General features: G+C 38.5%; 45 protein-coding genes and 2 tRNA genes (2 of these 47 cut by a window edge). 29 read left to right on the forward strand and 18 right to left on the reverse strand.

The window, feature by feature from the left end; all coding sequences use genetic code 11:
- A protein-coding gene (gene metK, locus E6C50_RS12845) for a methionine adenosyltransferase (protein ID WP_136403634.1) crosses the window boundary here: on the forward strand, positions 1 to 490 show its final stretch. The gene continues 761 nt to the left of window position 1, outside the view; only the last 490 of its 1,251 coding nucleotides appear in the window; the start codon falls outside the window, past its left edge; its stop codon occupies positions 488 to 490.
- An 86-nt stretch (positions 491 to 576) separates the two neighbouring features.
- On the opposite strand, the gene E6C50_RS12850 is transcribed toward metK, so the two are convergent.
- Positions 577 to 3,288 carry a TonB-dependent receptor gene (locus E6C50_RS12850; protein WP_136403635.1) on the reverse strand — a complete coding sequence of 904 codons (2,712 nt, stop codon included), beginning with the start codon at positions 3,286 to 3,288 and terminating at the stop codon, positions 577 to 579.
- A gap of 129 nt (positions 3,289 to 3,417) precedes the next feature.
- Complete coding sequence (locus E6C50_RS12855) at positions 3,418 to 4,251, reverse strand: GLPGLI family protein (RefSeq protein WP_136403636.1); 834 nt, start codon at positions 4,249 to 4,251, stop codon at positions 3,418 to 3,420.
- 121 nt (positions 4,252 to 4,372) lie between these two features.
- On the opposite strand from E6C50_RS12855, the gene E6C50_RS12860 reads away from it, so the two are divergent.
- Positions 4,373 to 5,785, forward strand: a complete 1,413-nt coding sequence (locus E6C50_RS12860) for a sensor histidine kinase (protein ID WP_136403637.1) — start codon at positions 4,373 to 4,375, stop codon at positions 5,783 to 5,785.
- The gene (locus E6C50_RS12865; RefSeq protein ID WP_136403638.1) at positions 5,775 to 6,455 is read left to right on the forward strand and encodes a response regulator transcription factor; all 681 of its coding nucleotides are present in this window, start codon (positions 5,775 to 5,777) and stop codon (positions 6,453 to 6,455) included. Before E6C50_RS12860 ends, E6C50_RS12865 begins: the two co-directional genes overlap by 11 nt.
- A gap of 6 nt (positions 6,456 to 6,461) precedes the next feature.
- On the opposite strand, the gene E6C50_RS12870 is transcribed toward E6C50_RS12865, so the two are convergent.
- Positions 6,462 to 7,340 carry a GLPGLI family protein gene (locus tag E6C50_RS12870; RefSeq protein ID WP_136403639.1) on the reverse strand — a complete coding sequence of 293 codons (879 nt, stop codon included), beginning with the start codon at positions 7,338 to 7,340 and terminating at the stop codon, positions 6,462 to 6,464.
- Between the two features lie 117 nt (positions 7,341 to 7,457).
- Between E6C50_RS12870 and E6C50_RS12875 the strand changes: the two genes are divergently transcribed.
- Both E6C50_RS12875 and E6C50_RS12880 read left to right on the forward strand, forming a co-directional pair.
- Positions 7,458 to 8,252, forward strand: a complete 795-nt coding sequence (locus tag E6C50_RS12875; protein WP_136403640.1) for a hypothetical protein — start codon at positions 7,458 to 7,460, stop codon at positions 8,250 to 8,252.
- Complete coding sequence (locus tag E6C50_RS12880) at positions 8,252 to 8,866, forward strand: deoxynucleoside kinase (protein ID WP_136403641.1); 615 nt, start codon at positions 8,252 to 8,254, stop codon at positions 8,864 to 8,866. Before E6C50_RS12875 ends, E6C50_RS12880 begins: the two co-directional genes overlap by 1 nt.
- Before the next feature lie 78 nt (positions 8,867 to 8,944).
- Here the strand turns inward: E6C50_RS12880 and E6C50_RS12885 are convergent, their stop codons facing one another.
- The 5 genes from E6C50_RS12885 to E6C50_RS12905 all read right to left on the reverse strand — a co-directional run bounded on the left by E6C50_RS12885 (position 8,945) and on the right by E6C50_RS12905 (position 14,950).
- Positions 8,945 to 9,619 (reverse strand): copper homeostasis protein CutC, encoded by a 675-nt coding sequence (locus E6C50_RS12885; protein WP_136403642.1) that lies wholly within the window; start codon positions 9,617 to 9,619, stop codon positions 8,945 to 8,947.
- Between the two features lies 1 nt (position 9,620).
- On the reverse strand, positions 9,621 to 10,619 hold the full coding sequence (locus E6C50_RS12890; protein WP_136403643.1) for an isoaspartyl peptidase/L-asparaginase family protein: 999 nt from the start codon (positions 10,617 to 10,619) through the stop codon (positions 9,621 to 9,623).
- A gap of 122 nt (positions 10,620 to 10,741) precedes the next feature.
- Positions 10,742 to 11,275: an inorganic diphosphatase gene (locus E6C50_RS12895; RefSeq protein WP_136403644.1), complete on the reverse strand. Its 534-nt coding sequence runs from the start codon at positions 11,273 to 11,275 to the stop codon at positions 10,742 to 10,744.
- A 122-nt stretch (positions 11,276 to 11,397) separates the two neighbouring features.
- Positions 11,398 to 13,911 (reverse strand): DUF5686 and carboxypeptidase-like regulatory domain-containing protein, encoded by a 2,514-nt coding sequence (locus E6C50_RS12900; RefSeq protein WP_136403645.1) that lies wholly within the window; start codon positions 13,909 to 13,911, stop codon positions 11,398 to 11,400.
- A 61-nt stretch (positions 13,912 to 13,972) separates the two neighbouring features.
- Complete coding sequence (locus E6C50_RS12905; protein ID WP_136403646.1) at positions 13,973 to 14,950, reverse strand: pyruvate dehydrogenase complex E1 component subunit beta; 978 nt, start codon at positions 14,948 to 14,950, stop codon at positions 13,973 to 13,975.
- Between the two features lie 276 nt (positions 14,951 to 15,226).
- On the opposite strand from E6C50_RS12905, the gene E6C50_RS12910 reads away from it, so the two are divergent.
- The 7 genes from E6C50_RS12910 to E6C50_RS12940 all read left to right on the forward strand — a co-directional run bounded on the left by E6C50_RS12910 (position 15,227) and on the right by E6C50_RS12940 (position 20,462).
- On the forward strand, positions 15,227 to 15,973 hold the full coding sequence (locus E6C50_RS12910) for an electron transfer flavoprotein subunit beta/FixA family protein (protein ID WP_136403647.1): 747 nt from the start codon (positions 15,227 to 15,229) through the stop codon (positions 15,971 to 15,973).
- 33 nt (positions 15,974 to 16,006) lie between these two features.
- The gene (locus E6C50_RS12915; protein WP_136403648.1) at positions 16,007 to 16,975 is read left to right on the forward strand and encodes an electron transfer flavoprotein subunit alpha/FixB family protein; all 969 of its coding nucleotides are present in this window, start codon (positions 16,007 to 16,009) and stop codon (positions 16,973 to 16,975) included.
- A gap of 213 nt (positions 16,976 to 17,188) precedes the next feature.
- The gene (locus E6C50_RS12920; RefSeq protein ID WP_136403649.1) at positions 17,189 to 17,818 is read left to right on the forward strand and encodes a bifunctional nuclease family protein; all 630 of its coding nucleotides are present in this window, start codon (positions 17,189 to 17,191) and stop codon (positions 17,816 to 17,818) included.
- A 24-nt stretch (positions 17,819 to 17,842) separates the two neighbouring features.
- Positions 17,843 to 18,667 (forward strand): thymidylate synthase, encoded by an 825-nt coding sequence (locus E6C50_RS12925; protein ID WP_136403650.1) that lies wholly within the window; start codon positions 17,843 to 17,845, stop codon positions 18,665 to 18,667.
- Between the two features lie 46 nt (positions 18,668 to 18,713).
- Complete coding sequence (locus E6C50_RS12930; protein ID WP_136403651.1) at positions 18,714 to 19,052, forward strand: 2TM domain-containing protein; 339 nt, start codon at positions 18,714 to 18,716, stop codon at positions 19,050 to 19,052.
- A gap of 4 nt (positions 19,053 to 19,056) precedes the next feature.
- A complete protein-coding gene (locus E6C50_RS12935; protein WP_136403652.1) occupies positions 19,057 to 19,545 on the forward strand; it encodes a dihydrofolate reductase in 489 nt (162 codons plus the stop codon).
- A 284-nt stretch (positions 19,546 to 19,829) separates the two neighbouring features.
- On the forward strand, positions 19,830 to 20,462 hold the full coding sequence (locus E6C50_RS12940) for a hypothetical protein (protein WP_136403653.1): 633 nt from the start codon (positions 19,830 to 19,832) through the stop codon (positions 20,460 to 20,462).
- Between the two features lie 220 nt (positions 20,463 to 20,682).
- On the opposite strand, the gene E6C50_RS12945 is transcribed toward E6C50_RS12940, so the two are convergent.
- Complete coding sequence (locus E6C50_RS12945) at positions 20,683 to 21,000, reverse strand: hypothetical protein (protein ID WP_136403654.1); 318 nt, start codon at positions 20,998 to 21,000, stop codon at positions 20,683 to 20,685.
- A 183-nt stretch (positions 21,001 to 21,183) separates the two neighbouring features.
- Between E6C50_RS12945 and ubiE the strand changes: the two genes are divergently transcribed.
- Positions 21,184 to 21,915 (forward strand): bifunctional demethylmenaquinone methyltransferase/2-methoxy-6-polyprenyl-1,4-benzoquinol methylase UbiE, encoded by a 732-nt coding sequence (ubiE, locus tag E6C50_RS12950; protein WP_136403655.1) that lies wholly within the window; start codon positions 21,184 to 21,186, stop codon positions 21,913 to 21,915.
- Position 21,916: 1 nt separating this feature from the next.
- Positions 21,917 to 22,618, forward strand: coding sequence for a type IX secretion/gliding motility protein PorT/SprT (porT, locus tag E6C50_RS12955; RefSeq protein WP_136403656.1), 702 nt, complete (start codon positions 21,917 to 21,919; stop codon positions 22,616 to 22,618).
- Here the strand turns inward: porT and E6C50_RS12960 are convergent.
- Complete coding sequence (locus E6C50_RS12960; protein ID WP_136403657.1) at positions 22,605 to 23,345, reverse strand: TrmH family RNA methyltransferase; 741 nt, start codon at positions 23,343 to 23,345, stop codon at positions 22,605 to 22,607. The genes porT and E6C50_RS12960 overlap by 14 nt on opposite strands.
- Positions 23,346 to 23,381: 36 nt before the next feature.
- Here E6C50_RS12960 and tamL point away from each other — a divergent pair, with 36 nt between their 5' ends.
- The 3 genes from tamL to accD are packed head-to-tail and all read left to right on the forward strand — an operon-like array spanning position 23,382 to position 27,943.
- The gene (tamL, locus tag E6C50_RS12965) at positions 23,382 to 25,937 is read left to right on the forward strand and encodes a translocation and assembly module lipoprotein TamL (RefSeq protein WP_211089544.1); all 2,556 of its coding nucleotides are present in this window, start codon (positions 23,382 to 23,384) and stop codon (positions 25,935 to 25,937) included.
- Positions 25,938 to 25,985: 48 nt separating this feature from the next.
- The gene (fbaA, locus tag E6C50_RS12970; RefSeq protein WP_136403658.1) at positions 25,986 to 27,053 is read left to right on the forward strand and encodes a class II fructose-bisphosphate aldolase; all 1,068 of its coding nucleotides are present in this window, start codon (positions 25,986 to 25,988) and stop codon (positions 27,051 to 27,053) included.
- A gap of 35 nt (positions 27,054 to 27,088) precedes the next feature.
- Positions 27,089 to 27,943: an acetyl-CoA carboxylase, carboxyltransferase subunit beta gene (accD, locus tag E6C50_RS12975; RefSeq protein WP_136403659.1), complete on the forward strand. Its 855-nt coding sequence runs from the start codon at positions 27,089 to 27,091 to the stop codon at positions 27,941 to 27,943.
- Positions 27,944 to 27,976: 33 nt separating this feature from the next.
- Here accD and galE read toward each other — a convergent pair whose 3' ends face one another.
- Entirely contained in the window at positions 27,977 to 28,993 is a 1,017-nt protein-coding gene (gene galE / locus E6C50_RS12980) for a UDP-glucose 4-epimerase GalE (RefSeq protein ID WP_136403660.1), read from the reverse strand.
- 38 nt (positions 28,994 to 29,031) lie between these two features.
- Positions 29,032 to 30,162, reverse strand: a complete 1,131-nt coding sequence (locus tag E6C50_RS12985) for a DegT/DnrJ/EryC1/StrS family aminotransferase (RefSeq protein ID WP_136403661.1) — start codon at positions 30,160 to 30,162, stop codon at positions 29,032 to 29,034.
- A 139-nt stretch (positions 30,163 to 30,301) separates the two neighbouring features.
- Here E6C50_RS12985 and E6C50_RS12990 point away from each other — a divergent pair, with 139 nt between their 5' ends.
- The 4 genes from E6C50_RS12990 to E6C50_RS13005 all read left to right on the forward strand — a co-directional run bounded on the left by E6C50_RS12990 (position 30,302) and on the right by E6C50_RS13005 (position 34,611).
- Positions 30,302 to 31,549: a 3-deoxy-D-manno-octulosonic acid transferase gene (locus E6C50_RS12990; RefSeq protein WP_136403662.1), complete on the forward strand. Its 1,248-nt coding sequence runs from the start codon at positions 30,302 to 30,304 to the stop codon at positions 31,547 to 31,549.
- Positions 31,533 to 31,982 carry a GNAT family N-acetyltransferase gene (locus tag E6C50_RS12995; protein WP_230979009.1) on the forward strand — a complete coding sequence of 150 codons (450 nt, stop codon included), beginning with the start codon at positions 31,533 to 31,535 and terminating at the stop codon, positions 31,980 to 31,982. Before E6C50_RS12990 ends, E6C50_RS12995 begins: the two co-directional genes overlap by 17 nt.
- Before the next feature lie 27 nt (positions 31,983 to 32,009).
- A complete protein-coding gene (locus E6C50_RS13000; RefSeq protein WP_136403663.1) occupies positions 32,010 to 34,151 on the forward strand; it encodes a S46 family peptidase in 2,142 nt (713 codons plus the stop codon).
- A 208-nt stretch (positions 34,152 to 34,359) separates the two neighbouring features.
- Positions 34,360 to 34,611, forward strand: coding sequence for a hypothetical protein (locus E6C50_RS13005; RefSeq protein WP_136403664.1), 252 nt, complete (start codon positions 34,360 to 34,362; stop codon positions 34,609 to 34,611).
- 46 nt (positions 34,612 to 34,657) lie between these two features.
- On the opposite strand, the gene E6C50_RS17745 is transcribed toward E6C50_RS13005, so the two are convergent.
- Positions 34,658 to 34,813, reverse strand: a complete 156-nt coding sequence (locus E6C50_RS17745) for a hypothetical protein (protein WP_168732818.1) — start codon at positions 34,811 to 34,813, stop codon at positions 34,658 to 34,660.
- Positions 34,814 to 34,815: 2 nt separating this feature from the next.
- Positions 34,816 to 36,342: a GH3 auxin-responsive promoter family protein gene (locus E6C50_RS13010; RefSeq protein ID WP_136403665.1), complete on the reverse strand. Its 1,527-nt coding sequence runs from the start codon at positions 36,340 to 36,342 to the stop codon at positions 34,816 to 34,818.
- 149 nt (positions 36,343 to 36,491) lie between these two features.
- Between E6C50_RS13010 and E6C50_RS13015 the strand changes: the two genes are divergently transcribed.
- Complete coding sequence (locus E6C50_RS13015) at positions 36,492 to 37,286, forward strand: DUF2797 domain-containing protein (protein WP_136403666.1); 795 nt, start codon at positions 36,492 to 36,494, stop codon at positions 37,284 to 37,286.
- A 105-nt stretch (positions 37,287 to 37,391) separates the two neighbouring features.
- Here the strand turns inward: E6C50_RS13015 and E6C50_RS13020 are convergent, their stop codons facing one another.
- On the reverse strand, positions 37,392 to 39,998 hold the full coding sequence (locus E6C50_RS13020; RefSeq protein ID WP_136403667.1) for an AsmA-like C-terminal region-containing protein: 2,607 nt from the start codon (positions 39,996 to 39,998) through the stop codon (positions 37,392 to 37,394).
- Between the two features lie 168 nt (positions 39,999 to 40,166).
- Positions 40,167 to 41,936 (reverse strand): signal peptide peptidase SppA, encoded by a 1,770-nt coding sequence (gene sppA, locus E6C50_RS13025; RefSeq protein ID WP_136403668.1) that lies wholly within the window; start codon positions 41,934 to 41,936, stop codon positions 40,167 to 40,169.
- Positions 41,937 to 42,051: 115 nt separating this feature from the next.
- On the opposite strand from sppA, the gene folK reads away from it, so the two are divergent.
- On the forward strand, positions 42,052 to 43,188 hold the full coding sequence (gene folK, locus E6C50_RS13030) for a 2-amino-4-hydroxy-6-hydroxymethyldihydropteridine diphosphokinase (RefSeq protein ID WP_136403669.1): 1,137 nt from the start codon (positions 42,052 to 42,054) through the stop codon (positions 43,186 to 43,188).
- Here the strand turns inward: folK and E6C50_RS13035 are convergent.
- Positions 43,185 to 43,721 (reverse strand): RNA methyltransferase, encoded by a 537-nt coding sequence (locus tag E6C50_RS13035; RefSeq protein ID WP_136403670.1) that lies wholly within the window; start codon positions 43,719 to 43,721, stop codon positions 43,185 to 43,187. The genes folK and E6C50_RS13035 overlap by 4 nt on opposite strands.
- Positions 43,722 to 43,867: 146 nt before the next feature.
- On the opposite strand from E6C50_RS13035, the gene mutS reads away from it, so the two are divergent.
- The 3 genes from mutS (at position 43,868) to E6C50_RS13050 (ending at position 46,794) form a co-directional block, all read left to right on the forward strand.
- On the forward strand, positions 43,868 to 46,474 hold the full coding sequence (mutS, locus tag E6C50_RS13040; protein ID WP_136403671.1) for a DNA mismatch repair protein MutS: 2,607 nt from the start codon (positions 43,868 to 43,870) through the stop codon (positions 46,472 to 46,474).
- Between the two features lie 145 nt (positions 46,475 to 46,619).
- Positions 46,620 to 46,692, forward strand: a tRNA-Gly gene (locus tag E6C50_RS13045).
- Positions 46,693 to 46,708: 16 nt separating this feature from the next.
- A tRNA-Leu gene (locus tag E6C50_RS13050) sits at positions 46,709 to 46,794 on the forward strand.
- Between the two features lie 317 nt (positions 46,795 to 47,111).
- Here E6C50_RS13050 and E6C50_RS13055 read toward each other — a convergent pair.
- Positions 47,112 to 48,671 (reverse strand): recombinase family protein, encoded by a 1,560-nt coding sequence (locus E6C50_RS13055; RefSeq protein WP_136403672.1) that lies wholly within the window; start codon positions 48,669 to 48,671, stop codon positions 47,112 to 47,114.
- Between the two features lie 474 nt (positions 48,672 to 49,145).
- Here E6C50_RS13055 and E6C50_RS13060 point away from each other — a divergent pair, with 474 nt between their 5' ends.
- From E6C50_RS13060 to E6C50_RS13070, 3 genes are all read left to right on the forward strand, one after another.
- Entirely contained in the window at positions 49,146 to 52,403 is a 3,258-nt protein-coding gene (locus E6C50_RS13060; RefSeq protein WP_136403673.1) for a DEAD/DEAH box helicase, read from the forward strand.
- 104 nt (positions 52,404 to 52,507) lie between these two features.
- Positions 52,508 to 57,535, forward strand: coding sequence for a sacsin N-terminal ATP-binding-like domain-containing protein (locus E6C50_RS13065; RefSeq protein WP_136403674.1), 5,028 nt, complete (start codon positions 52,508 to 52,510; stop codon positions 57,533 to 57,535).
- Between the two features lie 46 nt (positions 57,536 to 57,581).
- Positions 57,582 to 57,671 carry the beginning of a hypothetical protein gene (locus tag E6C50_RS13070; RefSeq protein WP_136403675.1) on the forward strand. Its footprint extends 1,269 nt past the window's final position, so the window shows 90 of its 1,359 coding nt (coding positions 1-90); its start codon is at positions 57,582 to 57,584; the stop codon falls past the right edge of the window.

The following is a 57,671-nucleotide window of genomic DNA, read 5'->3' on the forward strand; positions in this document are numbered from 1 at the left end:
ACGAAAAATTATTGTCGATACCTATGGTGGTAAAGGCGCACACGGTGGTGGTGCTTTCTCCGGAAAAGATCCGAGTAAAGTAGACCGAAGTGCGGCTTATGCTACCCGTCATATCGCTAAAAACCTTGTTGCTGCCGGTATTGCCGATGAGATTTTGGTTCAGGTATCGTATGCTATCGGTGTCGCAAAACCAATGGGTATTTATATCAATACCTACGGAACCTCGAAAGTAAATCTTACCGATGGTGAAATCGCAAAAAAAGTAGAAAGCATTTTTGATATGCGTCCGTATTTTATCGAACAACGTTTAAAACTAAGAAATCCGATTTATAGCGAAACGGCTGCATACGGTCATATGGGAAGAACTCCGGAAACCGTAACCAAAACGTTTATTGCACCAGGTGGAAAAGAAAAAACCGTTACCGTAGAATTGTTCACATGGGAAAAATTAGACTATGTAGACGCGGTTAAAGAAGCGTTTGGTCTATAGTTGAAACATATACAAAAAAGGGCTGTCTAAAAATTAGACAGCCTTTTTTTATTGCTTACAACCGGTTTTTACCGGAATCAAAAGTCTTATAAATTGTATTTTAAACTAAAGATAATATAACGCGGCTGTACCAGATATTGCGAAAAACTACTCGATCCACCCAACTGATTAAAACTACTATCGTTTAGTGAGGTCGTATTTAATAAATTCGTTGCCGCCAGTTTGTATTCCCACTTACTATCTTTTTTCTGATACGACAAACTCGCATTCAGGAAATCGTATTCGTTATCGATTGTATTCGCTTTATTTCGGTTATGATAAAAGGTATAATCAGACGTAAACGAAAAAGCATCCAGGAAGAAATACTCCAACGTTACAGAAGGACTATCCACAAAAAACGTATCGCTATAGAAATCATTTTTCGTAAATCCGTAGCCCAATTCCAGATTCGGAAGCTTTTTAAAATTCGTAGCAAACTTCACATTGTAATTCTGAGTGTACGAATCGGTTGTTTGGATTTCCTCTACGCCATTCTGGAACACCCGGATATTGTTATTTTTGCTCCAGCTAAAATTCCCACCGATCGATGCTTTGTAATAACGTAGGAACGACCGACCGTAATTCGCATTTGCCGTAAAACTTTCGTCTGCAAAAGCCGATTGCATATTCACCGAAGACGATACCTGGTTTACACCGTCGAAAAGGGCTTTCGATTTTACAGCATCCGTTTGTTTGGTATAGGTAATGTTCGCAAAAATATTTTCGAAATTAAACATATTGTATTTAAAATAACGAAGACTGTGTACCTGAGACAACGAATTTTCCAGAGTTCTGTTTCCGCTAAACAAACTGTTATAGTTTGAAAACACATACCCTTCTGCCAGTTTATTGATATCAGTAAAATTATTTGTCAGGGAAAAATTATATGTCAGCGTTTCCGATTTTTTGATCTGGTATAAAGCGTAAAAATCCGGCAGTACACGAACAAAATTGTTTTTAAATTCCGATTGCAACTGTTCGTTATTCATCGTATAGCTATGCAAACTAAAACCCGGATTAAACGTAAACTTCCCGGTAATGAATTTGTAATGTAAGCCCAGGAATACATCGTTAAACGTATAATCCACATCGTTGTTGTTCTGCGGATCGTTTAGATCGTTGGTATTTCCATTGTCCAGAATCTGAAAAATATGCGAGTTAAAATGCTGGTTTGAAAAGGTATTTCCAACGGTCACATTGATATTGCTTTTCGGCGTCAGCATATAGTAATAATCGAACTTCGCATCCAGCTTATTGGTTTTTACCAAACGATTTTGTGTCAGATCATTTCGGTTTTGTCCGACCACATAACCCGGTAACTGAAACGGTTGCAATTGCAGATTGGCATTATAAAACGGATCTTCTTCCTGATACAAATGTTGCATTTCAAACGCAAAAACGTTTTTCGCGTTTAGCGTATAATAGTAATTCAGATTCTGACTAATTGAAAATGGTTTTTGTTTTTTATTGGTATAGATATCATCCAGCAAACTAGAATAAACACTATTCGCTTCTTTTTGATCCGATACTTTGATAAACGCGTCATAATCAAAATGCACTTTATCTGATGGCACATAACTGGAACTCAATTTAAACAGGCCCAGGTTTGTTTTTTGACGGGTAAGATCCTGACGTTCCTCCGTAACCGTAGCGGTAGTTCCATCCGGCAGATTATCGGTTCGCACCGTTCTCGAGTTGGTTTCAAGGTCGGTTTTACTGGCTGAAAAAATACCAAATCCGCTTAATGTCCAGGCTTTCGACGGATTATAGCTAAAATTGGCTGCGCCGAATTGCGTATCGATTTCCTTTGCCCGATTATTACGAAGTCCTAAGATCGCTAAATCGTTTGACGTCACGTTAAATGAGGTTCCACCTTTTCGCATCATGTTTTTAAAACCACCCGAAAATTTAAAATAATCCTGCATTGTTAGTGGCAATTCCCCGATATTATTCAGGTTCCCGATCACATTGACACTGTATTTCGGATTGTAATAAAACAATTTCGGATTTACAATATGGCGGTCTTCTTTATGTCCTACACCAATTCCGGCCAACATTTCCCCAAACCAGAAATTTTTCTTTCCTTCTTTCAGTTTGATATTCAGCGCTACGTTTTCTTCATTATTTTCCAGCCCTTTCAGATTGGACACTTCGTTATAATTCCGCAATACCTGAATTTTATCCAAAGCATCGGCCGGGATATTTTTGGTCGCGATTTTCGTATCGCCGTCAAAAAAATCTTTCCCTTCCACCATTACCTTTTGCACTTTTTTTCCTTCCACCTCGATCTCACCATCGGCATTCACCTCAACACCCGGAAGTTTTTTCAGGACATCGCCCAGCTTTTTTTCGGTACCGTTTTTAAACGAATCGGCATTATATACAATCGTATCGCCTTTTATCGTCACCGGCATTTCCTTAACAATCTGAACGCCCTGCAAATCGATTCCTTCGTGAAGATGTATCGTTTTACTGATATTGCCCGTTCCGGTTTTCAGATCGGCTTCATAGGCCGAATAACCTACATAACTGGCTTTAATGGTATAGTTGGCATTTGCTTTAAGCGACATTTGAAACTTTCCTGCATCGTTAGTGATCGCATAGGCATCCATCGCTTTGGTGTCTTTGTTGATCGCCATAATGTTTGCCATTTCCAACGGTGCGCCCAAGGTATCTTTGATCACGCCTTCGTAACGGATATTCTGGGAAAAAGCGGATAGCGACAATAGACAAAATAATAGGTGTAGATAGTTCTTCATTACAAGGGTTTTATTTTCTTTTGGAACATTACATCCCAATAAGACTCTGAAAATTGAATTTGGTTCAATCTTTATAGACGTTTTTTTTTATTTTTTGTTACGAAAATGACATACTATTTCATTTTCCGGTTAACCACCAATACGAATCACGGTTCGGCCTTTTTGATTTGTATTCATTTCCATATTCTCTTCCGATTTTTTCCGAAGGGTTTCGTCGTACTCTTTTTGTGTCACCTCTTTTCCTTTGGATGGTTCTTTGATCACCGCTTTCTCTTTCGGGTTTAAAACCATTTTAGAACACAATATTGTGGTATCGCCATCGTTCACTTCCAGAATCAATCCCGGCAATCCCCAATACTTATCCGGCCCCTGACTTACCGGGATATCCGGCGTATACCAGGCCGTAATACGGATTTCTTTTGGTGCGCCTTCGTCGATATTCAACACTGATTTTTTATCTTTTGGAGTAGGATCCAATGTTCTTTTCCGAATGGCTGTTGCTTTATAACAGGTATAATCGCCAATCATTTTCGTTTCCGATCCCATTTCCCATTTCCAATCTGGCAACGTATCTTTAATCAGGAATTCTTTTCCGAAGATATCATTTTCTTCCATATAGCGTTTCTCTTTTACGTTCTTATATAAAAGTCCGCCGCTACTCGAAATTCGCACCCGAACACCCGGACCGGATGCTGTCAGTGGATTATCCAGCTTTTGTTCTTCTTTATACAGTGATGTCGTTTTATCGAAATCCAGCACAAAGGTTTTCTCCATACTTTTTTTGAATTGCGCCATCAGATTTTGCTGCATTTCGGGCGTCATGCCATTCCCTTCCACTTTGATTTTCGACATATCCCGTTTCGATTCATAAGTCGCTTTCCCGCTAAAGCTTTGTTGGGCGATACTCTCTCCTTTACAAAACAAAAGGAAGAATACCATTACGGCGGTAATACTGTTTTTCATACTGTTATTTTTAGTAATTTCCTGTTACAAATGTATTTTGACGAATCTTAATCGGATTGTAATGAGTGTTAACGAGTGTTAACGCTAAAAAAGCAAACCGAACAGTTACTACTTTTGACAGATGAAATCATTTTTCCGGAACCATATTATCTATTGGATCACCTTTACGGTACTGATTACTGTTGGGATACAGATCTATTGGAATATCACGAACTACCGGACCAACAAACAGCGTTTGATCAACACGATTCAAATCGCCTTCGACAGTGGAATTGACAGCTATTACAGCGACAAAGCCAAATCGAACATCACCTCTCGTGATACGATAAACTTTGCTCCTCCTGCTGATATGCCTGCTTCTGATCCTAAAAAAGAGGTACAGGTATACCGGACCGAAATCAAACGCTATACGTCCAAAGACAAAAAAAACCGGCGGTTTATGTTTAAATACACCTCCGACGAAAACAATCCTTCCGTTTCCGAGATTAAAAACATACAGGTACTGGCTCAGAAAATCATCATTGCTGTACGTCAGGACAGTATCGATCTTCCCAAAATGGCGACGTATATCGATCGGGAATTTGTTCGCAAACAACTCGACTTTACATACGGTCTTTTATACACGCGGAACCATCGCACGGTATCCGAATACCAAAACCCTGGCGACAAAAAGTATGCTTTTACCACAACCTCCAAATCGTCATACCTGCCACAAGACAGTAAGCTGGAATTATTTTTTCCGGATATCTTTTTTAAAACCTTAAAAGAAGGTCTTGCCGGTATTCTATTGTCACTGATTTTATCGTTGTGCATTATCTTTTCTCTTTTTTACCTGTTGTATATCATCCGAAAACAAAAACAACTGGCTGTCATTAAAAACGATTTTATCAGCAATGTTTCCCACGAACTCAAAACACCAATTGCCGTCGTTACCAGTGCGCTGGAAGGGATTGAGAAATTCAATACCGACAACGAACCGGAAAAGACCAAAAAATACCTGGCCATTTCCAACCAGCATTTGACCAAGCTACATCAGATTGTAGAAAAAATACTGGAGACTTCCGTATTGGAAAGTGATCAGTTACAACTGCAAAAAGAAGTCACCGATCTTACGGAACTGATACGCCATAGTATCGAAAAAATACAAATTAACACCGAAAAAACGATACTGTTCAACCAGCCACAGCTGACGATCTTGGCTGCTGTTGACGTATTTCATTTTGAAAATGTGATCAACAATCTGATTGACAACGCGATTAAATATGGCGGCGATCGGATTACAATCGACCTGAATACAACCGACGGAAAAATAATCCTTACTGTTTGTGATACGGGTTCCGGAATTGAAAAATCGCAGCGTCAGAAGATTTTCGACAAATTTTACCGCGTTCCGAATCATAACCGCCATGACGAAAAAGGCTTTGGAATCGGTTTGTATTACGCCCGGACTATTATTGTAAAACACGGTGGTACACTGGAACTGACACCCGATATACAAACCACTTTTAAAATCACTTTGCCCTATGAATCCTAAGATCACCATATTATTAGCGGAAGACGAAGCCACACTTGGTTTGATCATCAAAGAGAGTCTGGAAACCCGTGATTTTATTGTCACCCATTGTTTAAACGGCGAAGACGCGTATCAGGCTTTTATAACCGAAAAACCGGATGCCGTGGTATTGGATATTATGATGCCGAAAAAAGATGGTTTTACATTGGCACAGGAAATTCGGAAGACCGATACAACCACGCCTCTATTGTTTTTAAGCGCTAAATCGCAGGTACAGGATGTGGTCGACGGGTTTTATTATGGCGGAAACGATTATATCAAAAAACCGTTTAGTATGGAAGAACTTATTGTTCGCATCCATGCGTTACTGGGACGGATTTCCCGTCAGAACGCCGACGACGCGAACCGTATTGGCGCCTACGATTTTAATTACAACAAGCAAACGTTATCCTACAAAGAGCAGGCCTATTTCCTTACCCATCGGGAAGCGCTGGTTTTAAAACTGCTATTGGAAAACAAAAATGAAATCCTCGACAAATCGGCTGCTTTACTACGAATCTGGGGAAAAGACGACTTTTTTAACGGTCGGAGTATGGATGTATTTATTTCAAAACTGCGCAAAAAATTAGCCTCCGACCCTTCCATTCAAATCATCAATGTAAGAGGCAGAGGCTATAAACTTATTTGCTAGCAGAAATTAACGGCCAAATCGCATTTGCTGTCCACGACCAGGACCTTGACCGCCATTCATTTCGCGCATTTCTTCCATTTTTTTCACCACGATATCGTCGTATTCTTTTTGTTTTACAACTTTCCCGTTTTTAGGTGCTTTGATTTCCACTTTCTCTTTGGCATTCATCACCACTTTTGAACAGACAATCACCGTACGACCATCGTTTACTTCCAGAATCAATCCGGGTAAACCCCAATAACTTTCCGGTCCCTGACTTACCGGGATATCCGGCGTATACCAGGCGGTTATCGTGATCTCTTTCGGCATTTCGAAATCATCCATAAAGTTGGTCGTTTTCTCTTTTTTAGGCTCTTCTTTTTTATCACCGTCTTTTTTTCGTCTGAAATTACGGAAATCCGACTGGCTCACCGGTTTTACGGCCGTGGCTTTAAAACAGTTGTAATCGCCTATTTTTCGGGTTTCTCCCTCCAGCTTCCAGTTTAATTTTGGTAACGAGTCATTGATCAAAAACTCTTTCCCCATAAACTCTTTGTCTACGGCATAGGTTTTGTCTTTAATATTTTTATAGTACGTTCCACCAGCGCCCATCATCGAGCTCATCATTCGTCCGCCAGGTCCCTGTTGTCCCGGAGCATCCAATTTTTCTTCTTCTTTATAAATTGAAGCCGATTTATCGAAATTCATCACAAAGGTTTTTTCCAGCATTTTTTTCATACGCTCCTGAATCATTTTCTGCATCTCCGGCGTAATACCATTTCCCTCCATTTTAAATTCCGGAGCCGTTGTTTTTGACTCATAAACGGCCATTCCCTGAAAATTTTGGGCCATAGCCGAGACAGCAAAACCTAAAAATGCTATCCCTGTCAGTATTGTTTTTTTCATCTTGTTGTTTTTGTTTGGCTTTTGAATAAGACTTTTAAAATCCCGTTTTGTTACACGTTATACTTAATTTTATATAAGACACTTTATATTATAAAAGGTTTATTTGTAATTTGCGGCATGATGCAGAAAATTGTCTTTTTCCTGATGCTTATCACCGGTCTTCAGCCCTATGCGCAAACAAAGGACATCCGTCCGGTATTACTTTCGTCAGCACCAACAGAAAATGTTATTTTTATTGGTAACGATCCGTTTGGCAACACTTATACGATCAAAGACAATGAATTCCGAAAAACCAACCGAAACCAACAATTTCAGTACCGAAACCTTTCGTTTGGCACCATCAAGCAAGTCGACCTTCAAAACCCATTGCAACTGGTTTTGTATTACAAGACTTTTAATGCGGTGGTTTTACTCGACAACCAGTTAAACGAAATTCAAAAAATCAATTTTTCCGAAACCAATCCGGAACTGTTTCCGCAGGCCGTGAGTCTGGCTTCGCAAAATCGTTTGTGGTTATTCGATCTGAATTCGCAAAAACTGGGATTATACGATATTTTTAAAAACACTTTCACTGCGATTTCAACGCCAATTAAAGATGCGATACAACAATACCAGTCGGATTACAACTATTTTTACTGGGTCGATGTCCGGAATAATTGCTATGCATCGACCATTTTCGGAAAAATTAGTTTCCTCGGATCCGTTCCGGCATTTGATCAACTGCAATTTATTTCACCAAAGCAGATTCTCTTTCAAAAAGACAATCGCTTGTTTCTTTATGACTTAGAAAATGCGGCTACTATAAATATAGTAGTACCCGAAAAAAGCCTTGAAAGTTTTTATTATAAAGAGCAAATTTTAGCTACTTTTACCAATAACGAAATCAGAAATTATAAAATTACTTTACCATAATGCATATAGCTGTAGCAGGAAACATTGGTGCTGGAAAAACGACATTAACCCGACTTTTGGCCAAACATTTCAAATGGGAACCGCATTTTGAAGATGTGGTTGACAATCCCTATCTGGACGATTTTTACCATCAGATGGACCGTTGGTCTTTTAATCTTCAGATTTACTTCCTGAATAGCCGTTTCCGACAAATATTACAGATTCGCGAAAGCGGAAAAAAGATTATCCAGGACAGAACGATTTATGAGGATGCCCATATTTTTGCACCCAATTTGCATGCGATGGGATTGATGACCAACCGTGACTTTAGTAACTATACGTCGCTTTTTGAGTTGATGGAAGGTTTGGTCGCGCCACCGGATTTATTAATCTATCTGCGTAGTTCGATCCCTAATCTGGTTTCTCAAATTCACAAAAGAGGTCGGGAATATGAAAACACGATTTCCATCGATTACCTGAGCCGACTTAACGAGCGTTATGAAGCCTGGATTCAGACGTATACCAAAGGAAAATTACTGATCATCGATGTAGACAATATCAACTTTGTAGACAACCCGGAAGATTTAGGAAATATCATTAACCGTATTGATGCTGAGATCAACGGATTATTTTAAAACAGATAAGGCTACCAAATGGTAGCCTTTTTATTTACTGGTCGCTTAGACCTGACAGGTTTTGGAAACCTGTCAGGTCTAAACTTCAGCCAGATTCTTTTTTAACGCTTTTACCTCATCGATAGCGGCGATTCCACTGGCATCGGTTATCGCTGAAGAATGATAAAATTTTGCATTCGTTCGCGTCGCAATTCTGAAAATATTCGTCGAGCGCAATCCGCCTCCGGGCATAATGGCAATGCGTTTTCCGGCATAGGCAACCAATTCCATCAAGGTTCGTTCGCCCTCATCCACATTAGGCTGTCCACCGGACGTAAGGATAGTCGAAAAACCACAACGCACCAAATCGTCTATAGCCTGTTCCAAATCCGGAATTTCGTCAAACGCACGGTGAAACGTACATGGCAGCGGACTTGCAAGTTGCACCAGTTCGGTATTTTCTTTAATCGCAACAGCATTCTCCTGATCCAATACACCAAAAACAAACCCTTTTACCGGAAGTGTTTTTATCCGTACAATATCGGCTTTCATCTGTTCCAATTCCTCAGGAGTATACTGAAAATCACCTCCTCTTGGACGAATCATCACATACACATCAATCTTTATCCGATTACAGGCTTCGCGAAGCATTTCAAAACCGGGTGTTGTTCCACCCAAAAGTTGGTTTTCGCACAATTCGATACGATCGGCTCCACCCTGCTCGGCAATTACTGCCGATTCCAGGTTAAAGCAAGCTATTTCCAGTTGTTTCATCCTATTTTAAAAAGTAATTGGCATCGAGTAAGTTGTTTCCGGTTTCATCGTATTTCGCATAATTAAATCCCTTTTGAATACAATAGGCACCGTGTTCGCCTTTTTTATTGAGAGCGATAAATCCGACCTGAATATCGTTTAGATTTTTATTTCTGTATTTGGTGAGTTTGATGATCCGATTTACGGCTTCTTCACAGGCTTTTTGTGGTGATTTCCCCTGTCGCATTAACTCCACCACCAAATGACAGCCCGCAATACGGATTACTTCCTCTCCGTGACCGGTGGCCGTTGCCGCGCCGATTTCATTATCGACATACAAACCCGCGCCAATAATAGGTGAATCACCTACTCTGCCGTGCATTTTATAAGCCATCCCACTGGTTGTACAGGCACCGGAAAGATTGCCGTTGCTATCCAGCGCGATCATTCCGATCGTATCATGATTTTCGATATTCACAAGTGGTTTATAGTTACTGTTTTGCAACCATTCCCGCCATTCTTTTTCGGACGTTTCCGTGAGCAGGTTTTCTTTTTTATATCCTTGTAACAATGCAAACTGAAGCGCTCCTTCGCCCACCAACATCACATGCGGTGTTTTTTCCATTACCGCCCTCGCCACCGAAATCGGATGTTTGATATGTTCCAGACAGGCAACAGATCCGATATTGGAATATTCATCCATAATACAGGCATCTAGTGTTACCCGTCCATCGCGATCCGGTCGACCGCCATAACCGACACTTCTTTCGTTAGGATCGCCTTCGGGAACGCGAACACCGGCTTCGACAGCATCGAGTGCGCGGCCTTTATTTTTTAGGACTTCCCAGGCGGCTTCATTCGCCGGAATTCCAAAACGCCAGGTCGAAAGTACGATTGGTTTGCGAATCGTACCTTTGGGAACCAAGGCCGTTTCCGAATCCTCTTTTTTTCCGAATGCATTTAACGCCACAGCCACCGAAGCAATCGCTGTTGTTTTGATAAAGTTTCTTCTGTTTGCCATATTTACGATACCGGTTATCTTTAAACAACAAAACACAAACCCGTTTCCGTTTGTGCTTATGATGCTGTTAAAGTTACAGAAAATCCATAAAAAAAACCTCATGATACATGAGGCTTTTGATTTTATAATTTAATCGAATAGCTGTCTTTTTTAGCCTGATCCAATTCCTGGAAACGTTTTGCACATTCTTCGATCATGGCTTGTGCTTCTTTCACATCGCCCCATCCCTGTACATCAACCTGTTTGTTTTCAAGATCTTTGTATACCTGGAAGAAATGCTCGATTTCTTTGATTGTATGAATATTGATATCGGAGATATCGTTTAATTTATTCATAATCGGATCGGATACCGGTACACAAACGATTTTCTCATCCGGCCCTTTATCATCTGCCATTTTAAAAACAGCGATTGGTTTTACCTCAACCAAACATCCCGGAACGGAAGGCTCCGTAAACAATACCAAAACATCAAGCGGATCACCGTCCAACGCTAACGTTTCAGGAATAAATCCGTAATCTGCCGGGTAAAACATAGCCGAATATAACATTCTGTCAAAACGGATTCTCTTTTGTTCAAAGTCGTATTCGTATTTATTTCTGCTTCCTCTTGGGATTTCGATAAATGCATCGAATGATTCAATAGTAAGTGTACTCATTTTTATACTTTTTGTTCTAAATTAAGCGACTGCAAAGGTATAATAAAATTGATTTTTCACAAGTTTAATTCCATTTAATGCATTGCTTTTGATATGCTTTAGCTTAAATTCTTACAATACGGTTAGAATTCCGGGATAAAGCCGAAACGTACACCAAAGCCCGGTGATTGTTTTCCATTAACAGCGGTAAAATCGTTTCTCCAGATAAAGTCCACCCGGAATGGCCGGAAGTTTCCGTAACCGATATTTTCAAATCCGAATCCATATTCGCTATACACTTTATCCGAAGGTGCCTGATAAGCAATAAACGAACGGTTCATATCGATATTTTTCTGAGAGATGCTACCGTAGGCAAATCGGTAAAAAATCAAACTTCTCCATTTTAGTTTTTTGAGCAACGGAATACGGTTCATGATAAGCCCGTTAAAATGATGTTCAAAATGAGCGGTCAGATAGGTATCGGTCACAAAATCGTAATAGTTTAATAAGGAGAACGAATTCGGCACTACGGAAAACGTCTGATCAGCAGTAACCGGGTTTAGCAAAGGTAACGGAACCGCATCAAATACTTTTCCGAACTCCACATTGGTTTTTAAGGTTCCGAAATTACTCAGGAAGATCGGTTTGTTAACCGAGACCTGAATTTTGTTATAATCAAAATCACCACCGAAAACGCCTTTATTTCCGCGGATGTATTTTAAGATGATCGTAGGATATAAGGTCGTTCCCAATTTCTGATCGACTCCAAAACCATAGACATAACGTCCCGGTGTAAAGATTAACGAAATATTACTGGTATAATCGGTTAGCGCACTTAAGGTCTGTCCGGTTAGCGGATCGGCATAATCGATGGAAAAATGTGTCGGATCGGCCGCTTTGATCTGTTGATGAACAGAAGAAACATTCAGATGCAGATTATTACTAAATGCGAAATCAAAATTAACCGAAGTTCGTTTTACGCGTGACAGGAAGTAATTCTCTCCACGTCCGATGATGACATTTGTATTCAGGTTTTTCGGCAATAATTCGTCGGTTTCAATTAGTTTACCGCCCAATTGCAGGTTATCGTCGAGATGGGAAGCACCCACTACGATACGCGGTTTAAAACTCAACAGATATTTGGCTTCTGCTCCGTATTTAAACTTTTTATCTTTGGTTCCATAGGCGCCATATACCATCGCACGGAAGCGATCATTATCGGATTTATAGGTTCGTAAACCGGCTCTTATTCGCAATCCTTCCACATTATTATTGGAAAGCAACTGCCATAAAAACCCAACCTGAACACCATCGAACAAGCCCATATAGCCCGACGACAATACCGTGATAATATCGGTAACACTTCGCACTTTTCTATTCGATTTTAAATCCTGGATTACCTTACGTGTTTCTTCAGTTTTGAGCTCGGAAGCCCGTAGCGATTTCCAGTATTGATCTTCTTTATCAAACTGATCACCCCGGGTCTGAACAATCTTACCGTCGTAGAACGCATCCTCTTTTGGTTGATCGAGGACATAATCGCTATAAACGAGATTCTTTTTCACATAGAATCCTTTTTCATCGTCGTTTTTTGTAAACAACGTAAAATCGCCTTCATAATAATCCCGGGTTGGCAAATACATCGTATCGTTAACCGTTTCGAAATACTTTTCGAAATACAGATTTCGCACCAGACTCAGGTTGATATTTTTATTGGTACGCATTGAAATTTCGGTCAATGCAAAGTTTTTATCGGTTACTTTAAAACTTCCTTCAAAAACCAGGTCGGCCGATTCTCTTGGAAAGAAATAAATATGGTATGTTTTTTTTCCGCCTTCAACGATACTATCTTTTAACAGGTATTCGTAAACACCATAACCACGGGTAGAAATCGGACTCACAAACGCTTTGTTCAGAATCACAATATCGTCTTCATATACATCAATCGTTGTAAAAGTATTACTGATCCGGTCGAAGATAAAGCCGCGCTGATTCAGCCCGGTATTTCGTTCGGCTTCCATATCGATTCGCTCCTTATTGAGTAGGTTATTCCCGTATACATGTTCGTTGGTTTCTTTCATGTATACCGGTACGATAAATTTATTCTGCCGGCGTTCTTCTTTTACGATTTCCGCCACGGAATCATAGCCGCTTCCTACAATTTTTCGCAGGAAAACACTGTCAAGATTACTCAATCCAAGGCTTACCGAAGAATAACGTTCGTAATCATAGGCTTTCGCCAGTTTTACACCATTTTTCTTTTTATTCGCCCAAATCCCTTGTAAGATACGATAGGCTGGATTTTCTTTTTTGGACAAGTGTTTTTTAGGTTTGTTCACAATGACTACTTCCTGTAACTCCTGTCCTATCGTCAGTTTGACTTTTAAATTTTCGGTTACTTCGTTTTTCAGGACAACCTCCTGATTAGTATACCCTACAAAAGAGGCCACCAACACTTTTTGGGTGGTATCCGAGGATAAAGTAAACTTTCCATTTTCGTTGGTTGTAACACCAATTGTAGTTCCTTTAAAATAGACACTTGCAAACGGCATTGGTTCGTTCATTTCGTCGTATACCGTACCGGTCACCTTGGTCTGTGCCTGTAGTCCAATGGAAAAGATAAAAATTAAATATAGTGCGTAAGATAATTTCCTCATAAGCAAAAAAAAAGCTTCATCTGTTTTTACAGATGAAGCTTCAAATATAAATTATATTTTCTTATTTATAGGTAACTTTCTTCACTGCTTTTACAACATCAGCAGCATTAGGCAACCATTCTTTTAAAAGCACAGGAGAATACGGTGCCGGTGTATCGGCTGTAGTAATTCTCTGAATAGGAGCATCCAAATAATCGAATGCTTTTTCCTGAACCATATAGGTAATTTCCGAAGCCACACTACCAAACGGCCATGCTTCTTCCAACACTACCAAACGATTGGTTTTTTTAACCGATTTCAGGATCGATTCGTAATCCATCGGACGAACGGTTCTTAAATCGATAATCTCACAAGAGATGCCTTCTTTAGCCAATTCATCAGCAGCGATATACGCTTCTTTGATAATTTTACCAAATGAAACAATTGTTACATCAGTTCCTTCGCGCTTAATTTCAGCTACTCCCAATGGAATAGTATATTCTCCTTCCGGCACCTCACCTTTATCTCCGTACATTTGTTCGGATTCCATAAAGATTACCGGATCGTTATCGCGGATTGCCGATTTTAATAATCCTTTAGCATCGTATGGATTGGAAGGTACTACTACTTTTAATCCCGGCGTATTGGCAAACCAGTTTTCGAAAGCCTGCGAGTGCGTTGCTGCCAATTGACCGGCAGAAGCTGTAGGACCACGGAATACGATAGGCATTGAGAATTGTCCGGCAGACATCTGGCGCATTTTTGCCGCGTTGTTGATGATTTGATCAATTCCCACCAATGAAAAGTTAAACGTCATGAATTCCACAATCGGGCGGTTACCATTCATGGCAGAACCTACCGCGATTCCGGCAAAACCTAGTTCGGCGATAGGCGTATCGATAACTCGTTTCGGACCAAATTCATCCAGCATTCCTTTGGAAGCTTTATAGGCTCCGTTATATTCGGCTACCTCTTCACCCATTAAATATATCGATTCGTCGCGACGCATTTCTTCGCTCATCGCTTCACAAATCGCTTCTCTAAACTGTATCGTTCTCATTTATTTTGTTTTTCCTTGTTATTCAATTGGCAAAAGTAAAAATTTTAAATCACTTAGCCGCGTTTCACCGACAATTATAACATTCTCTTGTTATAAAGACAAAAAAGTTTTGATTTCGCAAAAAAGCTTTTCTTTTCAGAACCTTTTTAAAATTATTAAGAATTTATCCTTTAGTTCGTTGAAAAAAAGGTATTTATTATGCATGCATAGCATTTTATTGAAATAAAATCACTACTTTCGTTGCTCAAAAATTAATCAACTTTAACTTTAATTAAAATGAAAATATTAGTTTGCATCAGTCATGTGCCTGATACTACTTCAAAAATTAACTTTGTTAATGGCGATTCAGAATTTGACACAAACGGTGTACAATTCGTAATTAACCCGAATGATGAATTTGGTTTAACCAGAGCCATTTGGTTTAAAGAGCAACAAGGAGCAAATGTAACGGTGGTGAATGTTGGCGGACCTGATGCAGAAGCGACCTTACGCAAAGCATTGGCAATTGGTGCCGATGAAGCTATTCGTGTGAACGCTGTTCCTACCGATGGTTTCTTCGTAGCAAAACAATTGGCAGAAGTGGTTAAAAACGGAAACTACGACTTGGTAATTGCCGGAAAAGAATCATTAGACTACAATGGTGGAATGGTACCTGGAATGTTGGCTGCCTTAACCGGATCGGATTTTATCAACTCTTGCATCGGCATTGAAGTAAACGGAACCAGCGTAAAAGCGGTACGTGAAATCGACGGAGGAAAAGAAACCCTTAGCGCCAACCTACCTTTAGTAGTAGGAGGACAAAAAGGTATCGTTGAAGAGAAAGACCTACGTATTCCAAACATGAGAGGAATTATGACGGCTCGTACAAAAGCGTTGACAATTTTAGAGCCAGTTGCAGCAGAGAATAACACAAAAGCTGTAAAATTCGAAAAACCAGCTCCAAAAACAGCTGTAAAATTAGTAAGCCCGGATAATCTGGACGAACTGATCAATCTTTTACATAACGAAGCAAAAGTTATCTAATTTTTCATCTTTTAATTTTAAACAACGAAAATCATGTCAATTTTAATATATGCTGAATCAGCAGAAGGAAAATTTAAAAAAGTAGCTTTCGAGTTGGCTTCTTATGCTAAGAAAGTTGCCGAGAAAATGGGAACAACGGTTACCGCTGTAACGGTAAACGCAAGCGATGTTAGCGCCCTTTCCAAATACGGAGTAGACAAAGTATTAAAAGTAAACAACGATAAACTGGCTGCGTTTAACGCAAAGGCTTATGCTGATGTGATCAAACAGGCTGCACAAAAAGAAGGAACGAAAGTAGTGGTTTTATCATCGACTACCGACAGTTTGTATTTAGCGCCATTGGTAGCGGTAGGTTTAAACGCCGGATACGCTTCCAACGTAGTAGCATTACCGGAAAGCACTTCGCCTTTCACTGTAAAAAGAAATGCCTTTTCAAACAAAGCCTTCAACATTACTGAAGTTACTACCGACGTAAAAGTAATCGGATTAGCGAAAAACTCATACGGATTGGTAGAATCGGCTTCATCAGCGACAGAAGAAGACTTCGCGCCATCATTAAACGATGCGGATTTCTCGATCAAAGTTGAAAACGTAGAAAAAGTAACTGGAAAAGTAACCATTGCCGATGCTGAGATTGTAGTTTCTGCAGGACGTGGATTAAAAGGACCTGAAAACTGGGGAATGATCGAAGATCTTGCTACAGTTTTAGGAGCAGCAACTGCTTGTTCGAAACCGGTATCCGATTTAGGATGGAGACCTCATAGCGAGCACGTAGGACAAACCGGAAAACCGGTAGCGGCCAACCTATATATCGCAATTGGTATTTCGGGAGCGATCCAGCACATTGCCGGAATCAACTCTTCAAAAGTAAAAGTAGTAATCAACCCGGATGCAGATGCACCCTTCTTTAAAGTTGCCGATTACGGAGTAGTAGGTGACGCATTCGATGTTGTACCAAAATTAGTGGAGAAATTAAAAGAATTTAAAGCACACAATTCTTAATTCCCAAACAACAGTACCAAACGGGCTTTCTAATCTAAAGATTTAGTATCTTTGTTAGTAAGCCCGTTTTTTTTTATTTTTAAAAGCGGAAATTTTAGGTTTACTTTGCAAACCTTTTACGACACCCGGAGACCTTTTAAAATCCGTAGCCTCGTAAAAAGACGGCAAAGCCAAAATACTGCCGTTCAAAAAGAATAATGTAGCAACCTCCAGATGAGCTTAGTAAAATTAACGATAAAAGGAATTTCATACAGTCAGACGCAAAACGGTGCGTACGCTTTAATTTTGAACGAGGTAGACGGTGAGCGAAAATTACCCATCGTAATTGGTGCTTTTGAAGCCCAGTCGATCGCAATCGCTTTAGAAAAAGAGATCAAACCCCCTCGTCCGTTAACCCATGATTTGTTTAAAAATTTTGCCGACCGTTTTGACATAGTTGTAAAACAGGTGATCATCCACAAACTGGTAGATGGCGTATTCTTTTCGAGCATTATTTGCGAGAGAGATCGTATTGAAGAAATTATCGATGCCCGTACTTCTGATGCCATCGCTTTGGCACTTCGTTTTAACGCTCCTATTTTTACCTATAAAAACATCCTCGACAAGGCAGGCATTTATTTAAAAGTCAGCCCGATCGATGAAAACAGTAAAAAAGAAGAAGGCGACGATCCGTTGAGCAGTCCGGAAACATTCGGATTAACCGACGACGAAACCGTTACCGGAGAAACCTACTCCCAATACAGCCTTGCCGAATTATACGATTTACTGGAAAGTGCCGTTCAGAATGAAGATTATGAAAAGGCCGCCAAAATACGCGACGAAATTTCCAAAAAAGAATCCTAATCCCAAGCACCAGCCTACCCCATCATGAGACAATATTTAGATTTAGTACAGCATGTTTTAGACAACGGAAGTCAGAAAGGCGACCGAACCGGAACCGGAACCAAAAGTATTTTCGGTTATCAGATGCGTTTTGACCTAAGCGAAGGTTTCCCATTGGTAACCACAAAAAAAGTACATCTAAAATCTATTGTTCACGAATTGCTTTGGTTTTTAAAAGGCGACACCAACATTGCTTATTTAAAAGAAAACGGCGTAAAAATCTGGGACGAATGGGCCGATGAAAATGGCGATTTAGGTCCAATTTATGGTCATCAGTGGCGTAACTGGAATGACGAAGAAATTGATCAAATAACCGAACTAATTGATACCCTGAAAAACAATCCGAACAGCCGACGTATGTTGGTTTCGGCGTGGAATCCAAGTGTATTACCAGACACCTCCAAATCGTTTGCCGAAAATGTAGCCAACCATAAAGCAGCTTTACCGCCATGTCATGCTTTTTTCCAGTTTTACGTATCCGATGGAAAATTATCCTGTCAGCTATATCAACGTAGTGCCGACGTATTCTTAGGCGTACCGTTTAACATCGCTTCTTATGCCCTATTCACCATGATGATTGCACAGGTATGTGATTTAGCACCGGGTGACTTTATTCACACGTTCGGAGACGTACACATTTACAACAACCATATCGAACAAGTTCAATTACAATTGACGCGCGAACCACATTCGTTACCAAAAATGATCCTGAATCCGGAAGTCAAAAATATTTTCGATTTTAAATTCGAGGACTTTACTCTGACCGATTACGATCCACATCCGGCCATTAAAGGAGCCGTTTCTATTTAATTTTTAAAAGAAATTACTTATCTTTATTTCCATAAAACAATTCTATATGGAAATAAACCAACACGAGCTGTATGAATATGCCAGACAACGCTTAAAACAAAAAAAGCGCCTCTACTTTCATTTCATCCTGTTTTTCCTGGGAAGCATATTCTGTATTATAGCCAATAAGCTATTGAATGTTAAACCGGAAATGGACTGGTACTTATGGGTAATCACCATATGGTTTTTTATTTTTGTACTACATTTTATCCGTGTGTTTATTACCGATAGTTTTATGAATAAAAAATGGGAACGGGCTCAGATTGACAAACTCATGTTACAACAGGAGCGCAAAATAGAGCAACTTCAAAAAGACATCGACAAAAAGAACAATACTGCACAATAACAACATGATTACGATTATCGCTGCTGCGGCAGAAAACAATGCATTGGGTAAAGACAACCAGATGATCTGGCATTTACCGGATGATTTCAAACGTTTCCGTCAATTAACAACCGGACATTATATCATTATGGGACGCAAGACCTTCGAAAGTCTGCCAAAACTACTCCCCAACCGTACCCATGTGATCATTACCCGCCAACAGGATTATCCGGTTCCCGAAGATTGTATCCGCGTTAATTCCCTGGAAGACGCGATCAAAGCCTGTCCACAAAATGAAACTATTTTTATTATCGGCGGTGGCGAAATTTACAGACAATCATTACCCCTTTCCGACACTATCGAACTAACCCGTGTTTTCACCAATCCGGAAGCCGATGCTTATTTCCCGGAAATCCATCCAAACGAATGGCAACTGGTTTCGGAAGAATTCCATCCAAAAGACGAAAAACACGCTTTTGATTTTAGTTTTCAGACTTTTACAAAAATAAAATAGCACCGTTGCTATAAGCATAAAGACACTCATTGACTTTTCAAGAGTCATTACAAAATGTGTGAAATTGCGAGATCATTCGAGAATATCGCAATTTTTATTTTCACAGACAAACCACAAAAAAAACATCCCAATGTTACCATCGGGATGTTTTATAAATAAACGATGCTATATCAAAAGTTATTCGGTTTTATTCGAGTGAAAGTTCCTGATAAAAATAAAGATTGCCACCAGTGAATATCGAAAACAGATAGAAAAAACTGCCAGAATATGTCAAACCAGATAATATGAAAATTTTATATTTATCCATTATACTATGTATCTTTTTTTCGTGTACACAACAGAAAAAAGAAAACGATGTAACTATAGAATTAAAAGAAGTATCTCTTTTTTTAACTGACTACACAGGTGAAGGTGATCTTCCACCAATACTATATTTAACTTTTAATTTTGAAAACAATTCGGATAGTTTAAGATTTTTCTCATCTAAACCCGATAAACTCACAAAAAGCAGCAAATCAACTTTACTGTTATTGGACACAATCCAAAATAAAATAACACCAGTTTATGTCGGAGATTTACCTATAATACATCCACATCAAACGACAAAACTCACCGGAGAAATAAAACTAAGAGATAACAAAGATTTTTTTCATTTGTCCGATACTTTTTTTTCTAAAAAAGACTTTGACAATGATTACACATTTCTTTCGGAGGTAGTTGAAAAGACAATAAAAAACTCCATTATCATCTACAACCAAGATGATGCGGATAGTAGTCTTTTCAAATTTTTCAACCATGAAGTTACTCCCATAGGGAATGATAAAATTTTAAAGGTTCGGATTCCGTCAACTTTAAAAATCACCAAATATGATCAACTAAAAAACAGAGGTAAATTAGAAAATATAGACATAAAATAAAAACCATTATACCGCGAATTTAAAATCCATACCAATAACAAAGAAGCAGACTACAACCCTAAAAGTTGTAGTTTTGTTTTTATAGCGAATCCGCGACAGAAAACACCCGACAGGTCTTGAAGACCAGTCGGGTGATTCAGTAAGATACAAAAAAACATCCCGATGTAACCATCAGGATGTTTTATAAATAAACGATGCTATATCAAAAAGTTATTCGGTTTTATTCGAGTGAAAGTACCTGATAACATAAAATAAAGATTGCCACCGTTAGTAATAATCCGGAGATAAAAATAATAACATTGGCAAACCGTTGAGAATACATCTCAAAAAAGCCTTTAATACCAAATACCACAAAAGTACTAAAGACAAAAAAAACTAAAATTTCCAAAAACAAATTTAACCCAAAGAACGTTTGCGGTACCCCATATTCAGCGGGATTAAAGCTAAACCCACTGTTGATACTCTCTACTAGAATCAATGTGACGACCAGTACCAATAGCATCCATTTCAGTTCCGAAAAAAATAATTTTGACAGCATAGCTCATTCCTTTTATATACAGTAAATTTCCCAATAATAACAACACCAGACAATCGCCAAATCTTTGTATTTTTCGGCTCACTAAATTTAGTGAGCCCCGTCTCACCAAATATTGCCAATAACAAAGTGATTCTTTTCAAATACGGCACTTTTCTATTATCTTTGCTCCAAATTTCTTATAGAATGTCAAAAAATATCACGCCTTATAAAGATTCCGAACTCGGAAAAAAAGAACAAGTAACCCAAATGTTTGATACGATTTCCGGGAAGTACGACAATTTAAATCGTGTTATTTCTTTTGGTATCGATATTAAATGGCGCAATAAGGTTTTAAAAATTGTTTCCGACAAAAAGCCGCAAACCGTTTTGGATATTGCCACCGGAACCGGTGATTTAGCCATTTTGATGACTAAAACCAGTGCGACCAAGATTATTGGATTGGACATTTCGGTCGGAATGCTTGACGTTGGAAAACAAAAAATTCAACACCTCAACCTTACCGATAAGATCGAAATGGTTTTAGGCGATTCTGAAAACATTCCCTATTCCGATAATTATTTTGATGCGATCACCGTTGCCTTTGGCGTACGAAATTTTGAAACCCTGGAAAAAGGATTATCCGAAATTCTACGGGTATTAAAACCAGGTGGTGTTTTTGTGATTCTGGAAACTTCGGTGCCCACCCGCTTCCCTTTTAAACAGGGCTATCACTTTTACACAAAAAACATTTTACCGTTAATCGGAAAGCTGTTTTCGAAAGACAAAGTAGCCTATTCCTACCTATCCGAATCGGCTTCCGTTTTCCCACATGGCGAAGCGTTAAACAATATTTTGCGAAAAGTTGGGTTTATAGATGTGAAACATGCTCCACAAACATTCGGAGCGGCAACGATATATTCAGCGTCAAAAAACTAATATGAGAAAATTCATCCTTATTTCCTTATTACTTCTGTCACTAAACAGCTTTTCACAGTCGATGTTTAGTAAAAATCCGGTTATCAACCTGGAAAACTTTGACAAGCAACGCGTACACTGGGGCTATTTTTTAGGATTCAGCAGCTACGATTTTAAGTTTGATTATATCAAACCCGGCGTTGACATTGAAGTAAAAGGAACCACCGGATTTAACGTAGGTTTGGTTGGAAACTTAAGGATCATGGAACATCTGGATCTTCGTTTCGAACCCGGATTGTATTATACCCAACGGGATTTGACCTTCCACGATCCGAGTCTAACCCGACCGGTGGATCAATTACGAGAAGTAAAATCGACCTATATTCATTTCCCATTATTATTAAAATTTTCATCTCAGCGCTTTGGGAACGTACGACCATATGTAGTTGGCGGATTCTCCAAATCTTTAAACCTGGGTAGTAACCATGACGCTACAGACGATAACTACGCCTACCGTTTTCGTATGACGCGCTGGTCGACCAATTATGAATTGGGATTGGGTGTTGATTTCTATCTGGAATACTTTAAATTTTCACCATCCATCCGTGGTGTATTCGGCATTAACGACGAATTAATTCGCGACAACAACCCGAACAGTCCGTGGACTGGAAATGTGGAATCGATGAAAACCCGTGGGATTTTTATCAACTTTACCTTCCACTAAAAAGCCCTCTTTTAAATTCACTCAGGATAATAGCCGTAGCCGTGGCCACATTTAGACTTTCGGTACGTTGTAAATCCCCAAAACGCGGAATTGAAATCCGTTCTGTAGTGTGCTTTTCAATAGCTACCGAAATACCGTTGGCTTCATTACCCATAACAATAATTCCGTTTTCCGGAAGTTTTTGTTCATAAATATTAGCCCCATCCATAAACGTTCCGAAAACCGGTAATTCCGTTTGATCCAGAAATGCTTCCAGATCGGTATAGATTACATTCACCCGCGTGATCGACCCCATGGTCGCCTGAACCACCTTTGGATTATAGATATCGACCGTTTCATTCGAACATACGACATGCGAAATTCCAAACCAGTCACTCAAACGCAAAATCGTTCCGAGATTCCCCGGATCGCGGATATCGTCTAAGGCCAGAATCAATCCGGATTCGACAACCGGTTTTTCCTCCGGAATGCGAAATAACGCCAGACAGGTATTAGGCGTCGTTAACGCACTGATTTTTTTCAGCTCCGCTTCAGAAATAAGCGTTACTTTATTTTGCGGAAGCGTATCAAAAATAGCCTCAACCGAAAACAAATGGTACAGTTCAAAATTGGAATTCAGCAATTCTTGGATTACCTTTATACCTTCAGCAAAAAATAATTCATGCTGTTTTCTATATTTTTTTTGCTGTAAACTCGTTATTAGTTTGATTTGGTTTTTACTAACCATAAAAAAATGTATTTTTGACTTACTATTGTAATCGATTTGAAAAATAATTTATCAAAAATAGCACTATTTCTCTTATTAGGTGCAATTTTATATTCTTGTTCTCTTGTTAAAAGAGTACCCGAAGGACAGCATCTTTTAATCGAGAACACGGTAATGGTGGACGGTAAGAAAGAAAAAAGCGAGACGATTTTAAATCAGCTTTATCAAAAACCGAACAGTTCCATTCTGGGTTACCGCCTGCGATTACAGATGTATAACCTGGCACGAAAAAGTCCGGAAGCCGATTATCAGTTATGGCTGGAAAAGAAACCCAAACGTCATAAATTCCTAACCGACCTGTTATCCGAAAAACAAGTACAGCGATTAGGGCAATCCTTTTTTGTATCGGGAGCCAGTACGTTTCTAAAAAAAACGGGAGAAGCTCCGGTAATTATCGATTCTACGAAAGTACAGAAATCCAGAAACCGTATGTTGTCCTACTATTTCAACGCCGGTTATTTCAACAATAAAATCACGTATAAAATTGACACCTTACCCGACAAACGCGGTAAAGTGAACTACGAGGTTAAACTGGGTGCGCCTTATGTAGTCGACAGTATTACCACTTCGATTAAAACAGCCGCTTTGGATTCGTTATTTGAACGTACCAAAAACCAATCGCTGATTGTAAAAGGCAAACAATACAATTCGCAGTATTTTAGTGATGAAAGAAAACGAATTGCCACACATTTCCGCAATAACGGAGCGTATTATTTCCAGGAAACCAATATCGAATATGATGTTGATACGGTAGCAACCAACCACAAAGCCCATGTCGACATCCTGATTGACGACCGAACCGTTAAAAAAGGAGATTCCCTGATAAAGGTTCCATTTAAACTGTATACCATTAGTGAGGTTAATATTTTCACCGGAAATACCAACAACAAAAACAAACAAAAAGTAGCCGACAGTACCAGCTATAACAACTTTAACATTTACAGTTCCGACAAACTGAAGTACCGTCCGAAAGCAATAACCGACGCGATATTTATCACCAAAGGCAGTAAATTCAGCGATTTCAGAAGACAGTTAACCTCGCGTTCTTTAAGTAACCTACGCGTATTTAACTATCCGAATATCGAATATGAAGAAGACAAAAACGACACTACCGGAACCTCACTGATTGCCAACATTATCTTATCGCCACGTAAAAAATTCAACTTTAATGCTACGGCCGATTTTATGCATTCCAACATTCAGGATTTTGGTATTCTGGGAAGTGCAGCACTTTCGATTCGTAACATTTTCAGAGGCGCCGAGATTCTCGAGATTGCCTTACGCGGCAATATCGGTTCGTCTCAGGATCTTGCCAATCCGAATAATGTATTTTTTAATATTTCGGAATATGGAGCCGATGTCAAACTTTCGTTCCCACGAATCTTTTTCCCGCTAAATACCGATAAGATCATTCCGAAAAACACCCTTCCAACCACGCAGATGAGTATTGGTCTTTCGCGTCAGCAAAACATCGGTTTGGACAAAGAAAGTTTTACGGGTATTCTCAACTACAACTGGAATCCGAAACGAAACACGAATATCCGTTTCGACTTGGTCAACTTACAATACGTTCGTAACGTAAACCCGGGCAATTATTTTAGCGTATACCACTCGTCATATGACCGTTTGAATGGTTTGGCACAGGTTTACAATACCGATCCAACCAATCTGGACGAAGAAGGTAATCTTTCCATTCCTCAGGGAACCACCGGTTTTATCAACGAAGTATTAGGCGGACAAACGAGTCTTACGCCAAATGATAACGATTATTTCGCCATTCGGAGTATTGAGGAAAGAAGGTTACGTCTAACCGAGAACAACCTTATCCTTGCGACCAACGTCACGTATACCAAATCCAGTCGTACCAACATTAACGACAACGATTTTTACACCTTTAAAACCAAACTGGAATCGGCCGGGAACATCCTGAGCCTGATTTCGAAAATCGAAAACCAAGAAGCGGATATTTACGGTCGTAAAAAGTTTTTTAACGTCGAATATTCTCAATATATCAAAGGCGAAATTGACTTTATTAAAAACTGGGATTTAGGTGGCAAACAGGTTATTGCAGCACGTGCTTTTACCGGACTGGCGATTCCGTATGGAAACTCCAATTCGATTCCGTTTTCGCGAAGTTACTTTGGCGGAGGATCTAACGACAACCGGGCATGGCAGTCCTATAGTTTAGGTCCGGGGCGAAGTGGCGGTTTGAACGACTTTAACGAGGCTAACTTTAAAATTGCACTGAGTGCCGAATACCGTTTTAATATTTTTAACAAACTAAACGGTGCCTTTTTTGCCGATGCCGGAAACATCTGGAACGTTTTTGATAACGTAACCGATGAAGAAAGTGTTTTCGAAGGCTTCAAATCGTTACAGGATATTGCATTAGGTACCGGAATTGGTTTCCGCTATGATTTAAACTTCTTTGTAATCCGTTTGGATGTTGGTTTTAAGACCTACAACCCGGCCAAAGAAATGAAGGAAAGGTGGTTCCGCGATATCGTACCGAATCGTGCGGTCTTAAATATTGGAATTAATTATCCTTTCTAATTTTAGAAATTATTATTTTTGTCAAAATAAATTAAAAACAACAACACAATGGCTCATACAATAAAACCAGGTGTAGCAACCGGCGATCAAGTACAGGAAATCTTTCGATATGCAAAAGAAAAAGGCTTTGCCTTACCCGCAGTAAACGTTACGGGATCAAGCACTATCAACGGTGTTCTGGAAACTGCTGCCAAATTAAATGCCCCTGTTATTATCCAGTTTTCTAACGGAGGTGCTTCGTTTAATGCTGGAAAAGGACTTTCCAACGACGGTCAGAAATCAGCTATTTTGGGTGCTATTGCCGGAGCAAAACACATCCATACGCTGGCAGAAGCCTATGGTGCTACCGTGATTTTACACACCGACCATTGTGCTAAAAATTTATTACCGTGGATTGACGGTTTACTGGATGCCAGTGAAGAACACTTTAAGCAAACCGGAAAACCATTATTCAGTTCACATATGATCGATCTTTCCGAAGAGCCGATTGAAGAGAATCTGGAGATTTCCAAAAAATACCTGGAGCGTATGAGCAAAATGGGAATGACACTGGAAATCGAATTGGGAATCACAGGCGGTGAAGAAGATGGTGTAGACAATTCGGATGTAGACAGTTCTAAATTATATACACAACCGGAAGAAGTAGCGTATGCTTATGAGGAATTGATAAAAATCAGTCCGCGTTTTACAGTTGCCGCAGCTTTCGGAAACGTTCACGGTGTTTACAAACCGGGTAACGTAAAACTAACACCAAAAATCCTTAGAAACTCTCAGGAATACGTTCAGAATAAATTCAGCACCGGACACAACCCGGTTGATTTTGTATTCCACGGCGGATCCGGTTCGACATTAGAAGAGATCCGGGAAGCGATTTCATATGGCGTTATCAAAATGAACATTGACACCGACCTTCAGTTTGCTTTTACCGAAGGGGTTCGTGACTATATGGTATCAAAAATTGACTATTTAAGAACACAGATCGGAAATCCGGAAGGAGCCGATGTTCCGAATAAAAAACACTACGACCCAAGAAAATGGGTTCGCGAAGGAGAAATTACGTTTAACACACGTCTGGAACAGGCGTTTAAAGACCTGAATAACGTTAATACATTATAATGTAGTAACATTCAGATTAATTCAAATTTAAAACTATGGCTTGGTTTAAAAGAACAGCAAAAGGGATTCAAACCGCAACTGAAGATAAAAAAGACGTACCGAAAGGACTTTGGTACAAATCACCGACAGGAAAAATCATTGATGCTGAAGAATTAGCAAAAAATCTTTGGGTAAGTCCGGAAGACGGCTACCACGTTCGTATTGGCAGTAAAGAATATTTTGAAATTTTATTTGACAACAACGAATTTAAAGAACTGGATGCCAACATGACGTCCAAGGATCCGCTTAAATTTGTGGATACTAAAAAGTACAGCGATCGTTTAAAAGACGCTATCGACAAAACCAAATTAAAAGATGCGGTTCGTACAGCAGTAGGAAAATCCAAAGGGAAAGACCTGGTTGTTGCTTCAATGGATTTTGCGTTTATCGGAGGATCAATGGGAGCTGTTGTAGGTGAAAAAATTGCCCGTGCGATCGATTATTCCATCAAGCATAAAGTACCATTTGTAATGATTTCCAAATCGGGTGGAGCGCGTATGATGGAAGCAGCATACTCATTAATGCAGTTAGCCAAAACGTCTGCAAAACTGGCGCAATTGGCCGATGCAAAAATCCCGTATATTTCCTTGTGTACCGATCCGACAACCGGAGGAACTACAGCATCCTATGCGATGTTAGGTGATATTAACATTGCCGAGCCCGGAGCTTTGATTGGTTTTGCCGGACCACGTGTCGTAAAAGACACCACCGGAAAAGACCTTCCGGAAGGATTCCAAACATCGGAATTCGTTTTAGAACATGGTTTCCTTGACTTTATCACGCCTCGTAAAGAGTTAAAAGACAAAATCAACTTATACCTGGACTTGATTTTAAATCAACCGGTACGCTAATAAAAATCCCGACTATAAGTCGGGATTTTTATTTTATATATTTCGAACTTTCTGTTCCCATTTCCAGGCAGCGTCCAACGCTTCTTCCAGCGTTAATTGCGCTTTCCAGCCCAATATCTGGTTTGCTCTGTCGGTATTTGCATAGGCTTCGATAATATCGCCTTCGCGTCGGCCTACAATTTTATATGGTAAAGGCTTTCCACTTACCTTTTCGAACGTACGGATCACTTCCAATACCGAACTCCCTTTTCCGGTTCCAATATTAAACACCTCCACCTTACTTTCGTTTTTATGATCAATTAGTCGTTGTAGCGCCACCACATGTGCTTTAGCCAGATCAACTACATGAATATAATCGCGGATACAGGTTCCGTCAGCTGTTGGATAATCATCGCCATATACCGATAATTCCTTACGGATACCAATAGCGGTTTGCGTAATAAACGGCACCAGATTTTGCGGTACACCAACGGGGAGTTCCCCTATTTCGGCAGTTTCATGGGCTCCAATCGGATTAAAATAACGCAACAAAATCGCATTGATTCCGGAAACTTTAGCTACATCATTAATAATTTCTTCTCCAATCCTTTTTGTATTCCCATACGGAGACATTGCCGGTTGTACCGAAGCACACTCCGTGATCGGCATATTTTCGGCCTGACCGTATACGGTACACGAAGAACTGAAAATAAAATACGCTTCTTTTTTCTTTTGTAATTCCTGTAACAGGTAAACTAAAGACGCAATATTATTTTCATAATACAGCAATGGATTTTCCACACTTTCGCCCACTGCTTTTGAAGCAGCAAAATGAATAACACCAATACTATCGTTGTGTTTTTCAAAAAAAGCGGTTACAACAGCTTTATCGCGCAGATCAATCTGCTCAAATACTGGTTTCACCCCGATTATTTTTTCAATACCTGTTAAAACATCGATAGATGAATTCGACAGATTATCGACAATAACCACTTCAAACCCCTGACGGTATAATTCCACTACAGTATGGGATCCGATAAAACCTAAACCTCCGGTAACAACTACTTTCATTTATTTTTGAATATGAACACGAATATACGTGAAAAGGTTTATTTTAAAAATTCCAGAATACTATCGGTAATAAATTTAATCTGTTCGTCTTCCAATTCGGTATGCATTGGTAATGAAATCACTTCATTCACCAATTGATTCGTCACCGGGAAATCGGCTTCATTATAACGACTATCAGCATACGCTTTCTGACTGTGTAACGGAATCGGATAATAAATTGCACACGGAATACCTTTATCGATCAGGTGTTGCATTAACGCATTGCGATCAGCATTTAGAATTCGTAAGGTATACTGATGAAACACATGGCTTCCTGTATCGCCTTTTACAACCGGAGTGACAATATTGGCGTGTCCAGCAAAAGCCGCATCATATTTTTGAGCTGCCAACTGACGTGCATCGTTATACGTATCCAACCTGGGCAACTTCGCATTCAAAACCGCAGCCTGCATACTGTCTAAACGGGAATTAACCCCTACTACATCGTGATGGTAACGCACGTACATTCCGTGGTTTACGATTCCGCGTAATTTATAAGCCAGTTCGTCATCGTTGGTAAAAATGGCACCGCCATCACCATAACATCCTAAGTTTTTAGACGGGAAAAATGAGGTCGACGCCACATGTCCAATCGTCCCCACTTTCTTTTTACTACCATCAGCATATTCATAATCGGCTCCGATTGCCTGCGCATTATCTTCGATCACAAACAGATTGTGTTCCTTTGCAACCGCCATGATGGCTTCCATATTCGCCGCCTGTCCGAACATATGTACCGGAACAATCGCTTTCGTTTTTGGCGTGATCGCTTTTTTAATGGCGTCCACTGAAATATTAAACGTATCCGGATCCACATCAACCAAAACCGGAGTCAGTTGCAACAAGGCAATTACCTCAACGGTAGCGGCAAACGTAAAATCGGCTGTAATCACCTCATCACCGGGTTGCAATCCCAATCCCATCATTGCGATCTGAAGTGCATCGGTACCATTCGCACACGGAATAACGTGTTTCACGTCCAGATATTCCTCCAATGCTTTTTGGAATTGGTGTACTTGTGGCCCGTTGATAAATGTTGTTGTATCCAGTACTTCCTGGATTGACTGGTTAACCTGCTCTTTTATTTGTTCGTATTGACCCTTAAGATCAACCATTTGTATTTTTCTCATGTGCTTTCTAAATTGCTTTATAACGATTTGAAATTCCTTTTGGAAAAGGAATTAAAACAAGCAAAAATACTCATTTAATGACGTTACACCAATCAAATTAACGTAAAGAACCGTAATTTAGCGACACAAATTTTCGCCTATGTTTTTTTTATACGATTTACTGGTTCGGATAGCTGGTTTTCTGATCCGTTTTATTGCTATGGTAAGCCCTAAAATCAAGCTGTTTACTGAAGGACGGAAAAATGTTTTTACCACATTGGAATCCGCCATACATCCTACCGATAAAACCATCTGGTTCCATGCCGCGTCACTGGGCGAATACGAACAAGGACTTCCGGTAATAGAACAAATCAAAGCCAATTATCCGTCGCATAAAATTGTACTGACCTTTTTTTCTCCATCGGGTTATGAAATCCGCAAAAACAATACCGTAACCGATGTCACCGTATATTTACCGTTGGACACCCGATCGAATGCTATCCGTTTTATCAAAGCCATTCATCCCGACCTTGTATTTTTTATCAAATACGAATACTGGCCGAATTATCTGGACGTTTTAAAACAACAGCAAATCCCGACCTATCTGGTTTCCGGTATTTTCCGCGAAAAACAATCGTTTTTTAAATGGTATGGTTCGTTTTACCGAAATGCACTAAAAAGTTTCCGTTACTTTTTTGTTCAGAATGAAAAATCGAAACAGCTTTTACAAAGCATCGGATTTCACAATGTAAAAGTGAGCGGTGACACCCGATTTGACCGGGTATCGGCTATTTTGGAACGCGACAACACCCTTGATTTTATCGAAAATTTTAAAGCCGACACGACTACTATCGTAATTGGCAGTTCATGGCCAAAAGACGAAACCCTGCTTGTGGACTATATCAACCGCTGCACCGATCCGGTGAAATTTATTATTGCACCGCATAACATCAAACCTGAACAAATTCAGGAACTCCAAAAAAGCATTTCCCGGAAAACGGTTTTATTTTCCGAAAAAGATGCGATTACCAATTTAAGTGATTACGATGTTTTTATCATCAACACCATTGGTATCCTGACCAAGATCTACAGTTATGCCGACATTGCGTATGTAGGCGGTGGTTTTGGCAAACCGGGCGTTCACAATATACTGGAACCGGCCACCTTTGGCGTACCGATTGTTATTGGCCCTAATTTTTCCCATTTTGCCGAAGCCATAGCGCTGGTTAACATGGAAGGCTGTATTTCCATTTCAAACCAAAAAGAACTTGACGAAGCCTTTTCCAATCTGATTCAAAACGAAGACATCCGTTTCGAAAAAGGTCATATTTGCAGCACTTTTGTACAAATGAATCAAAATGCCACCAAGAGCATTGTAAACCATATTAAAAATGAATACACAGTTTAAATCTTTGGACCATCAGCATATTCCCGATATCATTGCGATGATGGAGGATTTCTATGCGATCGACAACTACCCTATCGATATCCCGACTACCGAATCGCTTTTTGAAACCTTTATAAACGATGAAAATCTGGGAAAAGCCTGGCTGATTTATTCAGACGATATTCTGGTAGGCTATGTGATTCTTACTTTTATTTTTAGTTTTGAATACAAAGGTCGTTATGCTTTTTTAGACGAATTGTACCTTTCTGAAAAAGCCCGCGGTAAAGGAATTGGCAAGCAAGCCATCCATTTTATCCAATCGGAAGCTCTTAAATTAAAGTTAAAAGTTCTCTACCTGGAAGTTGAAAACCATAACGAAAAGGCTCAAAAATTGTATCTTGCCCAGAATTTTACCGATCACAACCGTAAAATCATGAAATACAAAGTCGTATAACCAAAATAATCAAATAAAAACAATCCAATGAAACTTTTAAGACTACTTGTCCTATTGTTCGTTTTACCGGTTTCCGCACAACAGGGCGGAATGTGGATTCCTTCGCTTTTAAAAGGAATGAACGAAAAAGAGATGAAAACCTTAGGAATGAAAATATCGGCTGCCGATATTTATGATGTCAATAAATCCAGTTTAAAAGATGCTGTACCGCATTTTAACGGTGGTTGTACCTCAGAAGTCATTTCCTCCAAAGGTTTATTATTAACCAACCATCACTGTGGATATGGCGAAATCCAATCCCATTCAACTGTTGATCATGACTATTTGACCAACGGATTCTGGGCGATGAAACAGGAAGACGAACTACCGAACAAAGATCTGGAAGTAACTTTTATTGTAAAAATTGAAGATGTAACCAATAAAGTACTGGAAGGTGTTGCCGCACTGACAAGTGAAGCTGACAAACAAAAGAAAATTCAGGAAAACATCAACATGTTAAGCCGTACGTTACCAAAGGAATCCTGGCAGGAAAACAAAATCCGTACTTTTTATGACGGAAACCAGTATATCCTATTCCTAACGGAAACCTATACCGATGTTCGTTTGGTTGGTGCTCCGCCATCATCAATCGGGAAATTCGGATCGGATACCGACAACTGGGTTTGGCCACGCCATACCGGAGATTTTTCTTTATTCCGAATCTACGCTGATAAAAACAACCGTCCGGCTGCTTATTCTAAAGATAACGTACCCTACAAACCGAAACATTTCTTCCCGGTTTCTATAAAAGGAGTGAAAGAAAACGATTTCACCATGGTAATGGGTTACCCGGGTCGTACTCAAGAATACCTTCCGTCGTATGCCGTAGCACAAATCATCAACGATCTGAATCCTGCAAAAATCGAAGTGCGTGATGCGGCTTTAAAAGTTCAGGACGGATTTATGCGTAAAGACAACGCGATCAAAATTCAATATGCTTCCAAATATGCCAGCATTGCGAACTACTGGAAAAAATGGATCGGCGAAACCAAAGGTTTAAAAAAATCAAACGCTTTAGCGATCAAACAAAAATTTGAACAGGAATTTCAGGACAAAGTGGCGAAATCCGGAAAACAAGCCGAATATGGTAATTTGTTAGCCGACTTTAAAAAGAACTACACTGAAATCGCTCCGTATGCCTTGAGCCGTGATTATTATACGGAAGTGGTTTTACGAAATACCGAATTATTGAGCTTCGGATACCGTTTATTCCAATTGGAACAGGTTTACAATGCTAAAGGTGAACAAGCTTTTAACGATCGTAAAAACAACCTGATTGCCGGTTTTGAAGATTTATACAAAGATTTTAATGCGAATGTAGACGAAAAAGTTTTCGAACAGTTAATCGCCTTATATGCTACCAAATCGCCAAAACAGTTTTTACCCGCGAGTTTGGTAAATGCCGATACTAAAAAACTAACCGAAGAAGTATACAGCCAGTCAAAACTAACCAGCTATAACGGTTTAAAAGAATTATTGAATGGCGATGCCAAAACAGTAATCGAGCGCATCAACAAAGACAAAGGTTTCCAATTGGTAAAAACCATGGCTGATAGTTACCTGAAAAACGTAGCACCAAAGTATGACGAATTGAACCTTAAAAACATCGCGTTACAACGTACCTATATGAAAGCTATTCTGGAATTATTCCCGAATAACCGTATTTTCCCGGATGCGAACAGTACGCTACGCGTTACCTACGGAAAAGTAAAAGGCTACAGTCCGAGTGATGCGGTAATCTACGAACCGATGACCTATTTGGACGGTGTGATCGAAAAATACGTACCGGGTGATTATGAATTTGACGTACCTGCCAAATTAATCTCCTTATATAACAATAAAGATTACGGACAATATGCCGATAAAGGACGTATGCCGGTATGTTTTATCGGAACAAATCACACAACCGGTGGTAACTCCGGAAGCCCTGCATTGGATGCAGAAGGGAACCTAATCGGGTTAAATTTCGACCGTGTTTGGGAAGGAACGATGAGCGATATTCACTACGATCCAGCGATTTGCCGCAACATTATGGTCGATATTCGCTATGTTTTGTTTATAATTGACAAATATGCGGGTGCAAAACACCTTGTTGACGAGATGAAAATCGTTCAAAATAAGAAAAAATAACACATTTTTAACCCTGACGCAAAATATTAAAAAACAGTTAGTTACACCAAAAAAAACCAACAAAATAGGGCGTTTTATAAGTGAGCTGACTGTTTTTTCAAAAAAAAACATAATCCGGGAGCAAAAAATATTTTAGTAAATATTATTACGTATCAAAAATTTTATATCTTTGCTCCGAATTAATAATTAACCTTTATAATTTAGTAAGATGAAAAAAGTTGTTTTAAGCTTAGCATTAGTAGCTATGATGAGTGTTTCTTTCGTTTCTTGTAAAGAAACTAAAACTGAAGAGCCTGTAACTGAAGAAGTTGCTGCTCCTGCTGAAGAGGCTGTAGAAGCTGCTGCTACTACTGTTGATTCTGCTGCTGCTACTACTGAGGCTGCTGCTGCTCCAGCTACTGAAGCTGCTGCTCCAGCTGCTGACGCTGCTGCTCCAGCTGCTGACGCTGCAAAAAAATAATTAGAACCTTCTAAGAATTTTAAAACCTCGCAATTGCGAGGTTTTTTTATGCCGTTTTGGTAGCTTTTTGAATTTGTATATCCGGCTTATATTCTATCTTTTTACTATCGACATCACATCGTCGTGGACCACACCCTAATCGTTTGGGTCCGCAGGAAACCAAAAGGATTCCTGCTACTATAAAAACAATCCGTTTTTTCATAATCAGTCTATTTGAATATATTGTAAAGCCTTAAGTCGGTCCAGATACTCCCGACTATTGGATAGTCGTGGAATTTTGTGTTGCCCGCCCAGTTTATCCTGTTCTTTTAGCCAGTCGTAAAACAGATTGGTTCGCGCAACATTTAACACTAACGGATTCAAAGTCATATTATTATATCGTTTTGCTTCATAATCAGAGTTTACCGATTGCAGCGCTTCGTCCAGTTTTTTACGAAAAAGCTCGATATTCTCCGGCTTTCTACGGAATTCGATCATCCATTCGTGGGCTCCTTTTTCGCGACCTTTCATAAAGATTGGTGCCACGGTATAATCAATTACTTCGGAATTGGTTTCCTGACAGGCTTTAGAAATGGCTTTATCGGTATTTTCAACCATCAACTCTTCACCAAATACATTGATATGGTGTTTTGTTCTTCCCGTCACTTTAATACGATACGGGTTTAATGAGGTAAACCGCACCGTATCTCCTATCAGATAACGCCACAGTCCGGAATTGGTTGTAATCACGACCGCATAGTTTTTATTCAACTCCACTTCCGACAAGCGGATTACTTTCTGTTCCGGCGTGCCAAAAGCATCCATCGGAATAAATTCGTAGAAAATTCCGTAATCCAGCATCAACAACAGATCATTGGAATTATTCAGATCCTGAATCGCAAAAAAACCTTCAGAGGCATTATAAATTTCGTAATAGCGGAAATCCTCTTTTGGCAATAATCGTTTATACTGCTCGCGATACGGTTCAAAACTTACTCCTCCATGGAAATATACCTCAACATTAGGCCATAATTCCACCAGATTGTTTTTTCCGGTTTCTTCCAAAACCCGGTTTAGCAATACCAACATCCAGGAAGGCACTCCGGCAAAACTGGTTACATTTTCCATAACCGTCTCCTGTATGATCGCCTGAATTTTAGATTCCCATTCACTCATTAACGACACCTTATTACTCGGAGTACTACTAAATTCCGCCCAGAAAGGCATATTATCGATCAAAATTGCCGACAAATCGCCAAAAAAGGTATTATTATCTTCATACAATTGCTTACTTCCTCCCAAGCGAAGACTCTTACCTGTAAACAACTGTGAATTTTCATTATTATTCAGATACAAACACAGTAAATCTTTACTGGCTTTATAATGACAATCCTCCAAAGCTTCACTACTCACCGGGATAAACTTACTTTTGGCATTGGTTGTTCCGCTGGATTTTGCAAACCATTTGATTGGTGTATTCCAAAACACATTTTGCTCCCCTTTTCGGGTTCTTTCGATCAATGGTTCGAGTTCTTCATAGGTCGACACCGGAACGCGCTCTGTAAACGTCTTATAACTTCTGATGGACGAAAATTCATATTTCTGACCAATAATAGTAGGTTCTGCCGTACGCAACAAGCTAAACAGCAGTTCTTCCTGTACTTCATTGGGGTATTTCAGAAACAATTCCATTTGATGAATTCGTTTTTTCAGTATCCAGGAAGCAATCGAGTTAATTATTGTCAGGGCCATATTTTAGTATATTCCGGTTAAAAAGATTTGTTTTGGCATTATTCAAACCAAAGTTTGTACTTTTACATCATTACCAAAAATAAGAAAAAAACAGCAGGAAACACTCGGCTTCACTGCAAATCCTAATACTTAAACCTGAAATTTACAAAATGCAATACGACGGCGTACTGACTAAGATGCAAACGGAAATCGGGAATCCGATACAATATTACCTAGTTTTTGAAAACAGCTTTTTGAATGTCAACCAATTACTGAACAAAGAGTTGGAGATTGCTTTTCAGGGCTATCAATGTCTGAACTGCGGCAAGAAAAAAAAGATTTTCAGACAGGGATTTTGTTATGACTGCTTTATGTCGAGCGCTTCGGCCGGTGACTGGATTATGAAACCGGAACTCAGCACGGCACATCTCGACATTGAAGACCGTGATCTGGAATATGAAAAAAGAGTCCAGTTACAGCCCCATATTGTATACCTGGCCTTATCCAGCGAAGTCAAAGTAGGCGTTACCCGTAAAACCCAGGTTCCGACGCGTTGGATTGATCAGGGTGCTATAGAAGCCGTTCCGATCGTAGAAGTTCCGAATCGTTATCTGGCCGGAATCGCCGAGGTCGCACTAAAAGATCATTTTTCAGACAAAACCAACTGGCGAAAAATGTTGCAAAATGAAGTTCCTGCGGTGGATATTGTATCCGAACGTAATAAACTGGAATCGTTATTACCGGACGAAGTAAAACCGTATTTCGCACCAACACCCGAAAAGCTATACCATCTGGACTATCCGGTTCTTCAATACCCGAAGAAAGTCAACAGTCTGAGTCTGGATAAAACACCGGTTTTTAACGGACGACTAACCGGAATTAAAGGACAATACCTGATTTTCGAAGACGGTACCGTTTTTAATATCCGAACCTTCGAAGGCTACGTGGTAAAAATCACGCTGTAAAAACGATTACACACTTTCGTTATAACACCTGACAGGTTTTAAAAACCTGTCAGGTGTAAAATAAAAAGATATAAAAAAGGCTACCCAAATGGATAGCCTTCTCTTTTATTCTTCTTTTTTCTTTTTCCCAAAGAGCCCCTTTATAGCATTAGCAGCTGTATTTTTAATATCGTCTTTCGGTTTGGTTTTGGTCGTATCGGCCGTAGTTCCGGTTCCGGTATTCTTTTTGCCACCACCTAAAAGATTCTCCAATGCTCCGGTTCCCTGATTGATCAGTTTATCTTTTTGTTGTTGAATCAACTGATTCGAGATATTGGTTACCGCCTGATTTAAATCGGTAGAAACCTTAGGATTTTTAAAGCTTCCGGTTAAAACTGCATTGACCGGTATATCCTGTAATTTATTCACATCGGATGGCGACAACTTCGCTAACAACTTATTCACATCCGATCCCAGATATTTCGCCGGCACATCAAACTTCAGATTGTAATTCATCGATTGATCAAACCCGTGTTGCCCACCAACCGTCACTTTGATATCCTGATATTTGATATCAAATGGCTTTACATTTACCTTTCCATTATCGAACGACAAATGTGCTTTCAGATTATTCAGATTTAACTTATCCAAATCGATAAACTTCAGGTTTCCATCCAAAGCATTCAATAAATTCGAATTCTTTGCATTGATTGATGTCGACAATAACTGCCCTAATAAATCTCCGGAAATCGTTTTCAGAACCGGTGTCATTTCTTTGGCATCCAGATTTCCGGACAACTTGATTGTCGAATTTAGTTTTCCGTTAATCACACCAGCAATTGGCGCAATCGATTTCAACATATCCAATTGTGTAAACGATTTGGCAATATCCACCGCATTTAAGCCCAGATTCATATCAAACTTCGGCACCGCTCCTTTGGTCGACACCATACCATCTACCCCAATCTGACCGTCGAACATTGATGTTTTTACATTTTCCAGTTTTACCGCCTCATCTTTAATACTCATTTTACCAGAAACCGCTTTTAACGTCAGATTATCATACACTACCGTATTGGCTTTGGCCGTAATCGTACAATCCAAAAATGCTGGAATTTTAACCGCTTCCTTAGGTGCGGCTGTTTTCGTTTGCGTAGCTTCCGGTGCCGATGGCGTCATAAAATCCGACACCAACAACTGATTCGAACTCATATCGAAATTTCCTTTTAAGACCTGTTTTTTAAAGACAAATCCGTAGAAATTATCCAGCGTTCCGGTTACCTTAATATCCGATTTACCGGTTACCGCATCCAATTGATTCAATCGGATCTGATTTGGATTAAAGGCTACAGTAGCCTGTTTGATCTGGATCGGCTTCGCTAATTCCGGACCAGCATAATTAAACCCGGTCAGGCTGATATTTCCAGAATTTTGTATATTCTGATACTGACTTGTTTCCACCGATTTCATATCAAACTTCGTGACCACATTGGCTTTTAAGATACCCGATAGCGGTTTTTCCAGTTTTACCGGATAGGCTTTGGTCACATTTGCCAGATTGATCACTCCTTTTAATTCAGCAGCAACCAACGCATTTTGTGTAATATTTTTGATATTGGCTTTTGCATTAAACACATCCTGATCAATACGGAACGACAATTTATCCAGATTCACATAGGTATCATTCATCAATCCTGTTTCGTTTACAATATAGGTATCGATCACAATATTCTGCACCGATTTCGGTAGATCCGGATATTGGAACGATGCATTATCGGATGCAATTTCAATTTTAAATTTCGGAATCGTCGTATCCGTAAGCGCACCTTTAACCGTACCATCCACCTTAAAATCACCGGTTGTTTTTACCGTGTTCAAATTTCCGGCATAGGCTTCCGGCACCAATCCCAGGAAGTTTTTAAACGACGACGTTGGCGTTTTAAATTTCAGATCATACTCCTGACCTTTTTCCACCATTTGAATAAAACCGTCAAATTCCAGCGGCAACTGGTTGATCAGTGCTTTATTTTCCTTAAATGTATATTTTTGTTTTTCGAGATCAATTCCTAAAATCGCATCCAGGTTAAGCGATACGTTTTTCATGTACTTCACCTTGTCCATATCCAACGACAATTTAGCCGATGATTTGGTTACCAAATCCAATTTCTGAGCGGCAAAATTCCCCGTTCCTTCGTGATTCAGGCTGTCCACCACCATTTTGATTTTGGACTTCTCGTCGCTATACGTAAAACGCAGGTTTTCGATCTCGTATTTTTTCAGATTCAACGCAAACGGCTTACTGTCGGATGGCTTGTCTTCTTTCTGATCTTTTAACGCAATGTCAAAATTCCCAAGACCGTCTTTATTAAAGATGATATTCACTACACCATCTTTCGAGTAAAAACCGTCGATTTTCATCGCTTCGCCGTCTTTTTTAAACAACTCCTTGATCGACATTTTCAGGTTTACCTCGCCGGAATAGAAAAGTGTATCCCCTTCGAACGGTGCTTTATTGATCACACTGATCTTATCGATCGTAATGTTCGCATTCGGAAAGCTCTTAAATAAACTGAGATCCACATCTTCAAAAGCGACTTTGGCATCTACATTTTCATTAATGGCTTTGGCAACCAATTCCTTTATTTTGTCTTTAAACATAAACGGAACCGCCGCCAACGTGATTATCGATAACAGTAAAAAGATACCGAAACCTTTTAGGATTTTCTTTAACATAACTCGAAATATTTATCTTACGAATTTACCACAAAAATTAAACCAACTTATTTACTGATAACAGAAAATAAGTTGGTTTGTTGTAAAAAGCCTTTAAATGGCTGTATTTATTTTGTGTTCCAGGAACTATTTAACCGGATTTGTAGCATTTCTCTACAATACGGGATCTTATTGAATTACCAATTCGAATGGCATCAAGGCCTGAACACCTCGTTGCTGTTTCGCTCTTCGGATTTGTTCAATTACCTGATAACCTTCTTCTCCGATTTGTTCTTTAATCAAGGCTTCACGGCTTTGGAACATCGACACACCTCCGGTTAAACCGCGAAACATATCCTCAATTGTTTTGTTGTATTCCGGATAATCTTCCGTTTTGTATTCTGTTATCTTAGCCAATGAAGCCGCATGTTTAATAGCCTGATCCAATCCGCCCATTTTATCGACCAATCCGATTTTAACAGCGTCTCTTCCAGCCCAAACACGTCCCTGGGCGATACTATCCACCTGAGCAAATGTCATTTTTCTTCCGGCAGCCACACGACTTACAAAGGTGTTGTAGATATGTTCCACACCTTCCAACACTACATTTTTATAATTTTCATCCAACGGTTCGAAAACACTGTAACCAGATGCATTTTGGTGTGTTTTTACCTGCTCGGCATTGATTCCTATTTTTTTAGCCAATGGACTAAAGTTTGGTAAAGTTCCAAAAACTCCGATGGATCCGGTGATGGTATTCGGTTCGGCAAAAATGGTATTGGCATTACACGCGATATAATAACCACCCGAAGCGGCCAGATTCCCCATAGAAACCACTACCGGTTTTTTCTTTTTCGTCAGTTCGATTTCTCTCCAGATTAACTCCGAAGTCAGCGCGCTACCACCCGGACTGTCGATTCGTAAAACAACCGCTTTTACATTATCGTCGTTACGCGCATCCTCTAACGAACGACGCATAGAACCTTCGCCAATATAGCTTACATCCCCTTCGCCCGAAAGAATCTCACCCTGCGCATAGATAATAGCGATACGATCTTTTGTCTCATAGTCAGCATTTGTATTGGCTACGTTACGGGCATAATCCAGAATATTCACTTTATTATATTCTTCTTCTTTTTCCACTTTTAAAGCGCGACGGATACCATTATGATATTCGTCTTCATAACCGATTTTATCGATTAATTTTTTAGCTTTTGCCAATTCCGGCGTTCTGGCACCCAAATTATCGGCAATCGCATTTAGGCTATCAACCGGAATTTTACGGCTTTTGGAAATATCATCCACAACGGTAGACCAGATCGAATTCAGTAAAACGGTCATCTGTTCCCGATTCGCCGGACTCATTTCGTTTTCTAAAAACGGCTCCACAGCACTTTTATATTTCCCGTGACGGATTACTTCCATTTTCACACCGGTTTTATCCTGGAAATCTTTAAAGAATAAAATTTCTGTAGAAAGTCCTTTAAAGTCCAGTTCTCCTACCGGATTAACATATAAGGTATCGGCAACGGAATCCAGGTAATATTCCCCTTGTGAATAGGCATTCGCGTAGGCTACCACAAACTTTCCTGATTTTTTAAAATCTTCCAGTTTATCACGAACCGCTTTACGCTGTGCAATACCAATCATCGCCGTATTGTTTACGATCGAAATCCCTTTGATTTTATCATCACTCTTAGCCGCCTCAATCGCATTTAACACATCCACAACACCATTGTGTTGGGCTCTAAAATAATTAAATTCGGCAAAATTGAATTTCCCGCCGTAATCCTGTTTTACTTCCGACAAATCGAGTTCGATAACTGAATTGTCTTTTATTTTTACTTTGTTGCCATCGCCTCCAAAAAGTGCTCTGATCAGCGCAATTCCGAAAAACAACACCATAAAAAACACAAATATCCCCACTATAGTGGCCAGTACGTTTCCTATAAATTTCATTTCTTTTTCTTTTTATACAATAAGTAGGTGTTTTTCCATAATTGTTACAAAACAATTTATCAACACTTCCAACAAATATACTTTAATTCTAAAATTCTTTTAGTTATTTTGCCGTATGCGCAGTCAGAATCAAGTAGTAATATCATTAGGAAGCAACCAGGGAAACCGTATTGAAAACATTCAAAACGCCATTAACCTGATTCATAAAAACATAGGCACCGTTATTCGTATATCACGACTTTACGAAACGCCTTCGTGGGGATTTGAAAGCGATGCCTTTTATAACTGCGCACTGGTACTTCACACGCATCGTTCGGTTGAAACCGTATTGGAAAAGATTCTGGCTATCGAAAAAACACTGGGTCGTATCCGCAGCACACAGGACGGCTATCAGGCGCGTACCATTGATCTGGACATCATCAGTTGTGACGAAAGGATCATTGACAGTCCGGATTTACAGGTTCCGCATCCGCAAATGCAACACCGTTTGTTTGTACTACAACCGCTAAACGACCTGCTACTGGACTGGATTCATCCGGTTTTAAAGAAAAGCATTCCCGAACTAATCGCCATTACTTCCGACAACAGTACGTGTACCGTAGTGGGCAACCTTGCTTCGCCTATTGAAAAATTCGAACTGCAACATTTTAACTATATCGCGATAGAAGGCAACATTGGCGCCGGAAAAACAACCCTTGCCACCAAGATTTCGGAGGATTTTAATGCCAAATTAATTTTGGAAGGTTTTGCCGACAATCCGTTTCTTCCTAAATTTTATAAAGATCAGGCGCGCTATGCATTTCCATTGGAAATGTCGTTTTTGGCCGATCGTTATTTACAATTGTCCGATGACCTGGCGCAATTCGACTTATTTAAAGACTTTATTGTCGCCGACTACCATATTTTTAAATCGTTGATTTTTGCCAAAGTAACCTTAGGCGAAGATGAATTCCGGTTGTACAAAACGATGTTTGACATCATTTATAAAGAAATGCCCAAACCCGGATTATATGTGTACCTGTATCAGAACACCCCGCGCCTGTTGGAAAACATCCGCAAAAGAGGTCGTTCGTACGAACAGGAAATCCCGGCCGAATATCTGGACAAAATAAACAGAGGTTACCTGGATTATATCAAATCGCAAAGTAACCTCAACGTATTAATTATCGATGTGTCCGATTATGACTTTGTGGAAAATCAGGAAGACTACCTTCAGATTCTGGACCTAATTTCCGCGAAAATAAAAGTCTAACCTTCGAACTGCATTTTTCGGAACAGATCCCAAACCACAATTCCGGCGCTAACCGAAATATTCAATGAATGTTTGGTTCCCAATTGCGGAATTTCGATTGTTCCATCGGCAGCATCGATCGCCTGTTGCGCGACACCTTTTACTTCATTTCCAAAAACCAGGGCATATTTGGTATCTGCTTCCGGAATAAAATCCTGTAAGAATACCGAATGCTCCACCTGTTCGATTGCAAAAACCGACACCTTTTCCTTTTTCAGATTTTCGATCACTTCCACTACATCTTTTGCATATTCCCAGGCTACCGTATCGGTTGCACCTAGAGCCGTCTTATGAATTTCCTTATTCGGAGGCGTCGCCGTAATCCCGCACAGATAAATCTTTTCAATCAGGAAGGCATCCGCCGTTCTAAAAACCGATCCGATATTGTGTAAACTCCGGATATCATCCAATACAATAATAATCGGTGTTTTTTCGGCTTCCTTGAATTCGGATATATTTTTTCGTTCTAATTCGCTATTCGCTAGTTTTCTCATCTTTTTTCCAATACTAAACGGCAAAATTAATGATAAAATCCGATAGTAAACCGGCTTTATGACAAACATTAAGTTCCGATTGTCCCCTTTACTTTTTCTAAAAAATCCTTACTTTCGCTTTTTACAAAACATAAAATCGAAACGCCTTGTCAACAAAAGAAAAAACACCGAAGGAAACCCCTTTAATGAAGCAATACAATGAGATCAAGCGAAAATATCCCGATGCCTGTTTGTTGTTCCGCGTGGGCGATTTTTACGAAACTTTTGGTGATGATGCCGTTCGTGCCTCTCAAATTTTAGGTATTACCTTAACCAAACGCGGCGCCGGATCGGATTCGGAAACCGCCTTGGCCGGATTCCCGCATCACTCGTTAAACACCTATCTACCGAAACTGGTAAAAGCCGGACTACGCGTAGCCATTTGCGACCAGCTGGAAGATCCAAAAATGACGAAAACGATCGTAAAACGCGGTGTTACCGAACTGGTTACACCCGGAGTTGCTTTAAACGATGAAGTACTGCATTCCAAATCGAACAACTTTTTGGCTTCGGTTCACTTTGGCAAAAAAACATTAGGTATTTCCTTTCTGGATGTATCGACCGGGGAATTTCTGACCTCGCAGGGAAATGCCGAGTATATTGACAAGTTGCTTCAAAATTTTAGTCCGAGTGAAATTCTGGCACCCAAAAATCATAAAAATCAGTTTAAAGAAACTTTTGGCGAGCATTTTCATGCTTTCTTTCTGGAAGACTGGATTTACAAGGAAGATTATGCCTTTGAAACGCTAACCAATCATTTTCAGTCCAACTCCCTGAAAGGATTTGGCGTAGACGAACTTCCCGAAGGTTTGATTGCCTCGGGTGCGATTTTATATTACCTGTCCGAAACACAACATAACAAAATACAACATATTACTTCCATTCATCGTATAGCCGAAGACGCCTATGTTTGGATGGACCGTTTTACGATTCGCAATCTGGAATTGTACCATAGTACGAATCCAAATGCCGTGACCTTATTAGACGTCATCGACCGAACGCTATCGCCTATGGGAAGTCGTTTGCTAAAACGCTGGCTGGCACTTCCGTTAAAGGATGCCGATCGGGTAAAAGAACGGCATAATGTAGTAGCCTATTTTAAAGAAAATCAGGAGGAATTACAAAAAGTACAATACCAGATCAAACAAATCTCCGATCTGGAACGTCTGATTTCAAAAGTCGCCACCGGAAAAGTAAGTCCGCGTGAGTTGATTTACCTGTGTAATTCTCTGGATGCGATTATTCCGATTAAGACCATCGCCCAGGAAAGCAGCAACCCATCGGTCAAAAACATTGGCGAAAAACTACATTCCTGTGATGTATTACGCGAGAAAATCAAAGCCAACCTAAATCCCGATGCTCCGGTAGCGATCAACAAAGGCAACGCTATTGCAACCGGAATCCACGACGAACTGGACGAACTGCGTCGTATTGCTTTTTCCGGAAAAGAATATCTGGAAGCTTTGGAAACCCGCGAAAGCGAAAAAACCGGTATTCCGTCGTTAAAAGTATCCTTTAACAATGTATTCGGGTATTACATTGAAGTCCGAAACACCCATAAAGACAAAGTTCCGACCGAATGGATCCGTAAGCAAACCCTGGTCAATGCCGAGCGTTATATCACCGAAGAGCTAAAAGAATACGAAAGTAAGATTTTGGGCGCCGAGGAAAAGATTTACAAACTGGAACTGGAATTGTTCGAGCAACTGGTATTATGGGTATCGACCTATATCAAAGCGGTACAGGTAAACGCCAATCTGGTCGCACAACTGGACTGTTTGACTTCTTTTTCGCAATTGGCGATCGAGAATCATTATATTCAACCGACAATTGACGAAAGTTTTGAGTTGGAAATTACAAACGGTCGTCACCCGGTTATTGAAAAGCAACTTCCGATTGGTGTTCCGTATATTGCCAACGATGTTTTTCTGGACAACAAAGCCCAACAGATTATTATGATCACCGGTCCGAATATGTCCGGTAAGTCGGCTATTTTACGTCAGACAGCCTTGATTGTATTGTTAGCACAAATGGGAAGTTTTGTTCCGGCCGAAAGTGTCCGAATGGGAATTGTTGATAAGATCTTTACCCGTGTTGGCGCGTCGGATAACATTTCGATGGGCGAATCGACTTTTATGGTCGAAATGAACGAAACGGCCTCCATTCTGAACAATATTTCCGATCGAAGTCTGGTATTACTGGACGAAATTGGCCGTGGAACGAGTACGTACGACGGTATTTCGATTGCGTGGGCAATTGCGGAGTATCTTCACGAACATCCGGCAAAGCCAAAAACGCTGTTTGCCACCCATTACCACGAGTTAAACGAAATGGAAGTGATCTTTGACGGTATTCAGAATTTCAACGTTTCGGTAAAGGAATTAAAAGACAATGTCCTTTTTATTCGTAAGCTTGTAAAAGGCGGCAGTGCGCACAGTTTTGGTATCCATGTGGCCAAGATGGCCGGAATGCCACAAACGGTGATCCAGAAGGCTCAGAAATTGCTTAAAAAGCTAGAGAAGGATCATTCGAGCGAAGCCTTAGCCGGTGTGAAGTCGGATAAAGACGAAATGCAGTTGAGTATTTTTAGTCTGGACGATCCGTTATTGGAAGAAATCAAGGACGAAATTCTCAATACGGATATCAACACCTTAACCCCGGTGGAAGCGTTGATGAAGCTTAATGAGATCAAACGTATGCTGACCAAAAAATAATTCCATAATTAACCTAAAGGTTATCAATACATTAAAAAAAGATTTTATTTTTTTTCAGGAAAAGACTTGTATAATTAGATTTATGTACTAAATTTGCATCCGCAATACAGAACAAGTATAGCGACGTTCTAAGAAAAAATAAAATGCGAAAATAGCTCAGTTGGTAGAGCGCAACCTTGCCAAGGTTGAGGTCGCGGGTTCGAACCCCGTTTTTCGCTCAACTACCTTATTAATGCTCGAGTGGTGGAATTGGTAGACACGCTGGACTTAAAATCCAGTGAACAGTAATGTTCGTGCGGGTTCAAGTCCCGCCTTGAGTACGAAATGAAAATGCTTCACAAAAAAGCATTGAACGGAATGTTCAAACCCGCCCAAAAGGCGGGTTTTTTATTTGACAATCAACCAGTTACAGAGTTCAAAAATTAAAGAACTAAAAAACACTCCAAAAATCATCATTTTTATTCGAAAAACATAAATCATTGATTTACTGCATTTTACAGTGTTCAAAACTCATTCAGGTATCAAAAACACAAAATACTGAATATCAAATAGTTAATAATATTCAGCTTTCTATTTCTGTATTCGAATATTTCTGTTGTGATGGGAATTGAACTCCCCTAAAGACTCAGAATTTACACTAATAATCTGAAGACAAATGGACTAACTGCTCCGTTATAAAATTTAAGAAGTGCTCATGGTCCGCTTTCGTTGCGGTTTCTACCTCATCAACTCTTAACAATCCCCTATTCGTCAATTCGATACAATTATGAGAAAGTGCCGGACAGATTTTATAAGTTCTTAGTCGGTCGTCTTCATATTGCAAGCCATATCTAAAAACAAACTTCAAAATCATTTGCCTCGCTAGTGGCTCATCGTTTTGACACGCTATTATATCCTGAACGGTATGTATACCACTCATGTATTTTTTCATAAGCTGTAGCTGATTGGCAATATATTCCTCAGTAGCTTTAATAATATCTCTTACCCGGCTATGTTCGGCATTATATTGTTCAGACCATTTCTTGAATGTAATCTTATTAAGTGTTCCTTCAATCAAATGCTCTTCAAGTGATTCCATTTTAGCATCCAATTCCTGAAGCATTTTTTGCCTGCCTCTTATCTGTTGTTTTTCATCTTTCAACAGTTTATCAATTCTTACAGCTGCTTTCTTATTAAGAAGAATCAATTGCTCTTTTGTTAGCTTTAGATGCTCCAATACCAATCTAAACTGTTCATGGATTCTTTTTCCTGGAATATTAACCGAAATATGACTAATACACCTGTAATACAAATAGTATCTACTCTTCCCTTTGCTCCACCCTGCCGTCATATATTTTCCACAACTACACTTCAATAGTCCTTTTAAAAGATAATCTTTATCCAGCTTTAATTTTGATGGCTTTTTACGATTTCTGATTTCTTGCACAAGCCAATAATCGGCTTCGCTTACGATACGTTCGTGAAGGGCTTTTACATACTTTACCTTTCCGTCTTCATCGATCACTTTGATCAGACCAGCATATAAAGTGTTATCCAGTATTCGTGTCACTGCATTATGACCTTTAAGCGGAAAACCTTCCCGATTCATTATAGTTGTGATTTCTCTCAGCGACATACCGGATAAGTAGTACCGGAAAATTTGTTGAACGATTTCTGCTTCCTGATTATTTACAACAAGAATACCTTTACCGAGAAGATCTCTGCTATTGCTATAACCATAAGGTGCTTTATTTACAAATCGTCCTTCCAGATGCGCTCTTTTAATCCCCCGGATGGTTCTGGCACGGATATTTAAAAGTTCTGCATTTGCAGTAGCATACCGGAATGCACGGCTAATGAATACTGTTGGATCTGTCGGATCAATATCAAGTGGTTCGTCCACAGAAACAACCTTAACACCATACTGGCTCTCAAATTTCTTTATCTTCAAAAGAGCCTCGGAAAGATCTCTACTAAAACGATCGTGTTCCATAACGACCATATACTGCACCAGTCCTTTATACCGCTTTATGAATATTTCGAGTGCCTGAAAATCCAATCGGCTAAAAGTAGAACTCCGTTGGCCATTGTCTTTAAAAAGCGCGATGAGTTCCAGTCCGTATTTAGCGCAATAGGCATTTATGGCAGCTTCCTGCACATCTAAGGAGTATCTCGACTGATCCTTCGAACTTAAACGCATATACCCTATCGCTTTCATAATCAGATATCTTATCCTTACAATGTAGTGATATATGATTTGCTACGCAACTATGTCGCAATGTTTCTTATGATTAGAACATAATGTCCAATCTGAATTAACTACCTAGTTAATTAGCTTTTATATTTTAATTAATTCAATCTTAATCGAATCTAGCATTAAGCAAACATCTATTACCTATAAATTCACTCCAGCATAAATAAAAATTTCTCACCACACTACATAACATTTTAACATCATGAAATGTAAAAAACTCTTATCCTATTAAGATCTAGCAGATTAAATCCTCAAACACAATTTCCACACAAAAATATTCGCAAAAAAACACAATAAAACTCTTTTACAATTCTCATTTTTAACCTAATTACGGTTTTACATAATTAAAAAAACCACATTTTTAATACATTTGATTAAATAACAGTTAGTTATTGCATATATTTATTAACTTCAGACAAGCTCATTTAATTTATCTTCATGAAAATAACTTTACCCTCTCTTGAGTCAACTCTCTATCAAAAAACTGGAAGTAAAAATATTATAAGGCAACTATTAGCCTCAAAGCAATCAATACCTCTTAATATATTGCAGGAAAATCGCTTTTACTTAGTGGTAGAAGACAATGTAAATAAAATCTGTCTCACTACCAAAGAAGAATATATTCCCGAAGGAATTGAATATGCTCTTCTTACGAATGTGCTTCCAAATAAACAACGGTTTGAAGAGGATAAAATAATTATAAAAGGATGGGCGAAGCATCCTCTTTTAAAAGAGTACTCACCCAGTGAGATTACGCAATCATGGAAAAATGATTTTCTGTATAAGGAAGAGGATGTAAACGAGCCTGGATTAAGACAACCACAGATTGCTGCATTGCATATGATAATGGGGCACCTGAAACTTCCTTTAGATGCCGCAACCGTTGTAATGCCTACAGGTACAGGTAAAACGGAAACAATGTTGGCTACGCTGGTAGCTAACAGATGTGAAAAGCTTTTAGTTACGGTGCCTTCTGATTCTTTGCGAAACCAGATAGCTGGAAAGTTTTTCAATTTAGGTTTATTAAAACAATTCGCTGTTGTTGGCGAAAAGTCTTTATATCCAATTGTTGGGGTTATTAAGAATAAATTTGAAAGTACTGAAGAGGTTACTGAATTTTTAGAGAAATGCAATGTAGTAGTAAGTACAATGAGTTGGCTTACCAATCAAAATAATGAGACTCAAGAACTTTTCGCCAAAACATTCAGCCATATATTTATTGATGAAGCTCATCATGTGAAAGCGTCTTCGTGGAATGAGTTCCGGAATAAATTCGATAAAGAAAAGGTTATTCAATTTACAGCGACACCATTTAGAAATGATGGAAAGAGACTGGATGGAAAAATTATTTCCAACTTCCCTTTAAAGAAAGCACAGGAACAAGGTTATTATAAAAAGATAGAGTTTATTTCTATCCGTGAATATGAGAAAGAAAAAGCGGATCAAGAAATTGCAAAGGTGGCTGTTGAACGTTTACGTTCAGACTTAGCTGACCCAAATCCCTACAATCACATTCTTATGGCTCGTTGTGCTACGAAAGAGCGGGCAAAAGAAATTTTTAAGTTATACGAAGTTCATAAAGATCTCAATCCTGTTGTGATATATTCGGGAGTACCTAATTTTAAGGAAACTTATGATAAAATACTTCAAAAGAAAACGAGAATAATTGTTTGTGTTGATATGCTTGGTGAAGGTTTCGATTTGCCGGAATTGAAAATAGCAGCATTTCACGATATCAGAAAGAGTCTTCCCATTACATTACAGTTAGCAGGTCGTTTTACAAGAACTAAATATGATGAAGAACTTGGTGATGCCTCTTTCGTTGCCAATATTGCTGATCTCGATGTGAGAGCAGAATTAGCAGATTTGTATGCTACGGATGCAGATTGGAATGAAATTCTTTCAGATGCAAGTTCGGGACAAGTGAACGAACAAATAGAATTCAAGGATTTTATGAGTGGTTTTAAGAAATTGAACAATGCCAACATCCCTTTTCAGAATATCAGACCTAAATTAAGCACAGTTGTTTATAAGAATAAGACTAATGCTTGGAATCCAGGTAATTTTCAAAAAGGAATTCCTGGATATGACAACCTTGAATTTAAATTTCATGATATTAATAGAGAGCATAATATGCTTGTGATAGTCACAGGAAAAAGGTTTGAAGTTGATTGGGTACATGATAAACGGGAAATTTATGATATACAATGGGACATTATTATAGTTTATTGGGAAACCAAAAATAATCTTCTGTTTATAAATAGCTCGGACAATGGAAGTCTTTATACCGAATTAGCTCAAGCAATAATAGACGATAATGCCGAGCTTATCAAAGGAATAGATGTTTTTAAGACTTTTTATAATATAAAAAGAGTAAAGCTGCAAAACGTTGGATTAAGACAGTTTTTAGGCAAAAATATACGTTTTAGGATGATGGTGGGAAGTGATGTTGGAGAAGCGTTGAGCCTAGCCGAAAAACAAAGAGGAGAAAAAGCCTTTGTCATGGGTACAGGTTTTGAAGTTGGTAAACCAGTTAATATAGGAGCTTCATACAAAGGAAGGGTATGGACAAAACTCCAGGGAGATTTAAAACAGTTTAAAAATTGGTGTATAGCATTAGGAAATAAACTAGTAGATGAAAATATTGATCCAAATCAAATTCTTAGAGAAACACTTATTCCGACCCTGAGAACAAATCTTCCAAATGTATTTCCTGTATGGATAGATTGGGATACGGATATCTACCTCGATGTCGAAACTAAATATAACTTCATTATAGACGGAATAAAATATGACCTCTCCAATGTAGAATTATGCTTAGTAAATCCATCTATAGGGGGAGATTTGTTATTTTCTCTTAAATCCGAAACACAAGAAGCTGCTTTCAAGTTGGAACTGTTTGAGAAGAAAGATGGTGATGAGTCATTTGCAGATTTTAAAATAACTCAACAATCAAAAGAACCTGTAGAAGTTCAGTTTGGACGTGCTAAAATTGATGGAGTTACATTCTTTGAAAAATTCATTCCTACTGTTTGGTATGCTGACGGTTCTGCACTTACAGGAAACGAATACTATGAACTCAAACAGCAAATAGGCGTCTATCCTAAAGACGAACTTATATCCTGGAATTGGGATGGTGTGAATCTAAGAAATGAAGCACAAGGCATACAACCTAAGAAAGTTGATTCAATTCAGTACAAAGTCATTGAACAATTAAAGCAAGAAGATTTCGATATCATCTACGATGATGATTATTCCGGTGAAATTGCCGATGTTGTTACTATTAAAGCTCATAGTGATAAAATTGAAATTAAGCTCTATCACTTAAAATTTGCTTTGGATGGTGTTATCAGCAACCAGATCAAGAATTTTTATGAGGTCTGCGGACAAGCTCAAAAATCCGTGCATTGGAAACATAAATCAGGTAAGGAGTTCATTAACCACCTGCTTAGACGGGAAACTAAATCAAAAAAGGGCTTATCCTGTTCCCGACTTGAAAAAGGCAACAGAAATGATTTGATAAAACTGTTGGGAATATTAAAAAACGAAATTCCTGTAGAATATGAAATTTTGATTGTCCAACCAGGGCTCTCAAAGGCAAAGGCGTCTGATGATATTTTAACATTATTAGGTGTTACTGCTACTTACATCAAGGAGTTTGCAGATATTAATCTTAAAGTAATAACGAGTATATAAATAAGACATGACTAATCTATCTACAACATATAAGCAGAAATGGGAAGAGTTCGAGCACAAATTTATAATTCAAGAAAATAACTTAATAAAAGGCATAAATTAATATGAGTTTAAGGAGTGATATTGAAGAAATTTTTAGAAAAAATACAGGCTATGCTGAACCTGAACACGCGATAAATCAGGCTGAATCATTAAAATCTTTATCCGTTGATCTTTATACTGATTCAAAAAGGTTTGTTTATGAATTACTACAAAATGCTGATGACTCAGTAATACCAGGAGTGTCAGTAGAGGTGGGAATAAGGCTTTTTGATGATTTTTTAGTTGTAGCACATACTGGTAAACCTTTTGACAAAAGAGATTTAAGAGGCATCTGCGGTGTTAGTGACGGAACTAAAAAAAAGTCAATTGAAAAAACAGGTTATAAAGGTATAGGTTTTAAAGCTGTATTTGGACAATCAGAAAAAGTAGTTATTTATTCCAATGGAGATTATTTTAGGTTTGATTCAAATTATGCTTTCGAGTGGAATACTACATGGGGAGATAATCAACAAAATTGGGAAATAGATAATGATAGATTGTTTTATTATCCTTGGCAGATTATACCTATATATACCAAACCCGAAGAGGTTGATGAAAGAATCAAAGCCTTTATAAGTGATGGTGGGTTTACAGTAGCAACAATTATTTTATTATCAAAGGGCAAAGAGGATGTAAAAAAAGCAGTTGAAGAATTATCATCAAATGTCAATATGTTTTTATTTCTTAAAAACATACAAGAATTAGACTTTAACATAGCGACTCCAAATATTATTACGCTAAATAGAGAGCAAGATTCTACATCTGTTGAAATTAAACACAATGGAAATACTAAATTTTCATGGATAATTAGATCAGCTAAAATACAAGTTCCAACAGAAATAAGGTTAAAATTAAAAGAAGAAAAGAATATCCCAGATAAACTTTTGAATGCGACTGAAACAGAGTTAACATTTGCCGCAAAAATAGATCAAGATACTATTCAAAAGTTAAGTAGTGATGAGAGATTACTGTATTCATATCTTCCTACAGAAGAAAGAAAATATGCTTTTCCTGTCTTAGTCAATGGTAGCTTTGTGATGAGTGCAAATAGGGAAACATTACATGAAGACTCAAAATGGAATAATTGGCTCTTTGAAAATATTCCTGCTGAATTATTAAATTGGATTTCAGAATTAGTACGTGGAAAATTTGGACAGAGTGCTTATGAATTGATACCAATAAAATCATCTATCAGCAATCTTTTAACTTCGTCTTATCAAAATGGTTTATCAAGCGCACTTAATTCTATTCCTTTTATTCTCTCGAACAAAAATGAATTAATTAGAGCTAATCAAGCATTAATCGATATTACTTCAATTTCAAAAAAAGCTTTTATCACCGAAAGTGCTACAAGAGAATTTGTCATTGATAAAAATAACAGTCAAACAATTCATACAAATCCTTTTCTACCTTACACAGGATATGTCCAAATTTTGAAAAATAGTGGTGTTTCTATTTTTGATTGGGAAGATGTGCCAAAATTGTTAGAATCTAAGGCTTTCCAAAAAAGGCATTCGAGTACTAATAATATTCAGCTAATTCAATTTTTTAAACAACAGTGCGAAATAGAGAATCCGAAAAATATTAATGAAAATAGAATTAAAAATTGGTCTTTTATTCTCGATCATAAAGGGAATATTCTTCCTCCATCCAACATTTATTTTCCAACACCTGATGATGAAAATTGGAATGACCCCAATAGTGAAATTTCGTTTTTGCATGCTGATATTCAAAAATTTTTATTACAAAATGCTGAAACACGGAATTGGTTAGAAAAGATAGGCGTAACTGAGAAAACAGATCTTTCTTATCTCAGAAAAACTATCATTGCTAATGCGTCTGAATATAGTACTCTCGAAAACACATTGGGTACAATAGCGACCATTTTTAGTCTCTATACTAAAAATGAAATTGGCAAAGATGAGCTAGAGAAACTATCTGAACTCAAAATATTAACCAGTAAAGACAGTCTACTACCAGCAAGACTCTGCTATTTTTCCGACACCTATAATCCGAGGCTTAGATTACAAGCGGAACTCTCGGATGATATTTTTATTAGTGAAAGCTATTTGTCTGATAATGCTGATAAAGATGAGTGGAAGCGCTTCTTTAAAATGATGGGTGTGAAAGATGGTATAACAGCTATATCATACCCTAAAACAAGCAGTACTCAGTTGATTCAAGAATATCAATTTTTAAATGATTATTTCAAGGCAGAAGATAAATTTTTTGCACCTTTTCTATCAACATTTCAAGCAAATGAATATTCAGAATTGACAACTTTACTGTTTCTTGCCAAATCCAATCACATCAAGTTTTTAAAAATATTCTGGTCCGATGTTATTAAAAATATAAGTATTGAAGATTTTAATACCCCAGCAATTGCTTATTGGGGACAACAAGGAAAGCCTGGAAGAACTGAAGGTAATGAAGTTGAAAACTATTTAAAATGGTATATCCAAAATAATGATTGTATTCCTACTTTAATGGATACATGCAAAAAAGCAAATGATGTGTATATTAACACTGAAGATATTCTTACTGTAGCAGGAAGCTATTTGCCCATATTTTTTGAAGACGAGCTAACTCAAGATTGGAAAGCCTTTTTTAATTTCAAAACAAAGTTATTATTAGAAGATTACTTAGAAATCTTAACGAAGATAGCTTCTGATATTAAGAGCGATGGTAAAGTAAAGAAAGAGAACGGCACTCGCATTCAAGCCATATATAAAATTCTATTAGATCAATGCACTAATTGGAGTCCAGAAGATATTTCAAAAGTTGAGGAATGGGCTGGTAATGGCTATCTTCTAAGTACTAAAAATATTTTTGTTGAATGTCACAAGCTTAAATTTTTCATGGATGGTAATGAATCAATTTTTCAAGATCAATTTCCTTTTTTAGCTGTTAACGCAGAAAACAAGCAGTCCCCCTCTTTAGAATTTTTCTTAGAGTGTCTTAAAATAAAAATACTGAGAGAAGGTGATTTTGAATTGATATATTCCGAAGAAGAAACTTGTTCCAATTTGATTGATAAATTGAAGTCAATTGTTCCTTACTTCAAGACATGGATTGAAACTCAATCAAACGACCACAGTACTAGAGATTCATTAGAAAATCTTAACAATAATATTAATATGCTAAATGTTTTTCAAGCTGATGAACTCAAAATCAAATATAATGATGTTGATTTTATAAAAAATGTAAATGTACATTTTAATAACTTAGATCTTTTTGTTACAACTCCTTGGAATAGCAATAGTGTCTTATTGAAGTTGCCTGAAATCTTATGCCGACATTTTTATCTATTGGGTCACGACAAGAAATTGGACTTTTTGCTAAGATCAAGCGAGAACGAAATACAACAACATTTTACTCAAGAAAATATTGATATCCCTGAAAAAGTTAACAGTACAGATATTACACCTAATTTTGAAAACAATCACGATGACTTTCTTCAAGTAGAAGGAACAGTTGATAAACCTATTATACCTTCTAATTTCTATCATTTGTCAAAGTCTGATTTTGACTCATTAAATTATGCCAAAAGTATTATAGATAGAGCTGTAAAGAATGTTATTAAATATCTTCAAATCCTTCCAGAATATGATTGTAATGATCATTATATAATTGCAGAAAGTGTAATTGGTGGTATTAAAAAAAATGGCAATGAGATAACAGTTGTAGCAAGACCATCAGATGACGATTTCATCTTGTTATACTATACATCGGAATTTGATGTTCTTGAATATGTCGATGCTGAATTATGGTGTGAAGATGGTTTACACGCACCTAAACAGGTAACATTGGGTCAGTTACTAAAGAAAACCGGTATTAATAAAATTCCAGTGAAGAATATTCATGTTTCTCACTCAGAACTTGATGCACTACTAACCACTCCCAAGAATGATGAATTAGAATTTAATGCAGTTCCGTTTGTACCTCAAAAAATAGCTCAAATTATTTCATCATTTGCTAATACCAATGGGGGGGCATTGATTTTTGGAATTAACGAGATAAATCCGAATAACAATGAGATGGTAGGTCTAAGTAATGATTTCAGAATTGATGAAATCACTAAAAAAGCGATTTCATTACTTCAACCTATTCCACTTGTCGAATATGACTGGGTTCAGGTAGCAGATAAATCTATTTTTATGATCAAGACTACTAAATCAGAAGATGATATTTTACTTGACAACAAAAAGTACATAAGAAAGGAATCTAAATCATTTGTAGAGGAAACATCAGCCGAATCTGGCATAACTTTACATGTCCCAAGCTTTAATAAAACAATTGCAATTATTATTGGCATTGAAAACTATCTTCCCAAAAACAATATATCTCCGGTAAAATATGCAAATGCTGACTGTCAGAAATTTAAGAATGTCTTGATTAACAATTTAGGTGTAGAAGAAAGTCAAATTTATACATTCATTAATCATGAGGCTCTTAAAAGTTCTATTGAATACGATTTAAGAGGTTTGTTTTTAGAATTAAGTGAAAATGATAGATTGATTTTTTATTATGTAGGACATGGCTTTCATAATGGTATAACTAATTATTTATCAACTTACGATATGCATAAAAGTAACATACCTGGAACGGCAGTTTCATTAAGAACAGTTTTATTAGATCCATTACAAAAATCAAAATGTAAAAATGCACTTATTTTTATAGATGCCTGTGCTCAAAGTTTTCAAGATGAAAATGAGAGGAATCAAATTTCTAATATTAACGAGGAAGAGTTATTGCTTATTTCTAATGACTTTCCTCACTATGCTACGTTTTTATCATGTCAAACTGGACAAAGCTCATTTTCAAGTGACAATTTGAAAAATGGTATATGGACATATCATCTCGTGGAAGGTATAAGTGGTAATATCCCTGAAGTAATTAAAGCCAATAAATATATTACGGATAGATTACTTAGCGACTATCTTTCGACCAGTGTAGCTGCATATACAATAAAAGAACTTGGAAAACATCAAAATCCAAAAACAATACTTGATTCAAGTTATGAAAATGTTATTGCTGAGTCTAATCCCTAATTAGAAAAAGTTATTATGTAGCACTAATAAACAAAAACTGATATTAATGACTAACAAAGAGCTATACACCAAATACGACCTTCTTCTTCCTTCAAAATTTGATGGAGGCTATTTGATTATTGCTCTTTATGAAAAA

It is taken from the genome of Flavobacterium supellecticarium, from assembly GCF_004801375.1.
GTDB classification, from domain to species: domain Bacteria; phylum Bacteroidota; class Bacteroidia; order Flavobacteriales; family Flavobacteriaceae; genus Flavobacterium; species Flavobacterium supellecticarium.

Excerpts from the sequence above, each read along its gene's own strand:
- E6C50_RS17745 (WP_168732818.1), bottom strand. The coding sequence starts at position 34,813 with ATGAAAAAACGGATTGTTTTTATAGTAGCAGGAATCCTTTTGGTTTCC.
- E6C50_RS12895 (WP_136403644.1), bottom strand. The coding sequence starts at position 11,275 with ATGAGTACACTTACTATTGAATCATTCGATGCATTTATCGAAATCCCA.
- E6C50_RS13015 (WP_136403666.1), top strand. The coding sequence starts at position 36,492 with ATGCAATACGACGGCGTACTGACTAAGATGCAAACGGAAATCGGGAAT.
- E6C50_RS13010 (WP_136403665.1), bottom strand. The coding sequence starts at position 36,342 with ATGGCCCTGACAATAATTAACTCGATTGCTTCCTGGATACTGAAAAAA.
- E6C50_RS12880 (WP_136403641.1), top strand. The coding sequence starts at position 8,252 with ATGCATATAGCTGTAGCAGGAAACATTGGTGCTGGAAAAACGACATTA.
- E6C50_RS12940 (WP_136403653.1), top strand. The coding sequence starts at position 19,830 with ATGAAAATTTTATATTTATCCATTATACTATGTATCTTTTTTTCGTGT.
- E6C50_RS12995 (WP_230979009.1), top strand. The coding sequence starts at position 31,533 with ATGAATACACAGTTTAAATCTTTGGACCATCAGCATATTCCCGATATC.
- E6C50_RS12925 (WP_136403650.1), top strand. The coding sequence starts at position 17,843 with ATGAGACAATATTTAGATTTAGTACAGCATGTTTTAGACAACGGAAGT.
- E6C50_RS12960 (WP_136403657.1), bottom strand. The coding sequence starts at position 23,345 with ATGGTTAGTAAAAACCAAATCAAACTAATAACGAGTTTACAGCAAAAA.
- E6C50_RS12920 (WP_136403649.1), top strand. The coding sequence starts at position 17,189 with ATGAGCTTAGTAAAATTAACGATAAAAGGAATTTCATACAGTCAGACG.
- E6C50_RS12850 (WP_136403635.1), bottom strand. The coding sequence starts at position 3,288 with ATGAAGAACTATCTACACCTATTATTTTGTCTATTGTCGCTATCCGCT.
- E6C50_RS12930 (WP_136403651.1), top strand. The coding sequence starts at position 18,714 with ATGGAAATAAACCAACACGAGCTGTATGAATATGCCAGACAACGCTTA.
- E6C50_RS12935 (WP_136403652.1), top strand. The coding sequence starts at position 19,057 with ATGATTACGATTATCGCTGCTGCGGCAGAAAACAATGCATTGGGTAAA.
- E6C50_RS12900 (WP_136403645.1), bottom strand. The coding sequence starts at position 13,911 with ATGAGGAAATTATCTTACGCACTATATTTAATTTTTATCTTTTCCATT.
- E6C50_RS12875 (WP_136403640.1), top strand. The coding sequence starts at position 7,458 with ATGATGCAGAAAATTGTCTTTTTCCTGATGCTTATCACCGGTCTTCAG.
- porT (WP_136403656.1), top strand. The coding sequence starts at position 21,917 with ATGAGAAAATTCATCCTTATTTCCTTATTACTTCTGTCACTAAACAGC.
- E6C50_RS13060 (WP_136403673.1), top strand. The coding sequence starts at position 49,146 with ATGAAAATAACTTTACCCTCTCTTGAGTCAACTCTCTATCAAAAAACT.
- E6C50_RS12860 (WP_136403637.1), top strand. The coding sequence starts at position 4,373 with ATGAAATCATTTTTCCGGAACCATATTATCTATTGGATCACCTTTACG.
- ubiE (WP_136403655.1), top strand. The coding sequence starts at position 21,184 with ATGTCAAAAAATATCACGCCTTATAAAGATTCCGAACTCGGAAAAAAA.
- galE (WP_136403660.1), bottom strand. The coding sequence starts at position 28,993 with ATGAAAGTAGTTGTTACCGGAGGTTTAGGTTTTATCGGATCCCATACT.
- E6C50_RS12990 (WP_136403662.1), top strand. The coding sequence starts at position 30,302 with ATGTTTTTTTTATACGATTTACTGGTTCGGATAGCTGGTTTTCTGATC.
- E6C50_RS12865 (WP_136403638.1), top strand. The coding sequence starts at position 5,775 with ATGAATCCTAAGATCACCATATTATTAGCGGAAGACGAAGCCACACTT.
- E6C50_RS12985 (WP_136403661.1), bottom strand. The coding sequence starts at position 30,162 with ATGAGAAAAATACAAATGGTTGATCTTAAGGGTCAATACGAACAAATA.
- E6C50_RS13020 (WP_136403667.1), bottom strand. The coding sequence starts at position 39,998 with ATGTTAAAGAAAATCCTAAAAGGTTTCGGTATCTTTTTACTGTTATCG.
- E6C50_RS13065 (WP_136403674.1), top strand. The coding sequence starts at position 52,508 with ATGAGTTTAAGGAGTGATATTGAAGAAATTTTTAGAAAAAATACAGGC.
- E6C50_RS13055 (WP_136403672.1), bottom strand. The coding sequence starts at position 48,671 with ATGAAAGCGATAGGGTATATGCGTTTAAGTTCGAAGGATCAGTCGAGA.
- E6C50_RS12915 (WP_136403648.1), top strand. The coding sequence starts at position 16,007 with ATGTCAATTTTAATATATGCTGAATCAGCAGAAGGAAAATTTAAAAAA.
- E6C50_RS12885 (WP_136403642.1), bottom strand. The coding sequence starts at position 9,619 with ATGAAACAACTGGAAATAGCTTGCTTTAACCTGGAATCGGCAGTAATT.
- fbaA (WP_136403658.1), top strand. The coding sequence starts at position 25,986 with ATGGCTCATACAATAAAACCAGGTGTAGCAACCGGCGATCAAGTACAG.
- E6C50_RS12905 (WP_136403646.1), bottom strand. The coding sequence starts at position 14,950 with ATGAGAACGATACAGTTTAGAGAAGCGATTTGTGAAGCGATGAGCGAA.
- E6C50_RS12855 (WP_136403636.1), bottom strand. The coding sequence starts at position 4,251 with ATGAAAAACAGTATTACCGCCGTAATGGTATTCTTCCTTTTGTTTTGT.
- E6C50_RS12945 (WP_136403654.1), bottom strand. The coding sequence starts at position 21,000 with ATGCTGTCAAAATTATTTTTTTCGGAACTGAAATGGATGCTATTGGTA.
- E6C50_RS12910 (WP_136403647.1), top strand. The coding sequence starts at position 15,227 with ATGAAAATATTAGTTTGCATCAGTCATGTGCCTGATACTACTTCAAAA.
- E6C50_RS12870 (WP_136403639.1), bottom strand. The coding sequence starts at position 7,340 with ATGAAAAAAACAATACTGACAGGGATAGCATTTTTAGGTTTTGCTGTC.
- accD (WP_136403659.1), top strand. The coding sequence starts at position 27,089 with ATGGCTTGGTTTAAAAGAACAGCAAAAGGGATTCAAACCGCAACTGAA.
- sppA (WP_136403668.1), bottom strand. The coding sequence starts at position 41,936 with ATGAAATTTATAGGAAACGTACTGGCCACTATAGTGGGGATATTTGTG.
- E6C50_RS13035 (WP_136403670.1), bottom strand. The coding sequence starts at position 43,721 with ATGAGAAAACTAGCGAATAGCGAATTAGAACGAAAAAATATATCCGAA.
- folK (WP_136403669.1), top strand. The coding sequence starts at position 42,052 with ATGCGCAGTCAGAATCAAGTAGTAATATCATTAGGAAGCAACCAGGGA.
- E6C50_RS13005 (WP_136403664.1), top strand. The coding sequence starts at position 34,360 with ATGAAAAAAGTTGTTTTAAGCTTAGCATTAGTAGCTATGATGAGTGTT.
- E6C50_RS12890 (WP_136403643.1), bottom strand. The coding sequence starts at position 10,619 with ATGGCAAACAGAAGAAACTTTATCAAAACAACAGCGATTGCTTCGGTG.
- E6C50_RS13000 (WP_136403663.1), top strand. The coding sequence starts at position 32,010 with ATGAAACTTTTAAGACTACTTGTCCTATTGTTCGTTTTACCGGTTTCC.